This is a genomic window from Gammaproteobacteria bacterium (assembly GCA_028819075.1).
GTDB lineage: Bacteria > Gemmatimonadota > Gemmatimonadetes > Longimicrobiales > Gaopeijiaceae > BD2-11.
The window spans coordinates 1-55,545 of sequence record JAPPMM010000050.1 but is presented as its reverse complement, the minus strand read 5'-3'; the positions used below and the strand labels follow the sequence as shown (position 1 = coordinate 55,545).

Below are 55,545 nucleotides of genomic sequence, written 5' to 3'. Positions count from 1 at the left end.
TGGCGCTCTTGGCGGAGCAACTGCGCAACTACTGGGTGCAGAGCGACAACGGTGCTCGCATCGAGGAGATCGTCCAGAAGGCTTCGACCGCAATCGATCAGGTCGCCGAGGTGCTGTCCCGGCTGGACCGGAACCGGGGCCGCAAGCCGGAGTCTCCCGGCACCAAGGCGCTCATATGGCTCAACGCGCTGGTCTTTCAGGAGCTGCTGGCGAGCCACCTGGACATGTCGCTCCTGCCTGCCGAGCACCGCCAGAAGACGATCAGCCGCCCCGACCCTGCCGGGACCACCGCAGACCTTGAACGGCAGTGGGAGGAGATCCTTGCGATCAACTGGTGGCCCATATTCCACGTCGCCCGCGAGACGCTTCGGGCAACGCCGGGCTCGCCCGGAACCCATTTGGCCATCGGCGTGCTGATCCGCACCGCTCGCGAGATCGTCGAATCGGGGATGATCCGCCGCCACGACGTGGCCGGTCGCGTGTTCCATCGGCTGCTGGACTCGCGCAAGTTCCTTGCGACCAACTACACGACGATCCCGGCGGCGATCATGCTTGCGGGCCTCGCCTTCGACGAGCGCGGCCCGCGCTGGTCCGAAATCGACTTCGCTTCGGCCGAGTCCGTCGCTGGGCTGCGGATCGTGGATCCGGCCTGCGGCAGCGGCACCCTGCTCATGGCCGCCGCGCAGGAGGTACTCAAGCGGGCGCGCCGTGCCGGAGCGCCCGCCCAACAGGCCCCGACCATCGTGCGGACGATTTTGGAAGAGGCGCTCTATGGCTTCGACGTGGTCCCCGCCGCTATCCACCTTGCCGCCTCCACGCTCTGCATGGCCGAGGCGCGTCAGGTCGTCAAGGACATGAACCTCTGGCGCGTTCGGCACGACGTGACCGATGGCGTTGCCCGCCTTGGGAGCCTCGACTTCCTGTCCTCGTCGCCCAGTCAAGGAAATGCTGCTCGGCTCAGCCTCTTCGACGACGAGAAGCCGTCGATCCGCCGTGTGACCGGCACCGGCGAAGTAGAGGACAGCCGCGTAGGCATGCCATCGAAGTGCCACCTCGTGATCGCCAACCCGCCGTACACCCGTGCGGGCGGCCCCGGAGACGAGAAGAACACGGTTTGGAATCCCATCTTCGGGTCGCTTTTGGACAAGCGGGACGCCGAGAAGATGAAGAAAGCGCTGCGGAAAGCACTCGACGGAACGGCGGCAAGTCTCTATGCGGGGCTCGGATCGGCCTTCGTGGTGCTCGCCGACGAGGCGCTCGACATCGGGGGACGCTTGGCTTTCGTGCTTCCGGCGACGATGCTCACTGGCAGCCGTTGGGCACCCATCCGGCGTCTCCTGCTGTCCAAGTACTCGGTGGAGTGGGTGGTCGTGAGTCACGACCTGCGGAACCGGAGCGCCAAGAAGGGGCTGCCCGGACGGCGGCTCGTGTCGTTCTCCGAGTCCACGCGCATCGCCGAGGTGCTGATCGTCGCGACCCGGCGGCGGTCAGGCCGTCCCAAGGACAGCCGCGTGTGCTTCGTGAATCTGTTGCGGAATCCGGACGAGCCGATTGAGGCGCTGGGACTGACCCGGAAGCTCTTGGCTCTGCGCGATGGTCTCGCGCCGCTTGAGCCCGCCGCGATCGGCATAGGGGAGACGACATGGGGGAATGCCGTCTCAGTTCCACAGAGCGATCTGCCGTGGGACGGTGGCCCGTGGTCGCTCGCGACGTTCGTGCAGCCGGGGCTCGCACTGATCGCGAACCGCATTGCTTTGGGCGAGCAGGGCGGGCTCGGTTCGGTTCCGGTTGCGGAACTCGGGGCGTTCGCCGACTTGGGTCCCTACCACATGCAGGTCAAGAATCCCAAGTACGGACTGTTCACGGTGCGCGAGCGGCCAACGTCAACGGCTACTGCGGAGTGGCGTCTGCGAGCGGGCATACCGGCTCTCTGGCACCACAAGGCTGGACGGAACACATGCTTGGCCGCGTCAGCCGACGCGCTTCTGGAACGACGCGCGGATAGCAGCCGAGCAGACCAAGACCAAATGCTGGCGAAGAGCGGCTGCCTGCACTTGGCGGCGGACCTCGGGATGGCTCCCCAGCGAGTGGCTGCGGTCATGACCGACAGCCCGATGCTCGGGTTCAGCTCTTGGATTTCGGTGGTCATCCGCAATTCCCGAGCTGGCAAGAACGAAGCCCTGTGCCTGTGGCTCAATTCCACCTTCGGGCTCCTTCTCCGAGCCATGCACGGCAATCGGCCCTACCTGGGCCGCTCTCGCGTGCCCCACGAACTCGCCCGCACCATGCCCGTACTCGATGTGGACCGGCTATCTAACAGGCAACTCACGGCCGCCGCAGCCGTCTACGCCGATCTCAAGCGCCGCGAACTTCAAGGCTTCAGCGCGCTGGCCGACGATCCCGTCCGGCGCGAGATGAACGAGCGCCTCTGCCGCGAGGTGCTCGAAATCGATCCCGAGATCGTGGCCGACATCACCCGCAAGCTGTCTCTGGAGCCGACGCTGCACGCCCGGCACTGAGGCCGGTGGAGCAAGCGGCCCGGTTACACGGTGGATCCCGTCGCCCCTTAATTCAACCCGGCCGTAATCTCCTGCTCGTGTGTCCGGTGGCGAGCCATATGTTGCCCCAGTTCTCGCCTCAACCTCCTCGCCCAGTGGCGGATTGCAGGCATCTCGTGCCCCTGCAGCGCCTCAAGGGCAGCCTCGTGACTGGCGTAGTGATCCGCCAGCGAACTGACCACGCCCGTCGTGTGCAGGTTGCTCTCGAACGCGTCCTGCACATCGGAGCGCTCTCCGAAACCGTCGATGAGCCGCGACATCACGGGATGAAGGAGGCGGCCGGAATCGCTGTCTGCCGCCGTCAAGATGGGCAGGCACTTCGCGGCGAATGCGGGTGCCTGATCGGGGCTTGCATGGCACCACGCCAGCAGGTCTTCTTCGGGGAGCGCGAGAATGGGAGGATCGACTCCGCGATCGATGAGGGACCTCTCGCCCAAGGTGAGCGCCATGAGCCGCGCGAAGCGACCGTTCGACGCGATGGCGCCGCCAATGATCTGCCACATGCCCGGAAACCCTGACAGCAGTTCCCGCAGCACGCCCCGCAACGCCTTGCCGTACAGTTCGATCTGGGCGTCCCGACGCCAGCAAACCAGCGCCTTCGAGAAGGCGAGGGCCGTCTCGCGGGCGTGATCATCCTCACGGCCCTTCCGCAGCGTCGCCAGGACGATGCGGGCGAAGCACCAATCCGTTGGCGGGGTGGCGGCTCGGGAATCCCTCGTGCGCCAGCGGCCGGCGTTCCGTGCCATTGTGACCACTTGGCTTGGAAAGTCCGCGATCAGGAACCCGATTTCCCGGGTGTCGTTCCTCTCTTGGTCCTCTTTGCGCAACATCAACCACAGGGTGCTGACGCCGATTGCAAAGGATGTCGCGTCGTGGTCGAGAAGCGCATCGAGCAGCCGGGCCACCGCCGTGTGGGGCAAGGGATCTAGTGTTTCGGGACGCATCCAGGAAGCCAGCGCAGTGGACGGAATGGTGCCTTGGGCCAATCCCACGACGCCCTGGGCAACGTCCTCAGCCGTAAGTCCGATCCGGCGACAGATCTCCGGGATGGCCGGAGCGAGCGTCGGAGACTCGAAAACGCTCTGCTTGACCGCTTCCAAGTGGTCGTGATGTCGGTGCGCGAGACTCGCAACGAAACCCACAAGCAGGTCATGGTTGCGCTGGTCTTGGGGCTCGTTCTCGACGGCCCTCATGATCGGGTCCAGCCAATCGACCGGAGACGGTGCTCGGTTCGCGATGGACTCTCCCAGCTTGCCGACATGGAAGTGCTTCCCTCGGCTGAGATGGGGGAGGAGCGCGTGCAATGTCTCCGGTTTCTGCAAGAGATCGTCGGCCAAGGCGTCGATCTTGGCGAGAAGCGCCGCGACATGCTCCGCCTCCGACTCGATGAACCAATCGTGATGCGTTGGAGGCTCGGTCACTAGCGTACGCACCAGCCCATGAACGTCAGTTGGAGTGAGAAGGTCGATCAAACACTGTACGCGCGCGACCGTCGGCTCGTCGATCCGCTTGGTGGAACGTACGAGAACCCCACGCAGCTGCCGCAGTGCAAGCGTCCACCTGTGGCCCGCCCCTTCGACTCGATGGATTGCTTCCTCGACCGCATCGATGAACCCGCGGAAGATCAGACTGGCGATGGAACCGCCGAGTTCGTCCCGGCTCATGACGCCGACTTCGTCATTCCGTGCGGCGAGTTGGGCGAGGCGCGAGATGCAGCCGCCGACATACTTGGCCAGTTCTGCCCTCGTGGACGGATGCCAGCGGTTCAGCGTTCGCCGCGAGCCGTGCACTTCCGGGCCGATCACGCTCAGGCGGTCTGTCTCGTAGCTCGCCACCAAGGCACGAACAACGTGCATCAGTCGGGTCGCGTCGCTCGCGGCAACTGCCTCGTCGAGGAATCGGAGTCGGCGCGCTCCATCGGCCTCCGTCGCTCCCGAAAGCGCAGGAAAGAGCGTGGTGAACGGGCGGGCCGAATGCTCGTTGTCCATCCGGCCCTCTACCCGCAGCAGCCGCAGCATCAGACGGGCACCGACGTCGAACGTCGCCGCGGGGAAGGCGATCTTACCGAGGCCGCGCATAAGGCAATGCAGCGCGTTGCCTTTGGGCGCCAACGGCTCCAGATGGCTGTCGAGAAGGCGTTCGATGCATTCGGCTACCACTTTCGGGTCCACTTCAGCCAAGCATGCTAGGACCTCGGCCCGACAGTTGTCGACCACGCCGGTGTCGAGGGGACCGCCCTCCCTGCATACGTGGGACACCACCCTGGTTGCGATCCCGGTCCCGTTCAAATGAGCCAGACGCTCGGCCGCCAAACGGGCCAAGCCGGGTGCGAAGCTGCCCGAGAGCACCTCGTCCCACTTCTGGGGATCCCACACGCTCCACTGCCGTTCCGCAAGCCGAACAACGATCGGCCGGGGCTGGATAGCTCCGAGTCCGCCGCGCCGCTTGAAGACGCCCCGGTCTTGGAGTTGCTGTATTGCCGCATACAGGTCGTCACGGGTGAGATCGCGACCGAGAGACGCGATCTTTGCTAGGAAGTCCTCGTTCGTTGGCGTCCCACGATGGCCCAGCCATCCGATGTTCGCGGGGTCCACCCGCACCACGCGGAAGGCGGAGAGAAGCGTCGCGGACCTGAGCAGACGATCCGCATCGTGCGACGCTCTTCCCACAACGAAGCGGTCGATGAATTGTTCCGGGCGCGGGTCGACGAGTTGGGTGGCACCGACTTCGGCGCCAATGCGACGCGCGACTTCCGGGAAGCCCGCCGACATTCGGGCTAGGCGCTGTCGGTCCAGCGGCGGCAGCGTCCCGGCCACTCGTTCTACGACTGCCTCGACGACACTCTCGGGGGCCTCGTCGATCCCAATGGTGTCGGTACCGAGTCGCGATGGCATCTCATCGTCAATGATGGAGAGAAAGGAAACCCCGCTGCCGGAGCGTCGCACCAACCCGACCAGAGCGTCATGGCTCTCCGGGTCGCAGCCGTCCGCCACGACGACGGCGCGTGCGCCGGACCCGGCCAACCTGTCGACGATGCCGGGAAGCGCTCGGTCGGGTACTTCCGACTGTTCCGCGTACATCACCAGGTCTCGCAGGGGGCGGTTGGCTGTCCGGTCGTCGCCAGCACCACCCAAGGCCTCCAAGCACAGCCGAGACTTGCCCACGCCAGACAGTCCCGCCACACGGAGAAACGCACCGGGCTGGGTCAATCGCTCCCGAATCTCGCTACTCAGCTCCGGTAGCCTTGGATCCTCAACCCAGTGGACCGAATGCTCGCTTCTTTCGCTCCATTGACGCCAAGAGACGAACCAGCCCGGAGAGGGGATGCCAACCTGCTCCTGAACCCAGAGAGCCACCGGCGGATGAGTGTTTATCCACATTGCAGTCACATCGGCGTCCCAAAAAGCGATCCGCTCAGGACGAACGGGCAAGCCAGCCCCGCGAAGCGCTTCGCGGATGGCCCGCTCCCGACTCTCGACCGACTGCGGATACCGGCGCGTGCAGAGCAGGATGTAGCAACCATCCCGTTCCAGGACCGAGCGCACCATCGGCTTTACTTGGCGTCCGCGGCGCGTCAGCACCTCGCGCCCGGCATCGGCTGGCCCAACCCTCCTAGTCTTCAACTGGAACTGGCAGAGGCGCGAGGGCAGAAACTCCGTGCGCTCTGGCCCGCCCTGCCAAGAGATGCGTCCGTCTTCCCCGCCGTCGCGCGCGGACACGTTGCTCGACACGCGGATGCCGGAGAGAGGAATGCCGTTAGCTTGGGCCTCGACACACAGGAGTCGACGCAGGAGCTCGTGAAGCTGCTCGGGTCGAAGGCCCTTGAGATCCTCACCCCGCACCTCGAATGGAGAGGGGTTCCGGGAGCGAGCGGGAGGAGCGTCTTCCCCACGAAGCACCCACACCCCTTCAGGATGTGCCTCCAGTACGCGGAGCAGGCTGATTGCGGCCGCCCTCGGCCTCATGTTTCCCGACTCGTACTTGGTGAATGCTCGCGGCCCACCTCCCAGAAGCCTCCCTGCTTCCTCCTGGGTGAGGCCCAGCCGTTCGCGGATCGCCCGGATCCGGTCGGGCGTCATGTCCTGCTGCGGGTTCGGGATCGACACGACCAAGTCCTCTCGTGTACCATAAAGGTCCATTGCATGGCAGATGTATCAATAATACCAGCATCCGCCCAGAGACACAAAATGCGCCGCCCTCGTCACTCCTCCGCGACCGGGTGACGCGGGGGAACGTCGCCACATGAGCGGGGATGTGGCGCTCGGCACCGGAACGCGACGGCTCCGGGATGGTTTTGGACTCCCGCAACTTCCCGGGAATTGAGGCAGTTTTCCCGCTTCAGCGGCACGGTCCAGCAAGGTCCAGTACAACGGCAGGAAACGCAGATCGTGCGGCCCTGTAAGTAGTTAGCCGATTTCCTGCCGGGATTCATACCTCAGGCGATCCGCTGGGCGAACACCCACAGGACGGCGGCCGAGGCCGTCTCGGTGATCGCCCACATCGTATCGTTCGAGCGCTCGCTGCTCCGTGTCGCCCGCATCGGCGGGGAGACCGGCGATGCTCATTAAGTTCCTAGCCCACGGGAAGGGCTCGGCCAAGGCGGCGGCCAAGTATCTCGTCGGCGAGTTGGACGCCGAGGGACGGGAGCGCGAGGGCGTCGAAGTGTGGCGCGGCAACCCGGACATGGTGGCCGCCGTCGCCGACTCGCTCGACTTCGAGCGGAAATACAGGTCGGCCGTGATCGCATGGGCGCCGGAGGACCGGCCCACCGATGAGCAGATCGAAGCGGTCCTCGACGAATTCGAGAAGACGGCGTGGGCCGGACTGGAGCCGGACCGCTACTCGTGGACGGCGGTTCTGCACCGCGAGCGCGGAGGCGGCGTCCACGTCCACATTCTGGCCGCGCAGTGCGACCTACAGACGGGCCGCAGCTTGAACATCGCGCCCCCCGGCTGGGAGAAGACCTTCGATCCGCTTCGCGACGCCTTCAACCACGAGCACGGCTGGAGCCGACCGGACGACCCGAGGCGCGCGCGAGCGCAGCGGCCGGGCCACGTGGCCTACATCGAGGCGTCGAAGCTGCGCGCCGGACTCGAACACGAAGCGGACCCGCGCACGCTGATCCGCGACTACCTCGTGCAGCGCGTCGAGCACGGCGCGGTCAAGGACCGAGCCGACGTGGTCTCCGCGCTGGAGGATGTGGGACTGGAGGTGCCGCGCCAAGGCAAGGACTACATCACCGCCCGCGATCCCGACAGCGGGAAGCGGTGGCGGCTGAAAGGAGAACTGTATGAACGAGACTTCGAGCCCGGGCGACTTGACCTCCCGGCTGAGGAGCAGGCTGGAGGCCGACCGGAGGCGGATCGAGGACGAAGCCGCGCGCGAGCTCGCGCGGCTCGGCGAGAGCTTGAGCGCCGTCGCAAGCGGCGCGCTGCGTTCCATCGAGGCCGATACGGTCGAGGCGACCGGGCGGATGCGCGAGTTGCTGATGAGGGCCTGGCTCCGACCGCTGGTGGTCGGCATGAGCCTCTTTCTCGGTATCTGCGGCGGCAGCTGGGCGACGATGCACTGGCTGTCGAGGATCATCGACTCCCGGTTCGAGACCTTGACGGAGGTGAACATACGGATTCACCGGGCGCGCGAGACGCTGGCGGAGATGCAAGAGACGACTTGGGGCGTCGAGTTGATGGAGATCAACGGGGAGCGGTACGTGGCGCTGCCCGCACGCACGTCGGGCCGTCCGGCGTTCACGATGGACGAGCGGCCCTACTTGAAGCTGTCGAGGGAGTGAGGAGGGAGCTGCGTGACCGATTTGGAGCGGCGGCTGACGGCCGCATTGGAAAGGTTGTCCGGGCAGTACGAAACGGAACAGCGGCGGCAATCCGGACAGATCGAAGCGTTGCGAGAACAGGTCGAAGCCTTGCAGCGGCAAGTCGAGCGGCTGAGCGCGCGGGTGACGGACTTGACCGGATACTCCGGGACCTACGGCGCAGGGCCAGGGCGCAGATGGAGATGACGAGGCGGCTGGTCGAGAGGATCAGGCCGCCCGGGCCGGACCGGGACTCCGGGCCGAGCCGGTGAAACCGGCGGGCGGGGTCATGCGACCGTGATCGGCGAGAGGCTGTCCAGAAACGCCCACCCGATGTACTGGAGGACGGCCCCCAGCCAGTCGAAAGCCTCCGGATGGCCGTCCAGCCCGTCCTGCAAGGCCCCCATCATCCACGGGCCGCCCGGAGGGTCGCGGAACTCCGCGAGGTCGCAGCCCTCGATGAACCAGGAGGACGCCGCGACGGTCTCGCGCCATGCGCGCCGCGCGCCGTCGCCACCGCCTTCCGCCACCGCCACCGACACCGCAGGCCGCCCGTCCGGGGCAAGGATGCACGCCCGCAGGACGCGCGGGCCGTGCGGATGCGCGAGCACCTCCAGTTGCCACGCATCGTCCCGCGCCCGCAACGGCGCGGGAACGCCGAGCGCGCCCGCCCCCGCGATCAGCCGTCCGTACGCGGGGGTCACCTCGTCGACCACCTCGGAGCGATCCGAAAGGCAGTAGTTTCCCATGTTCGCGGTCCAGTGTTCGAGCGTCACGGGTCGGTTCCTCACAGAATGGTTTAGAAGGCTCCACCTCCGACCGAAGGTCCATCAACAGTAAGGTAATCTCGCGCCGCCGGGTTCCAAGGCCAGCGTCGCACCCCGGAGAGAGACGTGGTAGGATGAACGCCTCTCCGCTTCCCGTCGCCGCCGCGATGGAGGGGGCAGGGGGACGCTTCGGCGGTCGCCCGGTCGCCGTGGAGGCCGAACCGGCAGCAGGTTGAGGCTAGGGTTCGGCCCAAGGTTCACGTCCGCCGCGGTCCGCTTGGGTCCGGTGTATTCCGGATCATATTTGTGTATCCAAAGTGATACGGGAGCGGGCGATATACTACGTAAACCAATGAGCGGCAGTAGATTACGCTTTTCGTGTTTAGTCCCGCCCGAACTTGGCGGCCTGTCCAGCCTCGCGTACCTGGCGCTCGACGGCAACGGCCTTTCCGGCCCGCTGCCGCCGGAACTCGGCGACCTCCCGGCCATCGAGGAACTGCGCGTCGAGAACAACGACCTGTCGGGCCCGCTGCCGCCCGAACTTGGCGGCCTTGCGGACCTGCGCGGGCTGGGGCTCACGGGCAACCCTCGGCTGGCGGGCCCACTCCCCGCCGAACTGACGTCCCTCGGCCGGCTCGAACGGCTCCTGGCCGGGGGCACGGAGCTGTGCGCGCCCGCGGACCCCGCCTTCGCAGCCTGGCTCGACGGGGTTCACACGCGTCGTATCGCCCCCTGTGCCGGACGGGAGACGCCGGCGGCGTACCTGGTTCAGGCGGTGCAGTCGCGCGCGTTCCCGGTCCCGCTGGTCGCGGGCGCGCGGGCGCTGCTGCGCGTGTTCCCGACAGCGGCGCGGGCCGGGGACGCTGGCGTTCCGGCGGTCCGGGCCCGGTTCTTCGTCGACGGTCGGGAGGCGCATGTGGAGTACGTTCCGGGCGGGTCCGGGGCGATCCCGACTGGGGTCGACGAAAGCTCCCTCGCCACGTCGGTCAGCGCGGAGATCCCGGGGCGCGTGATTCGGCCCGGCCTCGAGGTGGTCGTCGAGGTGGACCCGAACGCGACGCTGGACCCTGCGCTGGGCGTTGCACGGCGGATTCCCGCAACCGGACGGCTGGCGCTCGACGTGCGAGCCCTGCCGCCGCTCGAGCTGACGGTCGTTCCGTTCCTGTGGGCGCAGGCGCCCGACTCCTCAATCGTGGACGCGGTCCGAGGGATGGCGGCGGATCCGGAGAGCGACGCGCTGCTCGCGGAGGTACGCGCGCTGCTCCCGGTGGGGACGCTGGCGGTGACGGCGCACGAGCCCGTGGTGAGTTCGAGCAACGACGCCCGCCGCCTAATGGAGGAGACGGAGGCGATCCGCGCGCTGGAGGGCGGGGGTGGCCACTACCTGGGCACAATGGCGGGCCCCGTGACGGGGCCCTCCGGGGTGGCGTTCCTTCCCGGCCGGGCGGGGTTCTCGATTCCCCAGTCGGGCACCATTGCGCACGAGCTCGGCCACAACCTGGGTCTCCATCACGCGCCGTGCGGCGGCGCGGGCGACCCGGATCCGTCGTTTCCCCACCCGGACGGATCGGCGGGGGCCTGGGGCTACGATTTCGCGCGCGGCGAACTGGTGCGTCCGGAGACCCCGGACCTGATGTCGTACTGCGGCCCTCCCGACGGGATCAGCGAGTACCACTTCGCCAACGCGCTCCGCTACCGGCTGTTCGAGGCGCGGGCGGCGGTGGAGCCGTCCGTCGCCGCCCCGGCGAGGTCGCTCCTGCTGTGGGGCGGCGCGGACGCCGACGGCGCGCCGTTCCTGAACCCGGCCTTCGTCGTCGAGGCGCCGCCGGCGCTTCCGGACTCGGCCGGCGCCTACACGCTGACGGGCCGAACCGGTCGCGGGACCGAGCTCTTCTCGCTCCGCTTCGCGATGCCCCGAACGGCCGACGGCGACGGTGGCTCCGGCTTCGCCTTCGTGCTGCCGACGGAGCCGGGCTGGGCGGGCGAGCTAGCCGGCATCACCCTCGCCGGCCCCGGCGGATCGTTCGCTCTGAACGACGACAGCGACGTCCCGACGGCCATCCTGCGCAACCCGCGCACTGGCCGGGTGCGGGGCATCCTGCGCGAGGCGCCGCTTCCGGCCCGGGCCGCGATGGACACGGTGGAAAGGTCCGCAGGGCCGGAGTTCGAGGTCCTCTTCAGCCGCGGGATGCCGGACGCGGCGGCGTGGCGGCGATGACGAGGCCACGAAACCCGAAGGTTCGCCAACCGATCGAGATGGACTCACACACAGACGCGCACACGTCTTTCTACGCGCAGAAGGAGGCGGCAGGATGACTCGGAACAGACTGGGCCCGCCGGCCCGCTCCCTCATGGTTGCTGCGGCGGTGGTCTGCTGGATTCCATGCGTTCCCGCGGCAGCCGCTGGCGCGCTCCCGGTTCAGGACCCTACGGTGCCTTCGGTGCCGACGAACCTGACGGCGACCGCCCTCAACTCCACCACCATCTACCTCACTTGGGTCGAACCGACCTCGGACGGCGGGAGTGATATCACCGGCTACCGGATCGAAATGCTCTTCGGCGGCTTCCCGAGCTGGATCCCGGTCGTGTCCAACACCGGCAGCACGACCACAAACTACACGCACATAAATCCCCCTCAAAGCACCACCCTGTTCTATCGCGTCGCCGCGATCAATGCTGAGGGGACGGGAGCCTACTCGAACTTGGCGACGGTCATGGGAACGGGGATCGCGGGGGCACCTTCGGTGCCACTCAATCTCACGGCGGATGCCGCCGGACCTACCATCATCGACCTCGACTGGGATGCGCCGAGCTCGCATGGCGCGAGCGTGATCATCGACTACCAGGTCGAAGTGTCGGCGACTGGCAGCGTCCCGTGGACGCCGCTGCCGACCACGAGCTTGACCTCGTCCCGGCACACGGGTCTCTCCGCGGGCGTTACGCGCCACTACCGGGTCAGGGCGCGGAACGCCAACGGCCTCGGGCCCTGGACGTCCCCTGTGAGCGCCACCACGTCAACGGGAACGCCGCCCGGGCCGCCTCGTGCTCTGACGGTGACCGCCGTCGGTTCCTCGGCGATCGAGCTGAGTTGGAGTGCCCCGCTGAGTCGTGGCAGCAGCGCGATCATCGGGTATCGGATCGAGTGGTCGAGCACGCGAACCGGCGTATGGGGCGATCTCGTGGCCAACACGGGCAACACACGCACCACCTACGAGGACACGGGCCTCGCGCCGAATACGACTCGCTACTACCGGGTCTCGGCGATCAACTCCTTCGGCGCAGGAACCCCCTCGAACATCGAGGGCGACGTCACCCCGCTGCGCGTGCCGGGCGCGCCTGGGGGATTGACGGCCGAGGCCCGGGGGATGTCGGCCATCGAGTTGGACTGGACGCGACCATCGTCCAGCGGAGCGTCCGCGGTGACCGGCTACCGGATCGAGTGGTCGAGCACGCGAACGGGCACATGGCGGAGTCTTGTTGCCAACACGGGTTCGACGACGACAAGGCACACCGATTCCGGCCTGTCCCCCGGGACGACGCGCTACTACCGCGTCGCGGCGATCAGCGCGGCGGGCACGAGCGCCTGGTCGAACGTCGCCCACGCGACCACCGACGACCTCACCGTTCCGGGCGCACCCAGGAGCCTGAGGGCGACTCCGAGCGGTGTAGGGGGAAGCACCCAGATCCTCCTCTCCTGGACGGCTCCGGCCTCGAACGGAGGGAGTCCGATCACAGGCTACCGCATCGAGAGGGCTATCACCCGCGGCGGCCCCTGGATCATCCACTTGGCCAGCACTGCCAGCGCCACCACCACCTACTTGCACACCGGTCTCGCCCCCAACACGACCCGGTTCTATCGCGTGCGCGCGCTCAACGCCCAGGGGCACGGGGATCCCTCGAACGTGGCCGAGGGCACCACCAACGCCGCACGGCCGGACCAGCCCCGCAACCTGCGCGCGCGAGCAACGGGACCCACCAGCATCACCCTCGCCTGGGAGGCGCCGTCCAACGACGGCGGGGAGCGGATCACCGGCTACACCATTCAGGCGCGCGGCCCCAGCGACGGCACCTGGATCACGATCGTTCGCAACACGGGTTCGACGGCGACCACCTTCGAGCACACGGGCCTCCGGCCGGCCACCGCCTACCGGTACCGGGTGGCGGCGATCAACCGCGTGGGGGCCGGCCAGTGGTCGTTCGAGACGAGCACGAGCACGTACGCTCAAGCTCCCGGGGCACCGGTCGGGCTGACGGCCCGGGAGGTGGGCACCTCGCGGATCGACCTGTCGTGGAGTGCGCCTCGCAACACCGGTGGAGCTCCCATCCTCGGTTACCGGATCGAGGCCTCCGACGACGGGGGCAGCACCTGGCGGATTGTCCGCCGCAACACCAACTCGAGAGGGACGACGTTCTCCGACGTAAACCTCCAGCCCGCGACTACGCGGCACTACCGCGTCGCAGCGATCAACACTGCGGGGACCGGGCCGTTCTCGAACACCGCGCGCGCTACCACGGAAGCGACCGTGCCGGGCTCGCCCCGGAGTCTCGACGCGGAGGCCGACGGCACCTCGCGGATCGAGCTCTCTTGGCGAGCGCCCACGAGCGACGGGGGCTCGCGCATCACCGGCTACCGGATCGAGGTGTCCGAAGACGGGGGCACCCGCTGGGCGGACCTGGTGGCCAACTCGCACAACACGCGCACGACCCACGTGCACACGGGACTGGAGCCGGCCACCAGGCGCCACTACCGTGTCTCGGCGATCAACCGGATCGGCGTGGGCCGGGCGTCGCGGGTGGCGAGCGCCATTACCGACGCGACCGTGCCCGACCCGCCCACCGGGCTGACGGCCACCGCGGTCTCGCCCACCCAGATCGACCTGTTCTGGGCCGCGCCTGCCTACGACGGGGGCGCCGCCGTCACCGGCTACCGCATCGAGGTCTCGGAGAATGCAACGGCGTGGACGGTTCTGATGGTCAATACCGGGTCCAGAGCCACCGCGTTCTCGCACACCGGCCTCCTGCCGGGGAGTTCGCGCCACTACCGTGTCTCGGCGATCAACCGGGTGGGCGCCGGCGCGCCGTCGGATACCGCTTCGGCGGCCACGGACGACCCCGTCGGTCGGGCGGGTCGCCTGAACACGCGCGTGCTGCCGCACGTGGCGGCCGCGATGACATCCAGCACAGTGTCGGCGATCGCCCGCCGCGTCGATGCGGTGGCCAGCGGGATGGGCATGGAGCGGCGCGTCGAGACGAACGGGCTCTCGTCGATGGCCGCGAGCCTGTCCTCGCCGGACGCTGGAGGCTTCGGTCTCGCCCAAGGGGACCAGGCCGGCTTGGCTGCCCTCTTCGGCGGCACCTCGTTCACGATGCCCCTGGGCGCCTCCGACGCGCCGCAGCAGCAGTCCGCCACGGGCACCCAGTTGGCGAGCTGGGGCTCAGGCGAATACCACCACCTCGGCGAACCGGGCCAGAGCACCCTCGACTGGAAGGGCAACATGGTGAGCGCCCACGCCGGCCTGGACGTGCGCGTGGGACCCGACATCCTGGCGGGTGTCGCGGGCTCGTACTCGTCGGGCAGCTTCGACTTCACCGACAAGACCGGCGCCACGCCGGTAACGGGCACCTACGGCACCACCATGGCCAGCGTGCATCCCTACATGGCCTGGTTCTCCGGCGGGGGCGTCGCCTCCGTGTGGGGCTCGGCCGGACTCGGCCGCGGCGACATCGACGTCGACGACGAGCGCGGAGGGTTCCGCACCACGCCCGCGAGCCTGTTGACGGGGGCTGGGGGCGCCAGCTACCAACTGCTCACGCGAGGCGCGGCCGGCGTGCGCCTCAAGGCCGAAGGCTGGTACGGCGAGGTCACGGTCGACGGCACCCAGCAGATCGAGGAAGCAACGCTCGAGATGCAGCGCGCCAAACTTGCCCTGGAGCTGACGCAGGGCTTCAGCAGCGGCGCCGGGAACGAGATGGCGTTCGTGCTCGAGGGCGGGATGCGCTACGACGACGGCGACGGCATAAACGGCGCCAGCGCGGAAGTCGGCGGCGGGCTGCGCTACACGAACCCGGGATTGGGGCTGACCGCGGAGGGCCGCGGCCGGTTCGTGATCTCGGCGCGCGCCGGCTACGAGGAATGGGGCATGGGCGGCACGCTCATGTTCGACCCGGCGACCCGCGGCCAGGGGCTGCAGGTCCGGGTGGCGCCCTCGTACGGCAACCACATGAGCGGGGTGAACCAGTTGTGGGAGCGCGGGGTGCACGACGCAGTGGGTGGCCACGACCTAGGCATGGGTCCCAACGTGGACGGTGAGGTGGCGTACGGCATCGCCGGCTTCCACGGCACACCCTACAGCGGCTTCTACGTGGGCCAGGGTGGCACGCGGGCCTTCTCGAGCGGCGTGCGCTACGAGCTCGGGTCAGGCGTCGGACTGCGCCTCGAAGGCACGCGGCGCGAGAGCGGGCTCGGCGCCCCGCAACACACCGTCGGCGTCCGGGGGAGGTTGCGGTTCCGATGAGGAAGTGGCGCCCGCCCAAGAACCAGAAACCGCCGAAGCGAAGGAAGAAGGCCACGCGCGTACGACGAGGGCCACACCCGAAGAAGAGGCGCCGCCGCCGGAACCCCAGATACCGCTTCGATAACGAGGCCGCTGAGCGTCAGGGACCCTCCTCGGTGTCCGGCATGGGCATACGGTAGCCAACCCCGCGCTCGGTCAGGATGTAGGCCGGGTTGGCCGCGTCGTCGCCGAGTTTCTGGCGGAGCTTCTTGGCGAAGGTGCGCACCGGGCCCGCGTTGCCCCCGCCGCGCCGGCCCCAGACCTGGCGCAGCAGCCGGTTGTAGGTGACCACCCGCCCCGCATTGCGCGAGAGCACGCGCAGCAGCTCGTACTCCGTCGCGGTCAACTTGATCTCGCGGCCTGCCATTGTGACTCGGCGCTGGTCGCAGTCGATGTCGAGTTCGTCCAGCACGAAGGGCCTGGGCTGGGCCTGTCGGCGCAGCGCCGCCCGGACCCTGGCCACGAGTTCCGTCGGCGAAAAAGGCTTGACGATGTAGTCGGCCGCCCCACGTTCGAGCGCCTTCGCGATGGTCTCGTCCCTGCGGTAGCCGGATATGAAGATGACCGGCAGGTCGGCGAGCTCCGGGGTCCGCTCCATCAACTCGATGCCGTCCGTGCCGGGCAGCATCAGGTCGAGAACGACAAGCTCGGGCTGCTCGATCCGGATCAGGTGCGACAACTCCTGCGGGTCGCCCGTCATCACCGCAGCGTAGCCCGCCGTCGCGAGGGCGTCGCGAACGAAGCGCAGCATCAGCGGGTCGTCGTCGACCACGAGAACGCGGCTGCGCTCGCGCCCCTCGGAGATCAGCCGCCCGTAGCTGCCCGGGGCGTCGGCCGTCGCCTCCCCGGCCACCGGAAGCGTGAACGTGAAGCGCGCGCCCCGGCCCGGCCCATCGCTCTCGGCCTGTATGCGGCCGCCGTGCGCTTCCACGAGCCCCTTGCAGATCGCCAGGCCCAGCCCGGTGCCTCCAGCAAGGCCGACGCGCTTCTGGAAGAGGTGCGGGAGCCGCTCGGGTGCAATCCCCCGTCCCTGGTCCGAGACCGAGATTGCGAGATGCGTGCCGTCGCGCTCGGCCGCCACCTGGATCGGAGTCGACTCGGGCGCGTGCCGTCCCGCGTTGGCGAAGAGATTTACTAACACCTGCACGATGCGCTCGGGGTCGGCCATCGCTCGCGGAAGGTCCGGCGGGAGGTCGATGAGGACGGGGTGCCGGCCTCCGCCGCTAAGGAACGTGGTCCGGGCCTGGTCCACCAGCGAGGCTACGTTGGAAGGCTCGGGTGCGACGGTGAGCGTGCCCGCCTCGATGCTCCCCGCGTCCAACAGGTTCGCGATGAGGCCCCTCATGTGGTTCGCCTGGCCGTTGATGAGGCGAAAGAACTGCAGCATTTCGGCCCGGGACGGAACGGGAGAGGCTTCGAGAACGGTTGCGGCCGAACCCTTGATGGAAGTGAGCGGGGCGCGGAGTTCGTGGCTCACCATGCTGAGGAAATCCGCCCGCTGCCGCTCCAGCTCGTCGAGCGGTGCCAGATCCTGCAACGTGACGACGACCGAGACTACCTCTCCGGACTCGGAATGGATCGGCGTCGCGTTGACGAGCGTGCGGACGCTCCGGCCGTCGGGCACCGAGAGCTCGATCTCTTCTGCGCGCGTCGCCGTGGCGCCCTCGAGCTGCCGGGCCAGCGGGATCTCTGCGAGCGAGTACTCCCGCCCGTCGGCGTGCCGGCACGTCAGCACTTCCAGAAGCTGCTCCGGCGGACATCCGGGGGTGCGAATCTCCTCGACGATGCGTTGCGCCTCGCGATTGAACGACACGGGACGACCGGTTCCGGCGTCGAACACGGCCACGCCCACCGGCGTGGTTTCGATCAGGGCCTCCAGGTCGGCGCGGGCCCGCTCGACATCGCGGTGGGTGCGGGCATTCGCGATCGCCGTGGCCGCCTGCGAGGCGAAGAGGGTGAGAATCTCCTCGTCTTCAGCCGTGAACGCCTCGCCGTTGCCCTTCTCCCCGAGGAAGAAGTGACCGAGATGCTCGCCCCGGTGGTGCAACGGCGCTCCCTGAATCGTCCTCGGAATCCACGGCGTCGGGCGGAAGCCACGCGACCGGAGGTGACCGGGGAAGTCCGAGAGCCGAAATGGCTCCAGATGGTCCCGAAGATGCTCGAAGAGCCTCAGCCCGTCGGGCCACGCCGTCATCGTCCGTTGCTTGTCGAGAGCGAAGCCGGAGGTCAGGAAGTCCCGAAGCTGCCCCTGCTTGTCGACGGTCGTGATGACCCCCAGGCGCGCGGCGGTCAGCGCGCGGGCGCTATCGACGACCTCCTGCAGCACGTTGGCCAGCTCGAGGCTCGAGTTGATGCGCAGGACGGCGCTGCTCAGCCGAACGAACCGGTCCCGCAATGCCCTGTTCTGGCGTTTGAGTTCGTTGATGTCGTTCACGACTTCTCCCTCCCCGCGCCATGGCAACATGAAATCGACATAAAATCAATACTCTTGTACACGTCTTGAACATATCAATCCCCCTAGATTAGAGGGATGTTCCAAGTTGCCCACGCGATGCAAGCCGCAGTCGCCGGCGCGCTGGTCCTGCCGGAGCGCTGGAAGCACGGGGTAGCATACAACCCGCTCTCGCCCCGGACGGTCCGGAATCCGTACCCCGTCCTGGCGGCCCTGCGCGCCCGGGCGCCGGTGCACCGCAGCAGGTTCTTGAACGCCTGGGTGTTCACGCGCTACGCCGACGTGAGGGTCATCCTGCGCGACCATCGGCGCTTCGGCAACGACCCGCGCAAGAGCAACCTGTCGCTCCTGCAGCGGGCCATACTGCCGCCTCCGCACGAGTATTCCATGCTGCTTCTGGATCCGCCGGACCACACGCGGCTCCGGGCGCTCGTCAGCGGGGCCTTCACGCCGCGGGCGATCGACGCGCTCGAGCCACGCGTTCGCGGCATCCTGAGCACCCTGCTGGGGGACATCCGCCACTCGACGGCGTTCGATTTCATGGACGCTGTGGCGCATCCTCTCCCCGTGATGGTCATCGCGGGGATGCTGGGCCTTCCCCCGCAGGACTGGCGCCGATTCAAGGTCTGGTCCGCGCGGCGTGCGCGTCTGCTTGAACCGAGGCTCGGCCGCGGGGAGGGCAGGGCCGGCAAGCGGGTATCGAGTGCGTTTGCCGCCTATGTGCGGCCGATCATCGAGGAGCGACGGGCCAGGCCGCGCGAAGACATCGTGACTGCCCTGATTCGGGCCCGGCAGGATGGCGCGCAGTTGAGCGGGCAGGAGACCCTGAACATGCTGCGGCTGCTCCTGGCAGCCGGCAGCGAGACCACCGCCAACCTCATCGGAAACGGCATCCTGGCCCTGCTCCGCCATCCGGACCAGATGGAGCGGTTGCGGGAGGACCCGGCCCTGATCCCGTCGGCCGTCGAGGAACTGCTCCGCTTCGACGCTCCGGTGCAGGTGGACTATCGGCGGGTGCTCGCCGACTGCGAGGTGAACGGCTTTGCGTTGCGCAAGCGCGACAACGTCGTGGTGCTCCTGGGCGCCGCCAACCGGGATCCGGCGGCGTTCGAGAATCCGGACCGCCTCGATGTCGGGCGCGACCCCCGTTCGCACCTGTCGTTCGGGAGCGGGATTCACCACTGCCTCGGCGCTCCGCTCGCTCGCCTGCAGGGAAGGATCGCGCTCGAGATGCTGCTCGAGCGGTTCCGGTCCATTCGTCTGGCCCGCGATCGCCCCCGGTATCGGCCGAGCATCATCATGCGGGGCCTCGAGTCCCTGCCGGTGCGCTGCCTCAGCGCGTGAGGGTTGGAGGCCATGAGCGAGAGAGACACGTTCGATCGCATCCTTGCATCATTGCACGAGGCCGCGCTCGACGACGGGCGCTGGCCGGCCGCATCCGCCCTCATCGACGACGCGCTCGGTGCGGAGGGCAATGCCCTGGTGGTGGGCGCCGACCAGCCCGGGGGGGATGTCCGGATCTTCTACGCCGGCTTCTTCTACCGCGGCGAACGCAACCGCGAATTGGAGCGTGAGTACTTCGACGACTACTACGCCCGGGATGAACGCATCCCGCGCCTCCGGAAGCTGCCGGACAGCCGACTGGTCCACTGCGGAGACCTCTACACGGACGAGGAGCTGAAGAGCTCCCCATCCTACAACGAGGCCCTGTCCCGCGGTCACACCCAGGACAGCATCAACGTGCGGTTGGACGGACCCGGCGGGTCGCGTATCGTCTGGGTGGTCAACGATCCGGTTGACACCGGCGGCTGGTCGTCCCGTCAGATCGAATTGATACGGCGGCTTCTGCCTCACGTCCGCCATTACGTGAGCGTCCGCCAAGCTCTGGCCGACGCCGGAGCCCTGGGTTCGTCGTTCGACGAACTCCTTGCCGCCACCGGGTGCGGGATCATCCAGCTCGATTGGCGCGGGCAGATTGTTGCGGCGAACGATCGTGCCCGGGAGTTGCTGCGCACCGTCGACGGCCTGTTGGACCAGGGGGGCCGGCTGTCTGCGCGCTGGCCGGAGGACGACGCCCATCTTCGGCGGCTCGTGGCCCGCGCGCTGCCGCCATACGGGTCTCCCGGCGCCGCCGGCTCGATGATGGTGAGGCGTTCCGGGAAGCAGCCGCCACTCAAGTTGCAGGTGGTCCCTGCGAGCAGCCGGGAGGAGGAGTTCCGTGCCTGGCCTGTCGCGGCGCTGGTGTTCGTCACCCACCCGCGAAGCCGGACACGCCTCAATCCGGGTTCCGTGAAAGCCGCCCTCGGCCTCACGCCGGCGGAGAGCCGGGTAGCGGTGCTGCTTGCAGAAGGCAAGACCGTCGGTCAGATCGCTGCTGCGGTGGGGCGGGAGCAAAGCACCATCCGCACCCATGTGCGGCACATCTTCGGGAAGCTCGGCATCACCCGGCAGGTGGACCTGGTGCGGCTGGTGCTGTCGATGGGGGCGTAACGAAGATCCCCAATTCTGTGGACGCGCCGGAGCTGCCTGGCTCCCCATTCTGACAGCAGAATCGCATTCCCGCCCCAAGGCGAGGCGCTTGTCCATGCCCGATGCCCAGGACGTCGACTCAAGCAATACGGTCGAGGGGCGGGCCCTGAGCGGTCCCCGCTCCGCGCTGCTCGGCAACAGCCGCTTCGGCGTCGTCCAGTTGGACGGGCGTGGGCGGATCGTGGCCGCGAACGATCGGGCGCGAGACCTTCTGGGGCAGGACGACGGGCTGTGCGAGGTGGATGGCTTCCTGAGCGCCACGGCGCCGCGGGACAACCGGGCGCTGCAGCAACTGGTGGCCCGGGCGGCGCCTCCGCTCGGGACCCCCGGGTCCTCCGGCTCGATGACCGTCACGCGCTCGTCGGCGTCCACTCGGCTCGTCGTCCACACGGTCCCCTTGTCCGCGCGCGAGCGGGAATCCGGTGCACGCCAAGTGGGAGTACTCGTCCTGGTCGCCGATCCCGAGAGCCGGCCCCGGATCGATGTCGGACTCGTGCAGGCGGCCCTGGGCCTCACTCTGACCGAGAGCCAGTTGGCGACCCTGGTGGCAGACGGGCACCGCGTGCGCGACATCGCGGCACGCACCGGGCGCAGCGAAGGCACCGTGCGCTGGCACCTCAACAGGATCTTCCGCAAGCAGGGCATCTCGAGCCAGGCGGATCTGATGCGACGTGTCCTGTCGCTGGACGGATTCCCCCGGTATCGGCCGGGCCAGCCGCCTGTGACCTAGGGGACTGAGCGCGCGTGACGCGAGCCCCCTCCACACCCCCTGATTCGTTCCGGCCTTCGCAGACGGCTACAGGGCTTTCGGCCTTCGCGTCCGCGATTCGCGTTTCAGCGACCGGCTCCCCTGTGTCGGCGCGCGTCGGGGCTTGCCAGTCCGCGGTTTCGGCCGGCCTCGCCGTACCTTCAGTTGGCGGCCGTGCCACTCCGCCTTGTATTCGAGGTGGCGCAGCAGTTCGCTGCTCGCGCCGGCCCCCGGAGGAGGATCAAGCTCCGCTAAGCGAAGGGGGAGCGTCCAGGCAGAGAATCTCGTGTCTGTGATCGTTTTAACGCATTGTGCTCGAATAGAATCAGTCGTTTGTGACCACGAGCAGCACATCCGCCTTCGGTGGGGCGGGAGAGAGCGGGGAGGGCTGAGAGCGGGATGCGCGCATCACGAGCGGCGTGCGCTACGACTTGGGCGCAGGCGTCGGGCTGCGTCTCGATGCCACGCGGCGCGAGAGCATACTCGGGGGCACAGCACTCGGTGGACATCCGGGGGAGGGTGAGGCCCGATCGGTATTCCCCGTACGTCGCGGGGAACCCGTCATCAGTCGAGGCCGTCAGCCGTTGCGACCTACAGATCGCTCCAGTCCTCTTCGGCAGCGGCCATGGCCTTGTAGGTTGCCCTCAACAAACGGACATCGTAGGAGAAGCGACGAGACCCGATCAACCGGATCCCGACGGCGTCCGGATGCGTCGGATTCACGAGCACGTTGCTCTCCTCGGGGACGAGCACGGATGGAACTCGCAGTAGTAGCTCTCTCTCCCTCCTGGCCCATTCGGCGCCGATCGCCTGGCATTGGGGCGGTGACGGAGTCCGGCGCCAATCGGCGGGCAGGGATGCGGGCGCGAAGGCCAGTTCGGTCGCGTCGTCCAGAACGCCTATGCGCAGCGCAACCAGATCGTCCGGTGCGTCTTCCGCCTCGATGTGCACCAGGTATTCCAGGGCTGCGAGCGACAGGTGGGAAGCCGCATAGACTGCCGGCGTTCCGCGAGGAGTCCACCGTGCTCCGTAGCGGCGGGCTCCCTCGCCATCCAGTGCCGCGTGAGCTTCGCGGGTGATCCGCCAGAGTTCCAAGCACGTTTCAGCGTGTCGGGGCGTGTGACCTTCCCGCTACGCGCCCAGCCCATGCTCGATGCGCCCCAACACCCGCTCCACGAGCCGGGCCCCGACATCGCTGGCCAGGAGATCCAGGGGTCGTCGTCCCTTGAGCCCACGGTTGGGCTTGCCTCCCTGCAAGTGGGGCTGCAGAGGTAAGCCACCGCCGACCACTCGTCTCGATAGGACGATTCTTGTCAAAAGGCGAAAAGACATTAGTATGACCAATAATCGTATCCCAAGCCGAGACGATTCTCTGCGAAGGTCGCCTTGGGCGTCACTTGCACAGGTAATTGTACGATCCATGTTTGCTCGTGATTACGTCGCCGATCTGGCGGCGCGTGGACGACATCATTTCACGACCGACGAGGCCGTCGGCGCGATTGGGAGCGCCAGGAGTGCCGTTCGAGGGCAACTGCGGCGGCTGAAGGCTCGTGGCGTCATCGCCGAGCCCGTGCGGGGCTTCAACATGATCGTCCCGGCGCAGCACAGGAGTCGCGGCTGTCTGCCGGCGGAGCAGTTCATTCCCCAGTTGATGGATCTTGCCGGCGAACCGTACTACTTCGCCCTGCTCAGCGCGGCGGAGCGCTACGGCGCGGCGCACCAGCGGCCGCAGGTCGTCCAGGTGATGGTCCGCAAAAACCGCGCGGCGGTCGCGTGCGGACAGGTGCGCGTCGAGTTTGTCGCCCGCCATGACCTCGAGCGAGTGTTCGTGAGGGAGTTCAACACCCCACGCGGTGTAGCTCGCTATTCGACCCCCGAAGTAACCGCGCTGGAACTCGTCGGCTATCCGAAGCACGCGGGCGGCATTGCCAACGTCGCAGCGGTCCTGCCCGATCTTGCGGAGGAGATGGAGGCGGACGCCCTCTCGCGAGCCGCAGGTGTCTCCCCGGTGAGTTGGTCGCAGCGCCTGGGATACCTCCTCGAGCGCGCTATCGAGTCAAGTCTGGCTGACGCGCTGGCGCCTTTCGTCGAGGAGCACGCTCGCAGCTACACGCCCCTACGCCGCGCGGCGCCGACCACAGGAGCTGGGCGAGACGCGGCCTGGAAGCTCATCGTGAACGTCTCTCTCCACACCCCCTGATTCGTTCCGGCCTTCGCAGACGGCTACAGGGCTTTCGGCCTTCGCGTCCGCGATTCGCGTTTCAGCGACCGGCTCCCCGGTCTCGGCGCGCGTCGGGGCTTGCCAGTCCCCGGTTTCGGCGGGCCTCGCCGTACCTTCAGTTGGCGGCCGTGCCACTCCGCCTTGTATTCGAGCTGGCGCAGCAGTTCGCTGCTCGCGCCCTCTACTTCGATCTCGCGGGCGTCGTGCACGACGCCGGTCGTGGTCTTGTGCTGCAGGTCCGCCTGGTGGTTCCGGACCTTGCGCGCCTGGTTGCGCATGCGGGCGAGGGCGCGCTTGCGGCCTTCCGACCCGAACTCGCACCGCTCCAGTTGCCGCTCGAGCCTCGCCAGGCGTCGTCGCGCGTTCCGGAGCGCTCTGCTCTCCCTCACCACGTGGAGGGACTCCCCTTCGACCGACACACTGATCTCGCTGCCGCTCTGGCGAACCGCGGCCTTGTCCGTCCTTGGTTCGACGGGGGTGAGCGGCGCGCATTCGAAGAGGCACGAGAGCATCCAGCGGTTCCCCGCATCCAGCCAGGCCCGTCCTGAGAGCAGACCGAGGGTCTTGCGCCCGAGCGACCCGGCAAGTCTGCCTTGGGGGAGACTGCCACCCCTCCAGCGCACCGACCCGAACTTGGGAAGCCACACCCGGCTGCCCTCGAAGCGGACGCCCTGGTTGCTGAGGTAGATGCCGGGCTCGCGGCCGATGGCCTTGACCTGGGGGAACCCGCTTCGCCCGCGTCTGCGGGGTTTCGCGAACCAGGTGCGAAAGGCCCGGTCGAGATCGGCGGCGACGCGGTAGGTTGCGCTGGCGGGGAATCCCCGGTGCTCCGGCTGCCGCTGCCAGTCGCGCGCCAAGGCGCGCATCTCGGCCAGCGACAGGCGCCGTCCGGCCTCCCCGTACCTGCGCTGAGAGGCGGCGAGCAATTCATTGGCGAGCTCACGCAGGCCGCTCCTGCACCTGAACAGAGCAGCATCCTGGGCGGGACTCGGATAGAGCCTGCAGCGCCAGCCGACGTAACGCCGGAAAGCCGGCTCGGTCACCGTTATGTCACCCGTGCGTGGGGAGCACGCGCGTGCGCGCGGCTCTGCTTCCTCGATCCGTTGCCGGAGCCAGGCTTCCACACGGAATCGACCCACGCGCCGAATCGCCGAACGACCCGCGCCGGGTTCTTCGCCGCCTCCGCGAGCGTGCAGCCGGCCAGCCGGTTGAAGTTCCTCTGAAGGGTGCGGCGCTGAAGTCCCAGCCGCTCGGCGATGGCGTTCCAGCCTGCATGCGCGCGCGCGCGAGAAGCCCAGAGGATGACGGCCCAACTGAGGAATTCCTTCAGGCTGCACCCGAGGGGCACGTCCTCCCTCCAGTATTGCCTCAGCGTGGGAGGGGCCAGGTCGACGTGGTCCGCCAACCGACCCACCGAGTTTTCCGGAATGAACGGGCCGTTGGCCGCATCGTCCAAGCCGCAGACCCGGCTGATGGTCTCCCTGACGGAAGGTCTCAAGGAATGATCGGTGACCAGCTTGAGGCCGAGCCGCCACATCGGATCGCCGTTTGTCCTCCGCATGCCCTCGAGGATCTCGACGAGACGGCTCTCAACCTCGTCGGTCCATATGACCCGCAACCTGTCGGAGCGAAGCGGATACAGGCGGCGCAGGCAGTCCACCGAGAGCTCCGCCACCACGACGCACGGAGGGCTCAGAGGCCCGAAGGTCGACCGCAGCCACTCGAAGTCGCCATCGGCGCACGCAGTGATTCCGACGACCGCCGCCCGAGTGCTCATGGACGGCGCCAGCAGTGCCCTTCTTGACGTCACGCGCCGGACTTCCAGACCGTCGAGCACCCGCTCGAGCCGGTTTCCAAGCTCGCTGTCCCCGCAATACAGCAGGTAGGCCATTCGCTCCGATTCCATCACGTGCCATACCGTTCCCGGGGCAGGACGCGAGATCGACCGTGGCGCGGAACTCCTGCCCGAACATGAGCATGACAATATCAGTAAAACAGGGTTCCTGTTTTGTCACGCCTATCAAACAATAGGCCCTATCAAACAATAGGTTCTATCGAGCGGCAGGCGCCGGGTTGCCGGCCTCATCGATTATCGCCGTTGTTGTCATCGGTATTGTCATATATCACCGCGAGGGGGAATCCCCTATCTTCGGGGCCGGATCCGAATCGAGACGCGGAACAGATCATGGGACAGTGTGGACAGTATGGAAGATAGTTTCATCGCTTTTGTCATTTTCAGAAAACAGTGCGTGACGTCAATAATCCGAGGATTTTCGCCGATCAGCGGGCGCCCCGGAGCAGGACGATAGTGCGTAACCGGTTGAGAAATATGAAGGTTTCGAAACTGGCACCACCTTTGCCTATCCGGGGACACGCGACTCTTTCCCAGCCACCTCAGGCCGGTATTCATTCCCAACACCAGGAGGTTCCATGAATCGACTCAAGCTCCTTGCCACAGCGACGCTGGTGGCGCTGGCCTTCACCGCCTGCGACGAGGGCACTCCACCGCCGGTGGAGCCCCCCCCGCCGCCGACTCCCGTGGGAACCATCTCCGGGTCGGTGACGATTGAAGGCACGGCCGCCGCCGGCATCACCGCCACCCTTTCCTCCGGTGCCACCCAGACGACCGGGGCGGGAGGCAACTTCGCCTTCGCGGGTGTCGAAGCCGGGACCTACACGGTCACCATCAGCGGCTTCCCCGAGGATGCGACGTTCGCCCAGGTGACGCAGTCCGCGACCATCGCGAGCGATGGTCAGAACGTGCAACTCAACTTCGCCGGTGAGTACATCCGCTCCTCGGCGGTGGTCGGCAACGTGGTTGCGGCCGACGCCATGATGAGCGGCGGCGACGGCCAACCCGAAACGCTGGGCGGCGTGACGGTCACGCTCGACGGCGAGCACGCCATGGGCGTGATCATGGAGACCGGCATGGACGGCGGCTTCGCCTTCACCGGGCTCCGCGCGGGCACCTACACGGTGACGATCAGCGACTTCCCGGAGGACATCTCCTTCGAGACGGTGAGCGTCGAGGTCGAGGTCGACGTGGGCGAGGTCGGCCAGGCCGACTTCACGGGCCACTACATCCGCACCTCCGCGGTCGAGGGCCAGGTGATTATCGATGGCGAGGGCCTCCAGGGCGTCTTGGTGACGCTGGTCGGCGGTCCCTCCGACGAGAACTTCACCATGACGAGTGATGCCGACGGCATGTACCGGTTCGAGGACCTGCGCCCCGGCGACTACACGGTCAGCATCTCCGACTTCGACACCCGCGACTACGAGTTCGCCGCCACGTCGCAGGACGTGAGCGTGGATCTCGACGAGACGGGAACGGTGTCGTTCACGGGCGTCCTGCTCCGCACCTCCGGCATCAGCGGCCGGGTGAGCGTCGAGGGCATGGGCCTCGACGGCATCGCGGTCACGCTGTCGGGCGCGGCCGACGCGAGCACGACGACCGACGCGGGCGGCCAGTACTCCTTCGCGGGTCTGGCGGCGGGCGACTACACGGTCTCGATCGCGGTCGACGACCCCGCCTACGTGTTCGACATGATGAGCATGGACAGGACGGTCGGCGACGACGATTCACAGATCGTGAACTTCGAGGGCATGCACGCGCGCACCGCGAGTGTTGGCGGTCAGCTGTTCATCGACGAACTGGACAAGAACGACATGATGGACGCGGGCGAGCACCCGTTGCCGGCACCTGGTGTTCCGGTGGCGCTGGTGGGCCCGGGGGTCAATGACCAGCGGCTGAGCGCCACGAACGCGGCCGGCCAGTTCTCATTCGGCGGCCTGCGCGCCGGCTCCTACCAGTTGGTGGTGCCGATCGACGCCACGGCTGCAGCCGCGCTCGCGGCCAACGACATCGCCTACGGCGGACCGGGGGTGGGCTACGCCTTCGACCTCGGAGTCGGCGAGGCCAAGATGCAGGCCGTTCCGTTCGACATCACGCACACGACGATCAACGTCGCGGTCACGCTGAAGGGCGGTGACTACCGCGGCGATCCGATTCCCGGCGCCAGCGTCGCGTTCTACGCGGACGCGAGCGGTGATACCAAGGTCGCCGACGGCATGACCATGGTCGGCGAGGCCGGCGTCTACGCGTCCGTCAAGGTCGCGCGTGCCGGCACCAGCGACAACACGGTCCACATGATGGTCGGCGCGGAAGGCTACTTCATGGATCCGTCGGCCGGGATGCAGGCCGTGACGTGGGATCCGCAGTCGTTCGTGCACCCGGCGGCGGACGCGAATCCGCCTGCGGTGCTCAACGACGCCGACATCGTCAACCTGAGCGTCAGCGCGAACGTCAGCGGCGCCACGGTCATGACCGACTACGGTGGCGGCGAAGCGCTCGCCGGTTGGGACATCAGCGTGGTACACGTCGAGGAAGCGGTACCGGTCGCCGGCGCCCCGACGATGCTGGACGATGACGGCAACGCGATGTTGACGCACACCCTGGAACCCGGAGACCTACCCGCAACCTTCGCCTTCGCGGCCGCCGAGGACCAGGACGACGACTTGGACGGCGGCGAGAGCTACGAGAGCAACCCGGGCGTGTACGTGCACACCGGGCTCAAGTTGGCTGGCGCCATGGACGCCACTCCGATCGTGGTGAGCTACACGACGCAGACGCTGAAGGTCTACGTCTACCACGAGCGCGATCAGGTCCGCGGCTACACGGGCAACGTCCTGGGTGGCGACGAGCGGAAGGCGGGGCTGGTCGACCTCGAGGTCCGGCACGCGACCGGAAACGGCGGCAGGGCCACCAGTTCGATCTCGAACGATGATTGGGACTCCAGGGCGAACACGAGCGCCAGCAGGGGCGCATACACCTTCTCCCACCTGCCGGCGGACATGGACATCGTCGTTCGGGCGGACGCCAGGGACGGCTACATGCTGCTGGATCTCGACCAGCTCGACGCCTACCGCGACATGGACGAGAACGGCGTGATGGGCGGTGCGTTCGGCGCGATGGGCGGCTGGGGGCACACGGTGACGCTCTGTCCGTTGACGGAGACCGAGCCTACCGGCCAGGACTTCGGCAAGTGCGGCTCGTTCGCCGTCGTCACCACGCACAATGTGACCGCGAACGTGTCGAAGATGAGAGTCAGGAAGTCGGGCACCGGGTTCCATTCGTCCGACCCCAGCAGCACGCATCAATCGGGGGTCGAGGTCAGCCTGACGCCGACCGAGGGCAAGAATCTCGGCGGTGTCGGACGGGACTTCACCACCGCGTCGAGCAACGACCCGACGACGGCACACGACGAGCGCAGGTTCCACGACTTCGGTACCATGGCGGCCGGCGCCTACGATCTCGGTATTCCGGATGGATGGATGGCGATGGCGGGCGACATGGACGCGGAGGACGCGCTGAGCCCCCTCGAAAGCGACCTCGCTCTTGAGGTCACCCCATCGACCGCCACCCTCTACGGCTTCGTTCGGAACACGGACGAATTCGGCCTCGAGGGCGTGACCGTGACCGTGAACGGCCAGTCGGCCACGACCGACGACCTGGGCCGCTACATCGTGACCGGCATCAGCGCCATACGGGGGCAGCTCTTCGTGAATACGGAGAGGGCGGGATATCCGGCGGCCAAGGCGGATTCCACCAACAACGACAAGACCGCCGTCCCCGAGTTCGCAGCCAACATGGCGATGCAACACAACTTCACCCTCAGTGGCGCGAACAACACCGTCGCGATCACCGGCACGGTCACGGAAAGCGGCACCGGCGCGGCGATCAAGGGCGTGGAGATCCGGGTGGACGGCAGGGCCCCGCTCAATGCGGGATCAGGACAGGGATCAGGGAAGGTCACGACGGGCGACGACGGCACCTACACGGCGGTTGTCGAGACCCAGCCATTCAATGACCCACTGGTCACCGTGAGTGCGCACAAGTCCGGCTATCACTTCCTGCCCGAGTCATCCCCCGTCGCAGCCATCGCCGGGGCCAACCCGACCGCCAACTTCGAAGGCCGCGAGGCCACCGAGATTGTTGGCAGGGTGACGGCTCCTGGAGGCGGCAGGCCCAAGGCCGAGGTTACGGTCACGGCGTGGGGAGACGCAGCCATGACAGCTGACTCCCTGTATGCGGTGACCACCACGGAGACCGGGACGTTCAGCGTCTTCGTGCCCACCCTTAGCGGCACCGTCTACCTCAACGCCATGCCTCAGGACGACTTTACGCCGGCCGATCCGAACTACCGGAATCTGGACGCCGCGTTGAAAAACACCTGGTTCGATCCGCCGACAACCAGACCCGGCGGTGCGATCGCGGTCATCCCGGGGCAGACCTTGCAGTTCGGCACGTTCACCGGACATAGCGTCCAGCCCCGAATCACGAGCATCCGGCGGATGACGTTGACGACCGACACTGAGCCCGACCCGCAGACCATTGTACCCGCCCGTACGAATTTCAACCTCGTCAAGGGAGAACCTACGAACGTCTTCGAGGTGAAGTGGGAGTACGACACTAGGAATCCTTCCGACGGTACCGACGACTCGTACTCCGTCGCAAACGATGCTGCGATCGTCATGGGCGGGACCGCTGCGACCGCCCCCGGCCTCGAGACCTCGCCGCCCGTAGACGGCACCACCGTCACGCCGAACGTCGTGGGCCGGAACGCCGAACGGACCGGCGTGGCCGACGGTACCAGCGTTACGCACAGGCGGACGACCACGGCCACCATCCCTGCCGACGGCTTGGGCAACTACGGCAAGAGGAACATTACGATCGGAGTCGTAGCGACAGATAGACGCGGAGTATCATCAACCAACGCCGCCAATGTCGACAGTGCCCCTGTAGAGCTTGCCGCTGTAAGCGGGAGTGTCACGGGCCTCGATGCCAAGCGCAATGTCACGGTCGTTGCGGGAGGCCAAGACACTCACATGCTCACAGGTACTTGGTCTGGACCGGGTAGCCCGGGGTTGGAGCACCGAATCGCCCTGTACCTCCTGGTCGAGGACTCCGGCCCCACAGGGAACAAGTCGGAGTGGGTCGTCCTTAGCGGCAGAACCGGCGCTCCCGCCATATCGAGGGCCACTGCCATACCCGGCGACACGGGAGCCGACTGGGGCAAGTGGAGCATGGCAGGATTTGACCTCAACCTTTCGACCAACGCCGAAGGTGATTGGCAGGACGATGACGATGCTGACCTCGTCTACGCGGTCACCATCGACAACCTGCGCAAGGCGACCCACCTCCGCATCGACACCAGAGTCGACGGTGGCAACTGGGTGAAGCACACCCCGGCAGCCATTCCAGAAGGCTAATCAACCCTCCAACCCCATCGGCCTGACCGATGGCAGCAGCAACCCCCCGTCCGGTTCGCCGGGCGGGGGGTCGCTCCGTATTCAGCAATGACGAACCACCGTACACGGATTCGTGTCCCCTTGTTGGCGATCTGCGCGGTTGCGGCGTGGGCGTCGTCGGGATGCGGCGACGATGCCACGCGCCCCCCGTCCGAGGCGCTTCGCGTGGCCAGCGTGACGGTCACGCCCGCGGCCGCCTCGCTTACAGCGCCGGACGCCACCGTGCAACTGGATGCGCGCGTGCGCGACGGCAACGGGCGGGCAATGCCCGGGGTGGTGGTGATCTGGACGAGCCTCGACGCTGCGGTCGCGACGGTCGGCGCGTCGGGGCTGGTGGCGGCGGCCGGCAACGGGACGACCACAGTCGCGGCGACGGTCGGCGCGGTCGCAGGCACGGCCACGGTGACGGTGGCGGTGGAGCATGGGGACCGGGCGGCGCTGGCTGCGCTCCACGCGGCAACGGACGGGCCGAACTGGGCCGACGACGCGAACTGGCTCGGCGACGGGCCGCTGGCGACGTGGCGCGGTGTGGAGACGGACGCGTTCGGCCAGGTCGTGCGCCTGGACCTGGGCGGCCGCCAGGACGGGGAAACCGGGGAGTGGGTATCGCACGGCCTGCGGGGCACGATCCCGCCGGAACTGGGGAGTCTCGCGGGCCTGACCTCACTGAGCTTGCGGGCCAACGCGCTGACGGGTCCGATTCCGCCGGAGTTGGGCGGTCTCGCCAGCCTGGAAGAGCTGTGGCTCGACGGCAACCGGCTCGAGGGTCCGATTCCGCCGGAGCTGGGGAGCCTCGCGCGCCTGAGGGACCTGCGCCTGCGCGGCAATGCGCTGGCGGGTCCGATCCCTCCGGAGCTGGGGAATCTCGCCGGTCTGGAGGGGCTGTGGCTCGACGGCAACCGGCTCGAGGGTCCGATTCCGCCCGAACTGGGGAACCTCGTGCACCTGAGGGGGCTGTCCCTGAGCGGCAACGCGCTGGCGGGTCCGGTCCCGCCGGAGCTGGGCGCTCTCCCATACCTGGAATACCTGTACCTCGACGGGAACGCGCTGACGGGCGCGCTCCCGCGGAGTCTCGTGCGGATCGGCAGGCTGGTGCGGCTCCGTTTCGAGCGGAACGACGGTCTCTGCGCGCCGGGCACCGCCGAATTCATGGCCTGGCTGGACGGCATCGGGCAGACCGACCGAGGCTCGTTCTGCAACGAGACGGACCGGGCGGCGCTGGCCGCGCTGCACTCGGCGGCGGACGGCGAGAGCTGGACCGACTCGGGAGGCTGGCTGGGCGGCGCGGCGCTCGCGGGGTGGTACGGGGTCAGGACCGACTCAGTAGGCCGCGTCGCGACGCTCGATCTGGCCGGCAACGGTCTCGCGGGGCGGCTTCCGGCGGGTCTCGGCGACCTGGCGGCGTTGACGGCGCTGCGCGTCGGCGACAACGCGCTGTCCGGGCGCCTGCCGCGCAGGCTGCTCGATCTCCCGCTGGGGGAGCTGGACTACGCCGGCACGGAGCTGTGCGCGCCGGCGGACGAGACGTTCCGGGGGTGGCTGGACGCCATCGCCGTGCTGCGGGGCACCGGAACCGAGTGCGCGGCGGCCACGAACCGGGAGATCCTCGAGATGCTCCACGACGCGACGGGCGGGCGCGACTGGATCGACTCGAGGAACTGGCTCACCGACGCGCCGCTCGGGGAGTGGCGCGGAGTCGAGGTGGACGACCAGGGCAGGGTTGTCGAACTGCGGCTTTGGGACAACGGGCTGGCAGGCCCGATCCCGCCCGAACTCGGCGAATTGGCGCACCTGGAGTACCTGCGGCTGAGCGACAACGGCCTCACGGGCGCGATTCCGCCGGAACTCAGCGGTCTGTCCGGCCTCACGTACTTGGCGCTCGACGGCAACGCGCTCACGGGCGCGATCCCGCCCGAGCTCGGCGCTCTTCCGGCTCTCGAGGAGCTGCGCGTCGAGAACAACGACCTGTCGGGCCCCCTTCCGCCGGAGTTCGGCGGTCTCGCGAGCCTGCGCGGGCTGGGGCTCACGGGCAACGCCCGGATGTCGGGCCCGCTCCCCGCCGAGCTGACGTCGCTCGGCCCGCTCGAGCGGCTCCTGACCGGGGGCACGGGGCTGTGCGCGCCCGCGGACCCCGCCTTCGCGGCCTGGCTCGACGGGGTTCACACCCGCCGCGTCGTACCCTGCGCCGACCGGGAGGCGCCGGCCGCGTACGTGGTGCAGGCGGTGCAGTCGCGCGCGTTTCCGGTCCCGCTGGTCGCGGGCAAGCCAGCCTTGCTGCGCGTGTTCCCGACGGCGGCACGGGCCGCGGGCGCGGGCGTCCCGGCGGTTCGGGCCCGGTTTTTCGTCGACGGCCGGGAAACGCACATGGAGTACGTTCCGGGCAAGTCCGAAGCGATCCCGGCCAGGATCGACGAGAGCTCCCTTGCCACGTCGGTCAGCGCCGAGATTCCGGGGAGCGTGGTGCGGCCCGGCCTCGAGATGGTCGTCGAGGTCGACCCCGAGGGCACGCTCGACCCCGCGCTGGGCGTCGCACGGCGGATCCCCGCGACCGGGGGGCTGCCGGTCGACGTGCGGGCCCTGCCACCGCTCGAGCTGACGGTCGTGCCGTTCCTGTGGGCGCAGGCGCCGGACTCCTCGATCCTGGACGCCGTCCGTGGGATGGCGGCGGACCCGGAGGGCGACGCGTTGCTCGCGGACGTGCGTGCGCTGCTCCCGGTGGGCGCGCTAGAAGTGACGGCGCACGCACCCGTGCTGAGCTCCAGCAACGACGCCCGCCGCCTGATGGAGGAAACGGAGGCGATCCGCGCGCTGGAGGGCGGAGGCGGCCACTACCTGGGCACGATGGCGGGCCCGGTGGTGGGGCCCTCCGGGGTGGCGTTCCTGCCCGGTCGGGCGGGCTTCTCAATCCCCCGCTCGGGCACCATCGCGCACGAACTCGGCCACAACCTGGGTCTCCACCATGCGCCGTGTGGGGGTGCGGGCGACCCGGACCCGTCGTTCCCACATCCGGACGGATCGGCCGGCGCTTGGGGCTACGACTTCGCGCGCGGCGAACTGGTGCGTCCGTCGACCCCGGACCTGATGTCGTACTGCGGCCCCCCCGACGGGATCAGCGACTACCACTTCGCCAACGCGCTCCGCTACCGGCTGTTCGAGGCGCGCCGGTCGGCGGTTCCGGCCGCCGCCCAGGAGAGGTCGCTTCTGCTGTGGGGCGGCACGGGCGCGGACGGCGCGCCGTTCCTGAACCCGGCCTTCATCGTGGAGGCGCCGCCGGCGCTGCCAGACTCGGTCGGCGCGTACACGCTGACCGGCCGGACCGCGCGCGGAACCGAACTCTTCTCGTTCAGCTTCGAGATGCCCCGTGCGGCCGACGGCGACGGCGGTTCCGCGTTCGCGTTCGCCCTTCCCGTGGAGCCCGGCTGGGCGGGCGAACTTGCCGGCATCACCCTCGCCGGCCCTGGCGGAACGTTCGCTCTGAACGACAACAGCGACGTCCCGATGGCCATCCTGCGCGACCCGCGCACCGGCCGCGTGCGGGGCATCCTGCGCGCGCCGCCCCCGGCCCAAGCCGCGATGGACGCGACGGAACGGTCCGCAACGCCGCCAGAGCTCGAGTTGCTGTTCAGCCGCGGGATGCCGAGCGCGGCGGCGTGGCGGCGATGACGGCGCCACGGGGGACCGGGGCGAGGGCTTTCCAACCCATTGAGATGGACTCACACACAGACGCGTGCGCGTCTCTCCCAAAGCACAAGGAGACGGCAGGATGATTCGGAACAAGCTTGGTTTGCGAGCCCGCTCCCTCATGGTTGCCGTCGCGGTAGTCTGCTGGCTTCTCTCCGGAGCGGCTGCGCACGGGCTTCACGGTCAGAACACGGTGCCTTCGGCGCCGCAGAACCTGGAGGCGACCGCCCTCACCCCCACCTCCATCTTCCTCCGCTGGGACGCGCCGACCTCGGACGGCGGGAGTAGTATCACCGGCTACCGGATCGAGGCGTCCGCCAACGGCTCCACGGGCTGGATCCCTATCGGCAGCACTGTGACCAACAGCTACACGCATGGCGACCGCGAACCAGGCACCACCCTGTACTATCGCGTCTCCGCGACCAACGCTGAGGGGACTGGAAACCCCTCGAACGTGGTCCCGGGCATCACATCGGGGACCACAGGGGGCACCGGTACAGTGGGAGCACCCCTGAATCTGACGGCGGTCGCGGTCGGGACCGCCATCAACCTCAACTGGGACGTACCGTCCTCGACCGGCGGGAAGACGATCAGCGGGTACCGGGTGGACGTGTCGGCGAATGTCGGCGTCAGTTGGACGCAGCTGACGACTACGACCGCGACCGAGCACCAGCATCCGGGTCTCCCGGTAGGCGTCACCCGCCACTACCGGGTCAGGGCGCTGTACTCCGACAACACCTTGGGGCCCCCGGCGTTCGCGAACGCCACCACGGTGGCGACCGGGGTACCGAGTGCGCCCCGCAATCTGAGCGCAACGGCCGCTGGCTCGTCGGCCATCGACGTGGACTGGGACGTGCCAGCCTCGAACGGTGGGAGTCCAATCACCTCCTACGAGGTTTCCGTGTCCGCGGACGGCGGTGTAAGCTGGGGCCCGCCGCAAACCACGGTCCTGACTGAGTACCAGCACACGAGTCTTGCCGCAGGCGTCACCCGCCATTACCGGGTCAGGGCGAGGAACGCCAACGGCTTCGGGTCCTGGACGTCCGCGGTGAGCGCCACGACGTCGACGGGAACGGCGCCGGGGCCGCCCCGCGCCCTGACGGCGACCGCCGTCAGTTCCTCGGCGATCGAACTGAGTTGGAGCGTCCCGCTGAGCTCGGGCAGCAGCGCGATCATCGGGTATCGGATCGAGCGTTCAAGCACGCGAACCGGCGGATGGAGGGATCTCGAGGACGACACAGGCAACACGCGCACCACCTACCAGGACACGGGCCTCTCGCCGAACACGACCTACTACTACCGGGTCTCGGCGATCAACTCCTACGCGACGGGAATCCCCTCGAACGTCGATGACGCCATCACCCAGCGGGACGTGCCGGATGCGCCCCGGCAATTAACGGCCCGCGCCCGAGGGACATCGGTCATCGAGTTGAGCTGGAGGGCGCCATCGTCCAGCGGGACGGCCCGGGTGACCGGTTACCAGATCCAGTCGTCCAGCACGGGAACCGGCAGATGGAGGGATCTCGAAGACGACACGGGCAACACGCGCACTACCTATGAGGACACGGGCCTCAATCCGAACACAACCCGCTACTACCGGGTCGCGGCGATCAGCGACGCGGGCACGAGTGACTGGTCGAACGTCGACGACGCAACCACCGACGACCTCACCGTTCCGGGCGCGCCCACGGGTCTCACGGTGAACCCGAACAGCGTCAGGGGAAGCACCGAACTCCGCCTCTCCTGGACAGCCCCGGCCTCGAACGGAGGGAGTGCGATCACGGGCTACCGCATCGAGAGGGCTGCCACCCGCAGCGGCCCTTGGAGAATCCACGTGTCCAGCACCGGCAGCGGCACCTGCACCAGGTGCACCTACACCGACCGCGGTCTAAGCCCTAACACAACCTGGTTCTATCGCGTGCGTGCGCTCAACGCCCAAGGGCAGGGGGCTCCGTCGAACGTGGATAACGCCACCACCCTCGCAGCGCCTCCCGGGCCGCCGCAGAACGTGCGTGCGCGCGGGACCGGGCCGGACAGCATCCTCCTCGCATGGGACGCGCCGGCGGCCGACGGAGGGGCGCGGGTTACCGGCTATGCCATCCAGCGGATCGGGCCCAACAACAACTCGTGGATCACCCACCGCACCAACACGGGGACGACGGCAACCACATTCACGGACACGGGACTGCAGCCGGCGACCCGATACCGGTACCGGGTGGCGGCGATCAACAGCGTGGGACGCGGCGATTGGTCGTTCGAGGCGAGCACGAGCACGTACGCCCAAGCTCCCGGGGCACCGGTCGGGCTGACGGCCCGGGAGGTGGGCACCGCACGCATCGACCTGTCGTGGAGTGCGCCCCGCAACACCGGCGGGGCCCCGATCCTCGGCTACCGGGTCGAGGCCTCCGACGACGAGCGCAGGACCTGGCGGATCATCCGTCGCAACACCAGCTCGACGGGGACGACGTTCTCCGACGTGAACCTCCAGCCCGCGACCACACGGTACTACCGCGTCGCGGCGATCAACACCGCGGGGACCGGGCCGTATTCGAACTTCGCAAGCGCGACGACCGAAGCCACCGTGCCGGGCACGCCCCGGAGTCTCGACGCGGACGCCGACGGCACCTCGCGGATCGAGCTTTCCTGGCGAGAGCCCACGAGCGACGGGGGCTCGCGCATCACCGGGTACCGCATCGAGGTGTCCGAAGATGTGGGCGCCAGTTGGGATAACCTGGTGGCCAACTCGCACAACACGCGCACGACCTACGTGCACACGGGGCTGGAGCCGGCCACCAGGCGCCACTACCGCGTCTCGGCGATCAACCGGGAGGGCGTGGGCCGGGCGTCGCGGGCGGCGAGCGCCACGACCGACGCGACCGTGCCCGCCGCGCCCACCGGGCTGACGGCCACCGCGGTCACGTCCACGCAGATCGACCTGTTCTGGCTTGCGCCCGCCTACGATGGCGGCGCCGCCGTCACCGGCTACCGCATCGAGGTCTCGGAGGACGGCGCCGCGTGGACGGATCTGATGGTCAACACCGGTTCGAGGGCCACCACGTTCTCGCACACCGGCCTGCTGCCGGGCAGCACGCGCCACTACCGCGTCTCGGCGATCAACCGGGTGGGCACCGGCGCGGCGTCGGCGAGCGCCTCGGCGGCGACCGACGACCCCATTGGGCGCGCGGGGCGACTGAATACGCGCGTGCTACCGCACGTGGTGGGCGCGATGACCTCGAGCACCGTATCGGCGATCGCGCGCCGCGTCGACGCGGTGGCCAGCGGGATGGGCATGCAGCGGCGCGTGGAGACGAACGGGCTGTCATCCATGGCCGCGAGCCTGTCGTCGCCGGACGCAGGAGGCCTCGGCCTGGCGCAGGGCGACCAGGCCGGCCTCGCCGCCCTCTTCGGCGGCACCTCGTTCACGATGCCTTTGGGCGCCCCCGCCGCGCAGCAGCAGTCCGCGACGGGCACCCAGTTGGCGAGCTGGGGCTCAGGCGAATACCACCACCTCGGCGAACCGGGCCAGAGCACCCTCGACTGGAAGGGCAACATGGTGAGCGCCCACGCCGGCCTGGACGTGCGCGTGGGACCCGACATCCTGGCGGGTGTCGCGGGCTCGTACTCGTCGGGCAGCTTCGACTTCACCGACAAGACCGGCGCCACGCCGGTAACGGGCACCTACGGCACCACCATGGCCAGCGTGCATCCCTACATGGCCTGGTTCTCCGGCGGTGGCGCCGCTTCGGTGTGGGGCTCGGCCGGACTCGGCCGGGGCGACATCGACGTCGACGACGTGCGCGAAGGGTTCCGCACCACCCCCGCGAGCCTGTTGACGGGGGCCGGGGGCGCCAGCTACCAACTGCTCACGCGAGGCACGGCCGGTGTGCGCCTCAAGGCCGAGGGCTGGTACGGCGAGGTCACGGTCGACGGCACCCAGCAGATCGAGGAAGTCACGCTGACCATGCAGCGCGGCAAGGTCGCCCTGGAGCTGATGCAGGCCTTCAGCAGCGACACCGGGAGCGAGACGGCGGTCGTGCTCGAGGGCGGGATGCGCTACGACGACGGCGACGGCATAAACGGCGCCAGCGCGGAAGTCGGCGGCGGGCTGCGCTACACGAACCCGGGATTGGGGCTGACCGCGGAGGGCCGCGGCCGGTTCGTGATCTCGGCGCGCGCCGGCTACGAGGAATGGGGCATGGGTGGCACGCTCATGTTCGACCCGGCGACCCGCGGCCAGGGGCTCTCCATCCGGGTGGCACCGTCGTATGGCAACCACCTGAGCGGGGTGAGCCAGTTGTGGGAGCGCGGGGTGCACGACGCGGTGCGCGGCCACGACCTGGGCATGGGGCCCAACGTGGACGGCGAAGTGGCTTACGGCATCGCCGGCTTCCACGGCACGCCCTATAGCGGCTTCTACCTGGGCCAGGCTGGCACGCGGGCCTTCAGCAGCGGCGTGCGCTACGAGCTCGGCGCGGGTGTCGGGTTGCGCCTTGAAGGGACGCGGCGCGAGAGCGAACTCGGTGCCCCGCAACACACGGTCGGCGTCCGCGGGAGGTTGCAGTTCCGCTAGAGCGGGAGGTTGCAGTTCCGATAAGAAGAGCGCCCCCGCCCGGTTCGCCGGGTGGGGGCGAACTCTTCCTCCGAACCCGACCATGTCACCTCTCCGGGCATCTCGAGAAGCCTGGGCGCAAGTAGCGTTGCGTGATCAGTCACGATAATCTCACGCATATTACCCACCGGATCACTATTATCTCACCTTTATCATTGTACCGTGACGATATGGACGCGACGTTATTTGGAGCGACAATATTGACGGAGGCCATATGATCCCCGTAGCTTGCCACGCTAGACCGATCAGGAGGCAAGCATGTCCCGTCTACCCGTGACCCTTCGCTATCCTATGTGCCGGACAATCCTCACGTTGGCCATCCTGCTGGCCGCAGCCGCCCCGTTACAGTCCCAGCAGGTTCGTACCGTCGCCGATGACACCGCGATTCGACTGGATCCCGATCCCGAGAGCCCGGTCATCGCCACGCTGCCCGCCGGCACGGACCTGAACTGGGTGGGCGAGTCGGGCGGGTGGTACACCGTGTCCTTCACCGGACCGGGAGGGGAGGACCTCCTCGGCTACGTATTGTCCGGCGAGGTCCAGGTGTTGGGCGAGCCGCCGAGTTCCGTGACCCCGCCGCCGGGAGCGCCCGCCCCCCTCCTGCCCGGGGGGATCCCGTCTTCCGGGCAGCTTGCCGGGATTCCCGACGTGGAGCTGCAATACGAAAACGAACGCAATCGCCGATCGTCGGGCCTGAAGAAGATCATCTGGGGAATCGCCCTGATCGGCGCGTCCCGGGCGGCCCTGGACATGATTCCCGCGCTCCAGGTTCCGGAGCCCGAAGACTATGCCACCGCCGACGAGTATCAGTCGGCGCTGGATCGGCGGGACAACGCAGAGACGGGGCGCAGCGTGGTCAGCGGGCTGGGTGGCGCCTTGATCGGATGGGGGGCCATCGAGTTCGGCTGGGGCTGGCGCCGGATGTCCATCCTCGAGGTCGACCTGCCGCGGCAGGGGGAAGCTCCGCTCGAGCAACAGTACGCCGAGGCGAACGAAAGGCGGATGTCGGGGCGCAGCAAGTTTTTCTGGGGCGTCTTTCTGATCGGCTCCTCCTACGCGGCGGTCGAGTACATCCCCGCCCTCGGCGTTCCGGACCCGGAGGAGTATGACGACCCCGACGAATACCAGAGCGCTCTGGACCGGCGGGACCGGGTCGAGACCATTCAGCAGTGGACCATGCTGGGTGCCGGGGCGTTGGGAGCGTGGGGTGGTGTCCAATGGGTGAGGGGGGCGCGCCGCATGACTCAGATCGAAGCCACCGCGCGCATGGCGTCGCTGGACGTACCATGGGCCTCTCGCGACAGCGGCCTGACCCCCGAACTCTTCGTGGGCCGGGACCGGGGCGGACGCACCAATGTGGGACTTCAGTGGACATGGTAGTGGGGATTCCTGCCGATGGATGGTGGACAGCTTGACTTGAGGCCCGGCACGTGAACCGGCGCCGTCTCTTCTACGGCCTTGGCGTGACCGCGATCCTGGCCGGGACGGCCGTGGTGGTCGTTGTTTCTCGCAATACGGCCATGACCCCGGAGGAGCGGGCTCTGGCCGCCGAGACGCAGCTCGACCTCTCACCGCAGACGATCGCCTCCGTGGAGGCCGATCTGATCGCCGAGGGCTTCCACTCGGGAGATGCCGACGGCGTGCTGGAGGAAGAGGCTCGCACCGGCCTGCGCGAGTGGCAGTCGGCCAACGGACTGGCTGCGACCGGCTACCTCGATCGGGCCAGCGTGGCGGAGCTCCTTCCCCTGGGCGAGGCCGCCGAACGCCAGGCCGAGATCGCGCGCGTCGAGGCGGCGGAAGCTGCCCGGCAGGCGCAGCAAGCCGAGGCGGCGGCGCTGGAGCAGGCGCGGCGGAGGGCCGAGGAGGCGGAACGGCTGGCCGCGCAACGGCTCGCGGAGGCACGACGGCTCGCCGCAGCCCAGCAGCGTTCCGAAATCGAGCGGCGCGAGGCGGAGATCCGGGCGGCGGAGCTGGAGCGGGAGGCGGAACTCAGCCGCCTGGAGGCCGAGCGCCAGCGGGCCGAAGCGGAACGCCTGGAGGCCGAGCGGCTTGCGGAGGAGGAGCGCCTGGCCGAGGAGCGCTGCGCCGAGGAAGAGCGCCGCGCCGAGGCCGAAAGACGCGAAGCCGAACTGCTGGCCGAGGCCCAGCGCCTGGCGGAAGCCCAGCGGCAGGCTCAGGCGCGGGCGGAAGCGGAGCTCGGTCCCAGCAGCCTGCTCATGATGTTCGGAAGCGCGCTTTCAGGGACGACCGGACGACTCAACTGGCACCCGAACGAGAACTGGGTTCGTTGGACGGGACTCATCTTCTCCGGCAGCCGCGTCACCGGGATCGATCTGGCCAACCAGGGGCTCAGCGGCACGATTCCCACGATGGTCGCCCGTCTGCAGGATCTCGACTTCATCCGCCTCAGCGACAACTACCTGACTGGAGTAGTCCCCCGGGAGCTGGCAGCCCTCCCGGCGCTCGAGGTCCTTTATCTGGACGGCAACCAGCTTTCGGGTCCGATTCCCCGTGAACTCGGGCGGCTCACCGCGCTGGAGGACCTCTTTCTGGACGACAACCGGCTGGTCGGCCCCATCCCTCCGGAACTGGGAAGCCTGCCCAGGCTCGCGCGGTTGCGGCTGTCGCGCAACGGGCTGTCGGGGGAGATCCCCCCCGAGCTGGCGGCTCTGCGCAACATCGAAGCGCTCCTGCTGAACGACAATGAGTTGACCGGGGAGATCCCGCCGGCCCTCCAGCGGCTATCCGACCTCGAGAGGCTGTCGCTCAGCAACAACCGGCTTACCGGCTGTATCCCCAGGGGACTTTCCCGCTTCGAGTCGACCATCAACCCGCAGCGCGACGGCGTCATCCTGAGAACCTGCATCGTGCAATGAGCGCCGAGATCGGGCCGAACGCAAAGGCCGATGACCGCATTCCGTTTCGGGCCGTCGCGTTCTTCGGTTCCCTCATGGCGGGCATCGTACTCGTGGGGGTGCTCTCCTACGTGTTTCCGGCGGGAGACGACAGCGTCGCCGCCGACCTGCTGATCGACCGCAACACCAACATCTTCCCGTATCCGTTCACCATCCAGAACATCATGTGGCTCGCCTTCTGCGTTGCGGCCGGCGAGCTGGTGGTCCGTCACCTGGCGGGGCAACGGGAGCGAAATCAGATGTTGCTCGGATTGCTGCCGGAGGAGGACAACACGGTCCTTCGGCAGGCCGACCTGGCTCCGATTCTGCGGCGGGTGCACCAGTCCGACCCGGAACGCCGGCACGTACTCCAGCGGCTGCTGACGGGCGCGCTTCTTCAGTTCCGAAGCAGCGGTTCCATCGATCAGGTGCATTCGACCATCAACCTGTCGCTCGAGCTGTACCAGCACGAGGTCGAGATGCGGTACAACATGCTCCGCTACGTCGTCTGGCTCATTCCGACGCTCGGGTTCATGGGCACGGTGCTGGGGATCGCGTTCGCCATGCGTTCGGCGGGGATCATGTTCGCGGGGGCAGGCATCACCGGGGTCGGAATGGGGCCCGAGATGATGCAGCAGATCACCGGCGATCTGGGGGTGGCCTTCTACACGACGCTGCTCGCCCTCCTTCAGTCGGCGGTGCTGATGTTCGCGTTGCATGTGTTACAGGAGCGCGAGGAAGGCGCGCTCAACCAGGTGGGCCAGTACTGCCTGCTCAACCTGGTCACGCGGTTGCGGGAAGAAGGGAGGACATAGGCGATGAAACGACGGAATCGGGAACTCAGCGTCTTCGGAATGTCGTCCCTCGACCTGTTTGCGTCGGCGCTCGGCGCCTTCATTCTCATTTCGGTCATCATCTTCCCCTACATCACCGGCGCTTCGCAGACGACTGCGCCCACCGCCTCGCCGCCGCCGCCCCAGGTGGTCGCCGCGGCCCCGACAACCGAGGCGCCGGCGTGCCCCGTTTGCCCCTCCCTGGCGTCGATCACGGCCCCCGAGCCGCTGTCGTGTCCGGTTTGCCCGACGGTACCGGCCACGGAGCCGATGGAGTGCCCGGTTCAGGCTCCCCTGCAGTGTCCGATCTGTCCGACGCCGGACCCATCGGCCGAGGCGCTCGTGTGCCCGGCGGCTCCACCCGCCATGTACCAGTTTCCCCACCTGGACCTGATCATCGTGTTGGACGTGACCAGCAGCATGGGTCGGCAGGTGGCGTCGCTCAAGACGGAGGTCGGACAGTTGAGCGACCTGCTGAGCCAGCTATCGCCCAGCCTGGGCATCGGCATGGTCGCCTTCGGAGACAGGTCCTGGGAGCGGCCGCTGACCATCTTTCCGCTGCGCCAGATCTCTGGACCGACGCTCAATCGAGCCGCGTTTCGCGGCTTCGTGAACGGTCTCAACGTGATGATGGGCCTGGGAGGCGGGATGAACCTCGATCCCCAGGAAGCCTTCTTGCAGGCGCTCACGGAGGCGACCCGGATGCCGGCACGGCCGGAGGCTCAGCGCCGCGTGATCGTCATGGTGACGGACTACCCGGCCTACCCGGAAGAAGTCAACGCGTCCATCGCGACCGCGGCCAACGTCGCCCAACAGAGCGGCCACCAGGTCTCGACCGTCTATATCAACACCACGGGCGCGCCGAATGCCGAGGCGGAAGCGTTTCTGCAGAGCGTGGCCGCGGCAGGCGGAGGGCAGTACGTGCGGGACGTGGGGGGATCGCTGACAGTGAATCTGCTGCTGTCGCTGCTGTAGGTGTTTAGCGGCCGAGCCCCGCGAGCCCCGGGATGTCCAGCCCGCTGGACGATTCTCCTCTGGCCAGCGCTTCTCGCGCTCACCTGGCCCCACGCGCTCCAGGCCCAGAACGACGAGCGCATCCTGCTCGCAGCCTGCATCGGCGAGCCGGGGAGCGGCGACACCCACGTCTCCGGCATCGTTACGAATTCGGTTACCGGATCCCCGCTAACGGGTGCGCGCATCGAGGCGGTGTCGTCCGGCGGCACGGTCCTCACCGAGACGCACGCGCAGATCGGCGGAGAGTACCGCCTGTGCAAGCTGCCGTCCACGAGGGGACTGACGCTGCGCGCCATCTTCGGCACCAACGAAGGTGTACCGGTGCCCATCCCCGGTCCCGGCCCGCAGTTCATGGATTTGACGGTCCCGGTCTCCGACCCGGTCACCATCATGGGCACGGTGCTGGACAACGCCACTCAGCAGCCGCTGGAGGGGGTGTGGGTGGCTCTCTCCGGCACCCGCTTCTCCACCGTCACCAACGCCGAAGGCAAGTTCAGCTTCCTCGATGTCCCGCCCGGGAACCATGTGTTGGAGTCCAACCAGATAGGGTACGCCTTCCGCGCGGACTCGCTCACTTTTCTCCGACACGCGCTCGGACTGCGCATCGCGCTCTCCGAACAGGCAATCCCGCTGAACCCGATCACGGTCACCGGAACGCGCGACCGGAATGCCCTCCGCGACGCGGAGATCGCGCGAATCGGGAATCCCTTCGCCAGCCGGTTCGAGGGGATCACGCCGTCGGAAGTGGATGAAATGCGGCCACAAGCTGTCGATGCCCTTTATCTGATCGAGCATATGATACCGAGCATCAGGATCGTCTACGGGCGAGGGGCGCCTTGCGTGGAGCGGACTCGATGAAGGAATACTCGAGGATGCCAACAAATCGCCGTGTACGTGGACGATATACATATGCCCGATCCAGGTGACCTCCGGTCTCTCGTGTTACCGAGCGATATCTCTCACATGCAGTTCATGCCCCCGCTTGACGCGCTTGCTCGCTATGGACGCACGGCCGAGAACGGCGTGTTGTTGATCTATACCCGGTAGGGGCTCCAGGCATTCACCCTTTCGGAGTCATCACTCCTGGGTGGCGAGCAGGGACGGGAAATCGGGGTCGATCACACCGCGCAACTCAACTCTCAACGTCATCAGGTCGCGGTGGATCGCATCGGTCTTGCACTCCAGGCGATCCAATCGCTTCTCGATCGGCTGAAGTTCCTCCCGAAACATCGGCCGAACTTCTTCCTGAATCAGAGGTCGAACTTCCTCCCGGATGATCGGCCGAACTTCCTCCTGAATGATCGGCCGAACCTCCTCGCGGATGATCGGCCGAACTTCTTCCCGAATCATCGGCGGCACTTCTTCCCGGATCACCCGCCTGATCGCCTCGAGAGCCTTTTCGTCCACCTTTTTTCTCCCCTTGGCCGCGTCGTCGCGTTCCCCGAATCTGGCGCGCAACGCCCGAAACCGCCACGGAACGGGGCCGGCAGCGCAGCGCCCGTGAATCTCGCCGTTGCAACCGGGCGAGACCATGGTGAAATGAGTCCGCTAGCCGCCCATGCGGTAGCCGACCCCGCGCTCGGTCAGGATGTAGGTCGGGTTGGCCGCGTCGTCGCCGAGTTTCTGGCGGAGCTTCTTCGCAAAGGTGCGCACCGGGCCCGGGTTGCCCCCGCCGCGCCGGCCCCACACCTGGCGCAGCAGCCGGTTGTAGGTGACCACTCGCCCGGCGTTGCGCGACAGCACGCGCAGCAGCTCGTACTCCGTCGCGGTCAGCTTGACCTCGCGGCCTGCCATGGTGACCCGGCGCTGGTCGTATTCGATGTTGAGTTGGTCCAGTACGAAGGGCGTGGGCTGGGCCTGCCGGCGCAGCGCCGCCCGGACCCTGGCCACGAGTTCCGTCGGCGAAAAGGGCTTGACGATGTAGTCGGCCGCCCCGAGTTCAAGCGCCTTCGCGATGGTCTCGTCCCTGCGGTAGCCGGAGATGAAGATGACCGGCAGGTCGGCGAGCTCCGAGGTCCGCTCCATCAATTCGATGCCGTCCGTGCCGGGAAGGATCAGGTCGAGAAGCACAAGGTCGGGCTGCTCGGTCAGGATCAGGTGCGACAGCTCCTGCGGGTCGCCCGTCATCACCGCGGCGTAGCCGGCCGTTGCCAGACCGTCGCGGACGAAGCGCAGCATCAGCGGGTCGTCGTCGACCACGAGTACGCGCGTGGACTCGTGTCGCTCGGAGGCCGGCCGCCTGTAGCTGTCTCGGGAATCGGCCGTCGCGTCCCCGGCCACCGGGAGGGTGAAGGTGAAGCGCGCGCCCATGCCCGGGCCTCCGCTTTCGGCGCGAATCCGTCCGCCATGTGCTTCCACGATGCCTTTGCAGATCGCCAGCCCCAGCCCGGTGCCTCCGGCAAGGCCGACGCGCTTCTGGAAGAGGTGCGGGAGCCGCTCGGGCGCGATCCCCCGTCCCTCGTCCGAGACCGATACCGAGAGGTGCGTGCCGTCGCGCGCCGCCTCCACCCGGATCGGCGACGACTCCGGGGCGTACCGCCCCGCGTTGGCGAAGAGATTGATGAGCACCTGTACGATGCGCTCGGGGTCGGCCATCGCCCGCGGAAGGTCCGGCGGAAGGTCGATGAGGACCGGGTGCCGGCCTCCACCGCTCAAGAAGGTGGTCCGGGCCTGATCCACGAGCGAGGCCACGTTGGAGGGCTCGGGTGCTACGGTGAGCGTGCCTGCCTCGATGCTTCCCGCGTCCAGCAGGTTCGCGATGAGGCCCCTCATGTGGTTGGCCTGGCCGTTGATGAGGCGGAAGAACTGCAGCATCTCGGCCCGGGACGGGACCGGAGAGGCCTCGAGCACGGTTGCGGCCGAACCCTTGATGGAGGTGAGCGGGGCGCGGAGCTCGTGGCTCACCATGCTGAGGAAGTCCGCCCGCTGCCGCTCCAGTTCGTCGAGCGGCGCCAGATCCTGCAACGTGACCACGACCGAGACGACCTCCCCCGACTCGGAATGGATCGGGGTCGCGTTGACGAGCGTCCGCACGCTCCGGCCGTCGGGCACTGAAAGCTCGATCTCTTCGGCGCGCGTCGTCCTGGCGCCCTCGAGCTGCCGGGCCAGCGGGAGCTCCGCGAGCGAGTACTCCCGCCCGTCGGCGTGCCGGCACGTCATCACCTCCAGGAGCTGCTCCGGCGGACAGCCCGGGGTGCGGATCTGCTCGCCGATCCGCTGCGCTTCCCGGTTCAGCGACATCACACGCCCCGTCTTTGCGTCGAACACCGCCACGCCCACCGGCGTGGTTTCCACCAGGGCCTCCAGGTCGGCGCGGGCCCGCTCGACATCGCGGTGGGTGCGGGCATTCGCGATCGCCGTGGCCGCCTGCGAGGCGAAGAGGGTGAGAATCTCCTCGTCTTCGGCCGTGAACGCCTCGCCGTTTCTCTTCTCCCCGAGGAAGAAGTGACCGAGATGCTCGCCCCGGTGGTGCATCGGCGCTCCCTGAATCGTCCTCGGAATCCACGGCGTCGGGTGGAAACCGCGCGACCGGAGGTGACCGGGGAAGTCGGAAAGCCGAAATGGCTCCAGATGGTCCCGAAGATGCTCGAAGAGCCGCAGCCCATCGGGCCACGCCGTCATCGTCCTCTGCTTGTCGAGAGCGAAGCCGGAGGTCAGGAAGTCCCGAAGCTGCCCCTGCTTGTCGACCGTCGTGATTACGCCCAGGCGCGCGGCGGTCAGCGCGCGGGCGCTGTCGACGACCTCCTGCAGCACGTTGGCCAGGTCGAGGCTTGAGTTGATGCGCAGGACGGCACTGCTGAGCCGAACGAACCGGTCCCGCAATTCCCTGTTCCGGCGTCTGAGTTCGTTGACATCATTCACGCGGCGTCTCCCTCTCCCACATAAGACATGAAATCAACATAAAATTAATACATCTGTACACGTTTTAAACATATCAATTCCTCTAGATTAGAGGAATGTTCCGAGTTCCCCACGCGGTACAATCGGCGGTTGCCGGCGCGCTGGTCCTGCCCGAGCGCTGGAAGCACGGGATTGCATACAACCCGCTCTCACCCCGGACCGTGCGGGATCCGTACCCCGCCCTGGCGGCCCTCCGCGCCAGGGCGCCGGTGCACCGCAGCCGATTGTTGAACGCCTGGGTGTTCACGCGCCATGCCGATGTGGAGCTCATCCTGCGCGACCACCGACGCTTCGGCAACGACCCGCGCGAGGACACGCTCTCGCCCCTTCAGCGCGTCATGCTGTCGCCCGCGCACGAGTTCTCGATGCTGGTTCTGGACCCGCCGGACCACACGCGGCTCCGAGCTCGCGTCCGCGACGCATTCGCCCCCCAGGCGGGCAACGCGCTCGAATCACGCATCCGCGGTACAATCGGGACACTGCTGGACGACATTGGCGACCTGTCTTCGTTCGATCTGATGGCGGCCGTGGCGCGCCCCCTGCCCCTGATGGTCATCGCCGGCGTACTGGGCCTTCCGACGGGTGCTCGTCGACTGCGAGGTAAACGGCTCTCCGTTGCGGAAGCGCGACAACGTCGTCGCTCTTACGGGGGCCACCAACCGGGATCCGGAAGTGTTCGAGAATCCGGACCGGCTCGACCTCGGGCGCGACCCGCGCGCCCACCTGTCGTTCGGGAGCGGGATTCACTACTGCCTGGGCGCTCCGCTCGCCCGCCTGCAGGGGCGCATCGCAATCGAGATGCTGCTCGAGCGGTTCCGGTCGATCCGCCTGCTTGGGGACCGTCCGCGTTATCGCCCGAGCGTCATTCTGCGGGGGCCCGAGTCCCTGCAGGTGCGCTGCCTCAGGGCGTGAGGACGAGCGCATCGACGTCGGACCAGCCACTTGTGACGCAGGGAGGCGAGATGGCTTCGCAAGATCAGTTCGAGCGTGTCCTGGAGAAGCTGTATCAGGCGGCGCTGCAGGATGCCGACTGGGTCTCGGGGGCCGCCATCATCCATGAAATGGTCCGTACAAACGGCCATAGCCTGACGTTCGTGGATCTCGGTTCGGGGGCGGAGCCCGAAATCTACCTGTCCGAGTTCTTCGTAGGCAGCGAGCGCAGAGACGATCTTCAGCAGCAGTACTTTCACGACTACTACTGGCGCGACGAGGCAATTCCGCGGCTATACGGACTTCGCGATCGCGAGTTGGTCCACAGGTCCCATCTCTATTCCGACGAGGAGAAGAGAACGTCCGCCACATACAACGAGTTTCGGCGCGTCCACAAGACGCAGGACGGGCTGTTCATGGCGCTCGACGGAGGGAACGGGCTGGCGGTTGTCCTGTCCTTCGGCGACTCCACCGAGCGCGAAGGCTGGGGGCACGATCAGATCCGGCTCATCAGGCGTCTCGCGCCTCACATACGTCAGATCGCCCGCGTGCGACGCGCGATGGCGGACGCCGGGGCGCTGGGCGCATCACTTGCCGAGCTACTCGAGAACCGGCAATCGGGGTTCATGCAGCTCGATCGCCGAGGGCGCATCCTGGAGGCGAATGAACCGGCCCGGGAAATCCTGCTGAAACGCGATGGTCTCTGCGACGAGGATGGCGTGCTGGCTGCCCGCATCAAGGACGAGGACGCGCAGTTGAAGCGCTTGTTGGCGCGGGCTCTACCTCCGTACCGCGTTCATGGCTCCGGCGGCTGGATGAAGGTCACGCGCAGGAAGGTCAAAGCTCCGCTGATCGTGGAAGTCCATCCGGTTCGGAGGATGGGCGCGGGCCACCGGGTCCTGGCGGTCGGCGCGCTGGTGCTCGTTGTCGACCCGGCAAGGCGACCCCGGGTCGATCCGGAGCTGGCCGCCGAGGTGCTGGGGCTGACGCGCACTGAGGCGCGCGTGGCCGTGGCACTGGCGGCCGGCCGGACCATAGCCGACATCGCGGGCGCGCAGGGTTGCGCGCAGAGCACCGTGCGCATGCACCTCAAGCGGGTGTACCGCAAGCAGGGGATTCACAAGCAAACCGAGCTCGTGCGACGGATCATGTCGCTGGAAGGCTTGCGAGGCTCGTCCCGCTAACCGGCGGCGGGAGACCGGGCGGGGTTCCCAAAACAGGGAATGGCGGGGCTGCACCTGCCCTTCACATGCTCGTTGAACGGAAGGCCGCGATCGCGGGCGGCAAGTCTTCCCTCGGCAACGATGTCATCAGGACCATGCGCTTTTCGAGTCCGCCCATCCCCTCTTGCCGGCGCCGCCTGGCCCATTCGGTCGTGGCCTTCGCCACAGTCTGCCTGACCGCCTGCGGCGGCGAGGAAGCGCCGACCGAACCCGAGCCCGCCAACCAGGCCCCGGAGGCTGTGGGCACGATCCCCGACCAGACCGTTGCGGAGGGCGAATCCGCGGTGGTGAACCTGTCGCTCTACTTCAGCGACCCGGACGGGGACGAACTTACCTATGAGGCGTCATCGAACGACCCCGCCGTCGCGACGGCTAGTGTGTCCGGCAGCGCCCTGACCATCTCCGGCGTGGCCGTGGGGAGGGCGAGGGTCACCGCGAGCGCGACGGATGGGAGCTTGTCGGCCCGGCAGGTCATCTTCGTATCGGTCGAATCCACGGCCGCGGGCATCTGTGGGCGGACCGAGCAGGTCGTGGCCGCCATCCTGGGCAGAATCCGCGACGTTTCCGACTGCGCGCTCGTCACCGAAGCCCATCTGGCCGCCATCGACGGCCGCATCGACCTCGGCAGCAGCGGAATCACCTCGCTCAAGCCGGGCGACTTCGCCGGGCTGTCCTCGCTGAGGGAACTCACGATCACCGACAACCCCCTGACCGTTCTCCAGGACGAGATGTTCGCCGGACTGCGCTCGCTCGAGACGCTGTGGCTGTTCAACAACCGCCTCATCACCCTGCCGAGGGCAGCGTTCTTCGAGCTTTCGGAGCTGACGGAACTGAGGCTGACGAACAATCTGCTGTCGAGCCTCGAGGAGGGCATGTTCATCGGATTGGCGACGCTTCAGAGCCTCCATCTGAATGGCAACCGGCTGACCAGCCTTCCGGACCGCGTGTTCGCCGGAATGCCCGTGCTGGAAGAAATGCACCTGGCCCGGAATCAGCTCCGCAGCATCACCAGAGAGGCCTTTTCCGGATTGCCCCTGCTGAGGCGACTCTTCCTGTACGAGAACGGGTTGGAGGCCGACGGTCTGCCGGACGGGGTCTTTGCCGACCTCATTTCGCTGTGGTTCCTCGATCTGGCGAAGAATCAACTGACCGAGCTCTCGGGCGGCGAGTTTTCCGGCCTCGGCTCGCTGGGGAGCCTCGACCTCTCCGAGAATCTCCTGACCAGCCTGCCGGAGGGAGCGTTCGCCGGGATGTCCCGCCTGTTCTCGCTCTGGCTGCACGACAATCCCGTGGATCCGCTGCAGCTCGTCGTTTCGCTCGAATCGGCCGGAGAGGGCCGCTTCAGGGCCAGGGTGCACACCGGCGCCCCGTTCGAGATGATCCTTCCCATCAACGTCGCGAACGGCAACATGGACGGCGGGAACAGCGTCACGATCGCCCGTGGCAGCGTGGAGAGCCGGGTCGTGACCGTCACCCGGACGGCCGGTACGACAGGTGCCGTGACGGTGGATCTGGGAGCGCTTCCCGGCCTGCCCCCCGGGCGATACGCCGACGACCGGGGTGCCTACCATCGGGGCTACGAGCTTGCAAGGTCCGCCGATCTGCCACTGCAGGTGTTTCCGGCGGCGTCGGCCAACCAGAGGTAGCGGAGGAAGCCATGAAGTCATCACATGCTCGTGCTGCAGCGTTCGCGACGATCGTTCTGCTGTTGGTCACCTTCACTTCCGTGTTTGCCCAGAACGCGGGTGATCGCGTCCGCGTGGTCGTCGCCGGTGACACGTTGACGGGAGATGTCACCGAAGCAAGTGAGACGGGATTCACGGTGACTCTCCTGACAGGTGCATTCTCCGGATTCACGCGAGTCGAGGAGGTCGAGTACGGGCAGGTCGAGAGCCTCGAAGTGAGAACCTGTTGCATGGACGGCGCACGGCTGATCGCCGTCGGAGGCGGTCTGCTGCTGGGGTGGGCTCTGGGAGAGTTCACCAATGACGAAACGTGCTCGGAGGCGTTTATCCTGCTCCCATTCCCTACCGTGTCCGAAACTTGTACCAGAAAGGGCAACAACGAGCTGTGGGGAGGCCTCATCGGCGGAGCGGCCGGCCTGGCCGTGGCAATGACCGTTCTCACCGAAAGGTGGGAGGTCATCCCGCACGGGGATCTCGGCGGGGTATCGCTTGCTCCATTGGCGGGCCTGCGGCCCCGTTACGGAGGAACCACCATGATTCTGGGGACGCGGGTTCGCTTCTGAGCCGGCCGCGCCCGTCTATCACGTCCACGGGAAACACGAGCCTGTTCGCTTCGGTGAAGGCCACGACCGGAAGGATCAGCATGACATGCCAGGATGCCATCGGATCCGCCGCTGCAATCATCGCCGGCCTGTGCCTCTTCGCCTGTGGCTCACTGACAGCTCAGGATGTCGGCAATCGTGTCCGTGTGACCATCGCCGGAAGCATATTGACAGGCGACATTGTCGAGACGAGCGACGCCGGGTTCACCCTGGCGCTTTCGGAGGAGGAACTCCGGGACGTGTCCAACATGGAAGTCGACATGCTTGAGGTAAGGACCTGTTGTGTCGACTACGCCTGGGCCTTTCCGACTTTGGGCGGAATACTGGTGGGAGGCCTCGTGACGGCTTACGCGAGCGATGACGTCGTCTGCACGGAAACCACGTTCCTTTGGTTCAGCGACGAGTCCTGTGAAATAAAGGGCAATACCTTCTGGTGGGGCGCCCTCGGAGGGGGCGCGGCGGGCCTCGTCGTGGGACGGATGTTCCTGCGGGAAAAGTGGGAGACGATCCCGATCCCCGGCCGGAGCGGTGCGATGCTCAGTCCCCTGGTGGACATCGGACCCGACCGCAATGGAAATGCCGGCATGATTCTGGGACTGCGCATTCGTTTCTGAGGAGAGCCCTCCCGCCGACAATGGGGCGCTAGTTTGATGCCAACGAGCCGAGCGACCGCTTTCGCGACCCCGGCCATGGCCGTTGCCGCGATCACCATGCTGGTGCTGTCCTGTGGCGATGGCGCTGTCGAACCGGCCCCTCCCCCGACTCCCATGGCCACCACCGTAACGGTCACCCCGGATTCGGCGGCACTGACCGCTCTCGAGGAAACGGCCCGGTTCACCGCCGAGGTACGTGACCAGAACGGCCAGGTGATGGCGGGGGCTGCGGTTGCGTGGACGAGCAGCGATGCCTCGGTGGCGCCCGTGGACGCGTCCGGGCAGGTGACGGCGGCCGGGAACGGGAGCGCGACGATCACGGCAACATCGGGGTCGGCCTCGGGCACGGCGGCGGTGACGGTGGCCCAAGTCGTGAGCGCGGTCGTCGTGTCGCCAGCGGCGGACACCCTGGTGGCGTTCGGGGACACGGTGCGTCTGGTGGCCGAGGCAACCGACGCGAACGGTCACGGCGTGACGGATTCCGAGTTCTCGTGGTCATCGAGCGACACGCTGGTGGCCCGGGTGGACGACCAGGGGCTGGTCGAGTCCATTGCCGAGGGTGACGCAGTGGTGACGGCCACGGCGTCGGATGTGACGGGTGGGGCCGAACTGAGCGTGGTGCCTCCATTGCCGACAGACATTGCAGTCAGTCCCGATTCAGTGCTGCTCACGGCGCTCGGGCAGACGGTGCAACTGGCGGCCGAGGTGCGCGACCAGGCCGGGCGCGTGATGGCCGGGGCCGTTGTGTCGTGGTCGAGCGGCGACACGCTGGTGGTCGTCGTGGACTCGGCCGGACTGCTGATGGCCGTGGACGCCGGAATCACGACGGTAACAGCGGCGTCGGGCGACGTGTCGACCGCGGTGGTGGTGACGGTGGCGCAGTCGGCAGGGGACCGCGTGGCCCTGGTGGCCCTCTACGAAGCGACGGACGGGCCGAACTGGATCGACAACGAGAACTGGCTCACCGACGCGCCGTTGAGGGAGTGGCACGGCGTAGACACCGACGCCTCCGGGCGCGTGGTCCGGCTGCGACTCCGAGGTCGCTGGGACTCGGAAACGCGGGTCTGGATCCCGCACGGCCTCTCCGGTTCGATCCCGCCGGAACTCGGCAACCTCGGGAGCCTGAGGGAGCTTGATCTCCGCAACAACGATCTGACCCGTTCGATTCCGCCTGAACTGGGCGGCCTGGCGAGCTTGGAGTACCTTAACCTTACGCGCAACCGATTCTCAGGTGCGATCCCGCCCGAATTCGGCGACCTCGGGAACCTCAGGCAGCTTTATCTCGGCCGCAACGATCTGACCGGCCGGATCCCGCCCGAACTCGGCAACCTCGCCGACCTCGAGCGGTTGGACCTCAACAGTAACAAACTCAGCGACCGTATCCCGGCTGAATTGGGTCAGCTCGCGAATCTGACCGACTTGTCTCTCGGAGGTGCGCCCGGAGGGTTCGGGGGCAACGAACTGAGCGGTCCGATTCCCACCGAACTCGGCAACCTCTCCAGGCTCACGCGCCTGTGGCTCGGTAACAACGACCTGACCGGCTCGATTCCAAAGGAACTCGGCAACCTGGCCAGGCTTACCCAGTTGTCGCTTGGCGGCAACGACCTTTCCGGCCTGATTCCGCCGGAGCTGGGCAATCTGGCCAGCCTGGAGGTGATCGCCCTGTGGCGCAACAACCTGACGGGTCCGATTCCGCCGGAACTGGGGCAGCTCGCCAGTCTGACCAACCTGTCGCTCGGCGGTAACTCACTCGACGGTTCGGTCCCGCCGGAGCTGGGCAACCTCGCGAATCTGACGGAGATGTACCTGTGGGGGAACAATCTGTCCGGACCGATCCCGAGCAGCTTTCTTCAGCTTGGCCAACTCCGCGTATTGAGCTTGGGCTCCAGTACGCAACTCTGCACGCCGGGGACGGCGGCGTTTGTCGAGTGGCTGCGGAGCAAGAAGCTCGACGGCGGACCGGCAAACTGTAACGCGGCGGATGTGGCCGTACTCACCTCGCTGCACGAAACGACGGGCGGCGCAGCCTGGGCGGACAATGCCGGTTGGCTGGAGGACCAGGCCTTGGAGAATTGGTACGGCGTCACTGCCGATTCCATCGGTCGGGTGACGACGCTGGATCTGACCCGGAACGGACTCACCGGACAACTGCCCTCACGGCTCGGCGAACTGTCCCGCATGAAGGAATTGCGCATCGGCGACAATCCGCTTACCGGCCGGCTGCCGCTCTCATTGGCGCGGCTGCCTCTACGTGAATTCCACTACGGGGACACGCAACTGTGCGCGCCTGTCGAGTCGGACTTTCAGACCTGGCTGGATGCCATTACGTCGCACCAGGGTACCGGCGTCGAATGTACGCCCGTGTCGGATCGCGACGTCCTTGAGACGTTCTATCGTGCGACGAGCGGACCGGATTGGATTGACAGCGAGAACTGGCTGACCGATGCCCCGTTGGACGAGTGGTACGGAGTCGAAACAGACGAATCCGGGCGTGTGACGGGTCTTCAACTCGCCGGCCGGTGGGACAGCGCTCCGTGAACCAAGAGTATCAAGGTAAGGAATCGTCTAAGTTCAA

At 67.7% G+C, this 55,545-nt stretch carries 33 protein-coding genes and 1 pseudogene; 23 read left to right on the top strand and 11 right to left on the bottom strand.

The window, feature by feature from the left end:
- The coding region (locus OXU32_14325) for a hypothetical protein (protein ID MDE0075129.1) at nt 1–2,519 on the top strand (2,519 nt) is incomplete at its 5' end.
- A 47-nt stretch (nt 2,520–2,566) separates the two neighbouring features.
- Here the strand turns inward: OXU32_14325 and OXU32_14320 are convergent.
- The gene (locus tag OXU32_14320) at nt 2,567–4,738 is read right to left on the bottom strand and encodes a hypothetical protein (GenBank protein ID MDE0075128.1); all 2,172 of its coding nucleotides are present in this window, start codon (nt 4,736–4,738) and stop codon (nt 2,567–2,569) included.
- A 471-nt stretch (nt 4,739–5,209) separates the two neighbouring features.
- Here OXU32_14320 and OXU32_14315 point away from each other — a divergent pair, with 471 nt between their 5' ends.
- Nucleotides 5,210–5,338, top strand: coding sequence for a hypothetical protein (locus OXU32_14315; protein MDE0075127.1), 129 nt, complete (start codon nt 5,210–5,212; stop codon nt 5,336–5,338).
- A 1,137-nt stretch (nt 5,339–6,475) separates the two neighbouring features.
- Here OXU32_14315 and OXU32_14310 read toward each other — a convergent pair.
- The 3 genes and pseudogenes from OXU32_14310 to OXU32_14300 all read right to left on the bottom strand — a co-directional run bounded on the left by OXU32_14310 (nt 6,476) and on the right by OXU32_14300 (nt 7,781).
- Nucleotides 6,476–6,637, bottom strand: a pseudogene (locus OXU32_14310) (type II toxin-antitoxin system MqsA family antitoxin).
- A 493-nt stretch (nt 6,638–7,130) separates the two neighbouring features.
- On the bottom strand, nt 7,131–7,445 hold the full coding sequence (locus OXU32_14305) for a hypothetical protein (protein ID MDE0075126.1): 315 nt from the start codon (nt 7,443–7,445) through the stop codon (nt 7,131–7,133).
- A 27-nt stretch (nt 7,446–7,472) separates the two neighbouring features.
- Complete coding sequence (locus tag OXU32_14300; protein ID MDE0075125.1) at nt 7,473–7,781, bottom strand: hypothetical protein; 309 nt, start codon at nt 7,779–7,781, stop codon at nt 7,473–7,475.
- Between the two features lie 67 nt (nt 7,782–7,848).
- Between OXU32_14300 and OXU32_14295 the strand changes: the two genes are divergently transcribed.
- Nucleotides 7,849–8,349, top strand: coding sequence for a hypothetical protein (locus OXU32_14295; GenBank protein ID MDE0075124.1), 501 nt, complete (start codon nt 7,849–7,851; stop codon nt 8,347–8,349).
- Nucleotides 8,350–8,654: 305 nt separating this feature from the next.
- Here the strand turns inward: OXU32_14295 and OXU32_14290 are convergent, their stop codons facing one another.
- Nucleotides 8,655–9,143: a hypothetical protein gene (locus tag OXU32_14290; protein MDE0075123.1), complete on the bottom strand. Its 489-nt coding sequence runs from the start codon at nt 9,141–9,143 to the stop codon at nt 8,655–8,657.
- Between the two features lie 343 nt (nt 9,144–9,486).
- Here OXU32_14290 and OXU32_14285 point away from each other — a divergent pair, with 343 nt between their 5' ends.
- Both OXU32_14285 and OXU32_14280 read left to right on the top strand, forming a co-directional pair.
- Nucleotides 9,487–11,352, top strand: coding sequence for a M66 family metalloprotease (locus OXU32_14285; protein MDE0075122.1), 1,866 nt, complete (start codon nt 9,487–9,489; stop codon nt 11,350–11,352).
- A gap of 94 nt (nt 11,353–11,446) precedes the next feature.
- A complete protein-coding gene (locus tag OXU32_14280; GenBank protein MDE0075121.1) occupies nt 11,447–15,649 on the top strand; it encodes a fibronectin type III domain-containing protein in 4,203 nt (1,400 codons plus the stop codon).
- A 139-nt stretch (nt 15,650–15,788) separates the two neighbouring features.
- On the opposite strand, the gene OXU32_14275 is transcribed toward OXU32_14280, so the two are convergent.
- Nucleotides 15,789–18,122 (bottom strand): response regulator, encoded by a 2,334-nt coding sequence (locus tag OXU32_14275; protein ID MDE0075120.1) that lies wholly within the window; start codon nt 18,120–18,122, stop codon nt 15,789–15,791.
- Between the two features lie 96 nt (nt 18,123–18,218).
- Between OXU32_14275 and OXU32_14270 the strand changes: the two genes are divergently transcribed.
- The 3 genes from OXU32_14270 (at nt 18,219) to OXU32_14260 (ending at nt 21,399) form a co-directional block, all read left to right on the top strand.
- A complete protein-coding gene (locus OXU32_14270) occupies nt 18,219–19,484 on the top strand; it encodes a cytochrome P450 (GenBank protein ID MDE0075119.1) in 1,266 nt (421 codons plus the stop codon).
- 12 nt (nt 19,485–19,496) lie between these two features.
- The gene (locus tag OXU32_14265; protein MDE0075118.1) at nt 19,497–20,630 is read left to right on the top strand and encodes a helix-turn-helix transcriptional regulator; all 1,134 of its coding nucleotides are present in this window, start codon (nt 19,497–19,499) and stop codon (nt 20,628–20,630) included.
- A gap of 94 nt (nt 20,631–20,724) precedes the next feature.
- Complete coding sequence (locus tag OXU32_14260; protein MDE0075117.1) at nt 20,725–21,399, top strand: LuxR C-terminal-related transcriptional regulator; 675 nt, start codon at nt 20,725–20,727, stop codon at nt 21,397–21,399.
- Between the two features lie 609 nt (nt 21,400–22,008).
- Here the strand turns inward: OXU32_14260 and OXU32_14255 are convergent.
- Nucleotides 22,009–22,512 carry an RES family NAD+ phosphorylase gene (locus OXU32_14255; protein ID MDE0075116.1) on the bottom strand — a complete coding sequence of 168 codons (504 nt, stop codon included), beginning with the start codon at nt 22,510–22,512 and terminating at the stop codon, nt 22,009–22,011.
- 325 nt (nt 22,513–22,837) lie between these two features.
- On the opposite strand from OXU32_14255, the gene OXU32_14250 reads away from it, so the two are divergent.
- Nucleotides 22,838–23,617, top strand: coding sequence for a type IV toxin-antitoxin system AbiEi family antitoxin (locus tag OXU32_14250; protein MDE0075115.1), 780 nt, complete (start codon nt 22,838–22,840; stop codon nt 23,615–23,617).
- Between the two features lie 23 nt (nt 23,618–23,640).
- On the opposite strand, the gene OXU32_14245 is transcribed toward OXU32_14250, so the two are convergent.
- Both OXU32_14245 and OXU32_14240 read right to left on the bottom strand, forming a co-directional pair.
- Entirely contained in the window at nt 23,641–24,681 is a 1,041-nt protein-coding gene (locus OXU32_14245; protein ID MDE0075114.1) for a transposase, read from the bottom strand.
- Nucleotides 24,682–24,683: 2 nt separating this feature from the next.
- Nucleotides 24,684–25,529: a hypothetical protein gene (locus OXU32_14240; protein ID MDE0075113.1), complete on the bottom strand. Its 846-nt coding sequence runs from the start codon at nt 25,527–25,529 to the stop codon at nt 24,684–24,686.
- 539 nt (nt 25,530–26,068) lie between these two features.
- Here OXU32_14240 and OXU32_14235 point away from each other — a divergent pair.
- The 8 genes from OXU32_14235 to OXU32_14200 all read left to right on the top strand — a co-directional run bounded on the left by OXU32_14235 (nt 26,069) and on the right by OXU32_14200 (nt 44,835).
- A complete protein-coding gene (locus tag OXU32_14235; GenBank protein ID MDE0075112.1) occupies nt 26,069–30,907 on the top strand; it encodes a carboxypeptidase regulatory-like domain-containing protein in 4,839 nt (1,612 codons plus the stop codon).
- Between the two features lie 120 nt (nt 30,908–31,027).
- Nucleotides 31,028–34,609 (top strand): M66 family metalloprotease, encoded by a 3,582-nt coding sequence (locus OXU32_14230; protein MDE0075111.1) that lies wholly within the window; start codon nt 31,028–31,030, stop codon nt 34,607–34,609.
- A gap of 100 nt (nt 34,610–34,709) precedes the next feature.
- Entirely contained in the window at nt 34,710–39,197 is a 4,488-nt protein-coding gene (locus OXU32_14225) for a fibronectin type III domain-containing protein (GenBank protein ID MDE0075110.1), read from the top strand.
- A gap of 297 nt (nt 39,198–39,494) precedes the next feature.
- Nucleotides 39,495–40,616 (top strand): SH3 domain-containing protein, encoded by a 1,122-nt coding sequence (locus OXU32_14220; protein ID MDE0075109.1) that lies wholly within the window; start codon nt 39,495–39,497, stop codon nt 40,614–40,616.
- Nucleotides 40,617–40,666: 50 nt separating this feature from the next.
- On the top strand, nt 40,667–42,112 hold the full coding sequence (locus tag OXU32_14215) for a peptidoglycan-binding protein (GenBank protein MDE0075108.1): 1,446 nt from the start codon (nt 40,667–40,669) through the stop codon (nt 42,110–42,112).
- On the top strand, nt 42,109–42,945 hold the full coding sequence (locus OXU32_14210; protein ID MDE0075107.1) for a MotA/TolQ/ExbB proton channel family protein: 837 nt from the start codon (nt 42,109–42,111) through the stop codon (nt 42,943–42,945). Before OXU32_14215 ends, OXU32_14210 begins: the two co-directional genes overlap by 4 nt.
- 3 nt (nt 42,946–42,948) lie before the next feature.
- Nucleotides 42,949–43,938 carry a VWA domain-containing protein gene (locus OXU32_14205; protein ID MDE0075106.1) on the top strand — a complete coding sequence of 330 codons (990 nt, stop codon included), beginning with the start codon at nt 42,949–42,951 and terminating at the stop codon, nt 43,936–43,938.
- The gene (locus tag OXU32_14200; protein ID MDE0075105.1) at nt 43,939–44,835 is read left to right on the top strand and encodes a carboxypeptidase-like regulatory domain-containing protein; all 897 of its coding nucleotides are present in this window, start codon (nt 43,939–43,941) and stop codon (nt 44,833–44,835) included.
- Nucleotides 44,836–45,054: 219 nt separating this feature from the next.
- Here OXU32_14200 and OXU32_14195 read toward each other — a convergent pair whose 3' ends face one another.
- Together OXU32_14195 and OXU32_14190 are read right to left on the bottom strand one after the other, a co-directional pair.
- Nucleotides 45,055–45,384 carry a hypothetical protein gene (locus OXU32_14195; protein ID MDE0075104.1) on the bottom strand — a complete coding sequence of 110 codons (330 nt, stop codon included), beginning with the start codon at nt 45,382–45,384 and terminating at the stop codon, nt 45,055–45,057.
- Nucleotides 45,385–45,525: 141 nt separating this feature from the next.
- Complete coding sequence (locus OXU32_14190; protein MDE0075103.1) at nt 45,526–47,838, bottom strand: response regulator; 2,313 nt, start codon at nt 47,836–47,838, stop codon at nt 45,526–45,528.
- Nucleotides 47,839–48,459: 621 nt separating this feature from the next.
- Here OXU32_14190 and OXU32_14185 point away from each other — a divergent pair.
- The 6 genes from OXU32_14185 to OXU32_14160 all read left to right on the top strand — a co-directional run bounded on the left by OXU32_14185 (nt 48,460) and on the right by OXU32_14160 (nt 55,508).
- Complete coding sequence (locus OXU32_14185; protein ID MDE0075102.1) at nt 48,460–48,789, top strand: cytochrome P450; 330 nt, start codon at nt 48,460–48,462, stop codon at nt 48,787–48,789.
- Nucleotides 48,790–48,839: 50 nt separating this feature from the next.
- On the top strand, nt 48,840–49,991 hold the full coding sequence (locus OXU32_14180) for a LuxR C-terminal-related transcriptional regulator (protein MDE0075101.1): 1,152 nt from the start codon (nt 48,840–48,842) through the stop codon (nt 49,989–49,991).
- 65 nt (nt 49,992–50,056) lie between these two features.
- Nucleotides 50,057–51,676, top strand: a complete 1,620-nt coding sequence (locus OXU32_14175; GenBank protein ID MDE0075100.1) for a leucine-rich repeat protein — start codon at nt 50,057–50,059, stop codon at nt 51,674–51,676.
- A gap of 11 nt (nt 51,677–51,687) precedes the next feature.
- A complete protein-coding gene (locus OXU32_14170) occupies nt 51,688–52,278 on the top strand; it encodes a hypothetical protein (GenBank protein MDE0075099.1) in 591 nt (196 codons plus the stop codon).
- 206 nt (nt 52,279–52,484) lie between these two features.
- Nucleotides 52,485–52,931: a hypothetical protein gene (locus OXU32_14165; GenBank protein MDE0075098.1), complete on the top strand. Its 447-nt coding sequence runs from the start codon at nt 52,485–52,487 to the stop codon at nt 52,929–52,931.
- 36 nt (nt 52,932–52,967) lie between these two features.
- Entirely contained in the window at nt 52,968–55,508 is a 2,541-nt protein-coding gene (locus tag OXU32_14160) for a leucine-rich repeat domain-containing protein (protein ID MDE0075097.1), read from the top strand.
- Nucleotides 55,509–55,545 lie beyond the last annotated feature (37 nt).

Bases quoted from the DNA above. Each gene is read 5' to 3' on its own strand.
- OXU32_14295 (MDE0075124.1), top strand. From the start codon at position 7,849: ATGAACGAGACTTCGAGCCCGGGCGACTTGACCTCCCGGCTGAGGAGC.
- OXU32_14285 (MDE0075122.1), top strand. From the start codon at position 9,487: ATGAGCGGCAGTAGATTACGCTTTTCGTGTTTAGTCCCGCCCGAACTT.
- OXU32_14280 (MDE0075121.1), top strand. From the start codon at position 11,447: ATGACTCGGAACAGACTGGGCCCGCCGGCCCGCTCCCTCATGGTTGCT.
- OXU32_14270 (MDE0075119.1), top strand. From the start codon at position 18,219: ATGTTCCAAGTTGCCCACGCGATGCAAGCCGCAGTCGCCGGCGCGCTG.
- OXU32_14265 (MDE0075118.1), top strand. From the start codon at position 19,497: ATGAGCGAGAGAGACACGTTCGATCGCATCCTTGCATCATTGCACGAG.
- OXU32_14260 (MDE0075117.1), top strand. From the start codon at position 20,725: ATGCCCGATGCCCAGGACGTCGACTCAAGCAATACGGTCGAGGGGCGG.
- OXU32_14250 (MDE0075115.1), top strand. From the start codon at position 22,838: ATGTTTGCTCGTGATTACGTCGCCGATCTGGCGGCGCGTGGACGACAT.
- OXU32_14240 (MDE0075113.1), bottom strand. From the start codon at position 25,529: ATGGCCTACCTGCTGTATTGCGGGGACAGCGAGCTTGGAAACCGGCTC.
- OXU32_14235 (MDE0075112.1), top strand. From the start codon at position 26,069: ATGAATCGACTCAAGCTCCTTGCCACAGCGACGCTGGTGGCGCTGGCC.
- OXU32_14225 (MDE0075110.1), top strand. From the start codon at position 34,710: ATGATTCGGAACAAGCTTGGTTTGCGAGCCCGCTCCCTCATGGTTGCC.
- OXU32_14220 (MDE0075109.1), top strand. From the start codon at position 39,495: ATGTCCCGTCTACCCGTGACCCTTCGCTATCCTATGTGCCGGACAATC.
- OXU32_14210 (MDE0075107.1), top strand. From the start codon at position 42,109: ATGAGCGCCGAGATCGGGCCGAACGCAAAGGCCGATGACCGCATTCCG.
- OXU32_14205 (MDE0075106.1), top strand. From the start codon at position 42,949: ATGAAACGACGGAATCGGGAACTCAGCGTCTTCGGAATGTCGTCCCTC.
- OXU32_14180 (MDE0075101.1), top strand. From the start codon at position 48,840: ATGGCTTCGCAAGATCAGTTCGAGCGTGTCCTGGAGAAGCTGTATCAG.
- OXU32_14175 (MDE0075100.1), top strand. From the start codon at position 50,057: ATGCTCGTTGAACGGAAGGCCGCGATCGCGGGCGGCAAGTCTTCCCTC.
- OXU32_14170 (MDE0075099.1), top strand. From the start codon at position 51,688: ATGAAGTCATCACATGCTCGTGCTGCAGCGTTCGCGACGATCGTTCTG.
- OXU32_14160 (MDE0075097.1), top strand. From the start codon at position 52,968: ATGCCAACGAGCCGAGCGACCGCTTTCGCGACCCCGGCCATGGCCGTT.